Source organism: Sphingomonas sp. Leaf339 (assembly GCF_001426195.1).
Classification (GTDB): Bacteria; Pseudomonadota; Alphaproteobacteria; order Sphingomonadales; family Sphingomonadaceae; genus Sphingomonas.
The window spans coordinates 57,672-115,342 of sequence record NZ_LMRS01000012.1 but is presented as its reverse complement, the minus strand read 5'-3'; the positions used below and the strand labels follow the sequence as shown (position 1 = coordinate 115,342).

Here is a 57,671-nt window from a genome sequence, read left to right as displayed (position 1 = left end):
CTGATCAAATTGGCCGACGAACGCCTCTATGCGGCCAAACGGGCGGGAAGAAATCGCGTCTATCATTGCCACGCCGAGGCCGCATGACCTTGCCGCTTTGCCGCACCGCGGCGCGCCGGATGGCGTGCGCCATCGTCGCCGCCGAGGTGCGGCGGCTGCGCGCCATCGAGCCGCCGCTGCCTCACTCGTACGACTGGTCCGAGACACTGCCGATCGGTGACGAGGGACTTGGACTGGATTCGATCGAGCAACTGGGGGCGATCGGCGCGCTGGCCGAGACATTCGGATTGGACGACGGCTTGCTCGGCCCCGAGCCTCCCCGCCTGGTCGGGGCGTGGGTCGATCTGGTCATGCGTCGGCATGCTGCTGGCGATGGGCAGATCACGGTCGCGACATCCGGATCGACAGGTAGTGCCCGGCCCTGCCTTCATGCCGTCAACGATCTGCTTCGGGAGGCGCAGTTCCTGGCCACGCAGGTTCCCGGCCGGCGCCGGGTCATGGCATTGGTGCCGGGCCATCACCTCTATGGTGTGATCTGGACGGCAATCCTGCCGACTGTCCTCGACATCCCCGTCGTCGCCCGCGCGATCGGCACACCTCTGGATTTCACTGCGGGCGATCTCGTTATCGCCGTACCCGACCAGTGGCAGGCTATGTTGCGGATGACCCGCCTCTTTCCTGCGGATGTCGTCGGGATCAGCTCCGCCGGGCCGTTGGATGAGGGTCTAGCGACCGACCTGCTGGCACGCGGTCTTGCCAGGTTGCTCGACATTTACGGTTCGTCGGAGACAGGCGGCATCGCCATGCGCGAGTTACCATCGGCGGCGTATGACCTGCTGCCCCGTTGGCGCCTGCTACCCCATGGCGACGGCGACTGGCAACTCGGTGATGAGCACGGGCGCTGTCAGGGGCTTCCCGATCATGTCGAGCGCATCGGCGAGCGCCGCCTTCGTCCTATCGGTCGGCGCGATGGTGCCGTTCAGGTCGGGGGCCATAATGTCTGGCCCGGACGCGTTGCCGACGTTTTACGCCAAATCGATGGCGTGGCCGACGCGGCGGTCAGGCTCCATTCAAATGGTCGATTAAAGGCCTTCATCGTGCCGGATGGCGATCATCAGCCGACCGCACTTACTGCAACTATCACACGCGTTGCCGCTGCTCGATTGTCTCCGCCGGAAAGGCCTTGCAGCCTGAGGTTCGGCGACACCTTGCCGCGTAATATGATGGGTAAACTGGAAGACTGGATATGATACACTCGCCAATATCCGCCGCGGATGTCGAACGATCCAGGCGCGCGATGCCGAGCGACGTCTGCCACGGCTGTCGAACAAGTTCGCCATTGCCGTTTGACATCACGATGGCGTTCCAGCCGATCTTCGATATCCGGACAGGTTCGGTATTTGCCTACGAGGCACTCGTCCGCGGGGTCGGCGGACAATCGGCAGGAGACGTCATGGCCGGTGTCGGTCCGGACATGATCTACAAGTTCGACCAAACGTGCCGGGTGAACGCGATCGAGCTGGCTGGCCGACTGTTCGCGCCTGACGATGATGCGAAGCTGTCGATCAATTTCATGCCGAACGCGGTCTATGAACCGGATGCCTGCATCAGGGCATCGCTGGCTGCCGCACATCGCGTCGGTTTTGACCCCGGTCGGTTGATGTTCGAGTTTACCGAGGACGAGCGTATGCAAAATGTACCGCACGTCCGGCGCATCATCGAAGCCTATCGCGCCCGCGGATTCACCACCGCGATCGACGATTTTGGTGCCGGCTATGCAGGCCTCGGTCTCCTGGCGGATCTTGAGCCGGACATGCTGAAACTGGACATGGCGCTCATCCGCAGCATCGACACGTCATCAGCGCGGCGGACGATCGTCGCTGGTGTCGTCCAGATCGCGGACGCTCTCGGCGTGAAATGTATCGCTGAAGGCATCGAAACCGCTGCCGAACTGCAGACACTGCGAGAGATTGGTATCCGTCTGTGCCAGGGATACCTCCTCGCCCGACCCGCAATAGGAGCGCTGCCGCAGGCGTTTTTGCCAGATTAGCCAAAAGTTGGAGGGTTCAATTTCCTCGGTCGCCTTGTGCGATAGTCTTATTTGTCTTGGCAGACACGACCCACAGCGCGCCGCGCGGCAGTGGCGACGGTGGTAAGGTAACAAGCCTGCGCTCAGGTTTTTCCCTGCGACGATGGTCAGAGACGATGGAGGTTCCTCAACAAGCGGAACTTCATCCTGGCGCCTCTACCGATCGAAACACCCGCTACGCCGCAGCGTCAGCGATGCTCGACGCCATGGAGATACGCTCAACACGGTCGCGCAACCAGAACGCTGGAACGTCCAACACGTAGCAACTGTTCTGCATCCAAGGAGAACATGATGACCGTTCCAAGCAAACCTGACGCCCGCCATGCTGCCCACTCCAGCGACAACGCGTTCGACCAGCCGACCGGCTATTCCGGACAGGGGAACGTGAAGAGGAGGAGGGTCGCAAACATCCAAGCGGCCATCCGCTGACGGGCGACCCATCCCGCCACGACACCACCGATCAGGCACACACCGAGAAACGGGATATTCCACCGGAGACCGGCAAACGTGGCTGGGTCGATGCAAAAACCGGCGAGGTTCACGGAAGCGGGTCGGGCGCCGGGGGCGGCAATGCAGGCGAAGACATCGACGGCGGAACACCGGGTAGCACGTAAGCCCGCCCGGTTGCTCAACCTAAGCCTCTATTGTGTCGGCACGACAGAGGCTTAGGGGCACATATTGATGTGCTGGCGTCGACCCGATCCAGTTTCAGACGTGCGTAGTCTTCTTCTGTTTTTTTCCATGCGACCGCTAATTCACGCCATGCCAGATGTCTTCCGACCCATGTTCGGATTGACCCAGGTTGCAAGGGGGCGCGTACGACGTTGCAGCCGGGCGATAGCTGCCCCACGTGATATCCGTGAGTAGCCAACCGATCCTCCTCGACGTGCGCGCTCTGGCCAAATCGGTGCCGGGACCGAGGCAGTTGTTCCGATCGCTCGATCTTCATGTCGGCGCAGGCGAGCTGGTCGCTATCATCGGCGAATCAGGGGTCGGCAAATCGACCCTTCTCAACATCTTCGCCGGGTTGGATGATGCCGACGCGGGCAGTGTCGCCATTGACGGCATAGTGCTGGGCACGCTCGACGAGGCATCGCGGACGCGGCTGCGCCGCGAGCGCATCGGCTTCGTCTTCCAGGCGTTTCACATCTTACCCTATCTCACGCTTCTCCAGAACGTTGCCCTGCCGCTCGCGCTGGTGTCGCCGGACGCAGTGGCGGCGGAGGCACGCGCCCGCGCTATGCTGGCGGCGGTAGGCTTGGGTGATCGCGGCGAAGGCTATGCGCGCGATCTGTCGGGGGGCGAACTCCAGCGTGTCGCCATCGCGCGTGCGCTGGTACACCGCCCCGCCCTGATCCTGGCGGACGAGCCGACCGGCAACCTTGATCCCGACACTGCTGCACGTGTGCTGGCGCTGTTCGCCGCTGCGGTGCGTGACAATGGCGCGGCAGGTGTGATGGTCACGCATTCCGATGCGACTGCTGCCGTCGCCGACCGGGTGCTGACGCTGGGCGCAGACGGGCTGACGGAACGACGTGGCCGCTGAACCCGGCCTGCTGTCGGCACGGCTCGCGCTTGGCTGGTTGATTGGCGGCGAGTGGCGTTTTCACCCTGCCCGCTTTCTCACCACCGCGGTGGCGATCGCGGTTGGCGTAGCACTCGGGTTCGCCGTTCATCTCGTCAACGGATCGGCGCTTGCCTCGTTCGACGGCGCGGTGCGCGGTGTGAATGGCGCAGCCGAGCTGTCCGTGCGTGCCACCAGTCCACTCGGGATCGACGAGCGGCTCTATCCGACGGTAGCGCGTGCCGCCGGCGTTGCCGACGCCAGCCCGGTCGTGCGGCTGGATGCCCGGATCGGCAAGGCGCGGCTGACGTTACTCGGGCTCGATGTCATCCGCGCAGGGGCGGTGACGCCGTCTCTGGTCGGGCTACCGCCCCGCGGTCCCGATGCCAGTGGTGCTGTCGTGTTCGACGAGGCAGCGCTGTTTCTGTCGCGCACTGCACTTGTGCAGTCAGGTGTTACGATCGGCGCGCGCGTGGATGTCACGGCCAATGGCAGAACGGTACCGCTTCGTATTGCCGGCACGTTGCCTGCCGCCGATGCGGACGCGACCATCGGTGTGATGGATATCGCCGCGGCGCAGTGGCGGTTCGGCCGGCTCGGCAAGATCGATCGTATCGACCTGTCCTTGTCGGACCGCCAAATGGCCGAGGCAGCACTGGCCAAGCTCCTTCCCGACGACGCCATTCAGTCGACCGCCGAGGCGCGCGGGGCGCAGGGGTCCGCGCTGTCGCGCGCCTATCGCGTCAATCTCGACATGCTGGCGCTGGTCGCGCTGCTGACGGGCGGCTTCCTCGTCTATTCGGCGCAATCGCTGTCGGTCGCGCGACGTCAGCGCGCGTTCGCGTTGCTGCGCACGCTGGGGATGCCGCGTGGCGGCGTCATTGCGGCGGTGGTGGTCGAGGGGTTGGCAATCGGAATCGTCGGCGCGGTTGCCGGGCTCGCAATCGGCTACGGTCTCGCCTGGGCGGCGCTCCACTGGCTCGGCGGTGATCTGGGAGCAGGGTATTTCGGCGGCGGCACGTCCAGCGTAGTGTTTCAGCCGATGGCGGCAGCCGGGTTCTTCGCGCTCGGTCTGTTGGCCGCCGTTCTCGGCAGCGTGATCCCCGCCCGTGCAGCAGCCCGGGCCATGCCCGCCGCCGCGTTGAAGAATGCGGGTGACGTCCTTGATCCGCGGCGCCCGGTCGCATGGTGGCCGGCGGCGGCGCTGCTGGCTGCCGGCGGAGCTTGTGCATTGCTGCCCGCGGTGGGTGGACTTCCGCTGTTCGGTTTTGCCGGGATGGCGCTGATGCTGGCCGGCGGTGTCGCTGGTGTGCCGTGGTTCGCGCGTGCGTTGCTTGCCCCGCTCGCCCGGCGGACGCGCGGCAGCGTGCCCGCGCAGCTGGCCATTCGCCACCTCCACGGGGCGCCAGGCGAGGCGGCAACCGCGCTCTGCGGTATCGTCGCCTCCACCGCGCTGATGATCGCGATGGCAACGATGGTCACCAGCTTTCGCGGCGCGGTGGACGATTGGCTGGGGCAGGTGCTGGGTGCCGACCTCTATCTGCATACCGTGGCGGGCGCGAGTTTCGACCCTGCGACGCGGGCGCGTCTGGCCGCCGTGCCCGGCGTCGAGCGGCTGGCATTCAGCCGCCAATTGCCACTGACGATCGCCGCCGACCGCCCACCGATCAGCTTGATCGCGCGGCCGGAGCGCGACGGCCGTGATCCGCTGCTCGTCCTGATCGAGCAAGCGCCGCCGCTACCAGCCGACGCGCTGCCGGTGTGGGTGTCGGAGCCTGCGCAGCGGCTCTATGGCTGGGATCCCGGCGAGACGATCTCGCTTCCGATCGCGGGCCGCACGCACTTCATCGTTGCAGGCGTCTGGCGCGACTATGGGCGGCAGGCAGGCGCGGTACTGATCGACGAGGCCGATTATGAAAGGCTGACCGGCGACACGGGGCGCGACGAGGCGTCGGCGATGCTTGCCCCCGGCAGCGACGCCGTCGCCATCGGCGAGGCGATGACCGCATGCCTGCCCGCTTCCCTGCGCGGGCAGGTTGAATTGACTCAGCCCGCAACCCTCCGCCAGCTGGCGCTGACGCTGTTCGATCGCAGTTTCGCTGTCACCTATTTGCTGGAGGCGGTGGCGATCCTGGTCGGGCTGGCCGGAGTGGCGGCGACGATGTCCGCCCAGACGATCGCGCGCGAGCGTGAATTCGGCATGCTCCGCCATCTCGGGCTAACGCGCCGCCAGCTCGGCGCGATGGTCGCCACGGAAGGAGCAATGGTGGGATTGACTGGCGCGCTGGCCGGGATCGGGCTCGGTCTGGTGCTGGCGCAGGTGCTGATCCACGTCATCAACCCGCAATCGTTCAATTGGACGATGACGACGCAAGTGCCGGTGGGCACGCTGCTCGGCGTCGCGGCGGCGCTGACCGGGGCAGCAGCGGCCACGGCGGTGTTGGCGGGCCGCCGCGCCACTGCACGGGATGCAGTGCAGTCGGTGCGAGAGGATTGGTGATGCGCGCAATGCTTCCGGTTTGGCTTGCCGCTGTCGCCGTCGCGGCACCCGCTGCGGTACCCTTCCCTGTGGTGCGCCCCGGCATAGTGCTCAGCTTTCCCGCTGACCACGGCGCCCATCCCACATTCCGGACCGAATGGTGGTACGTCACCGGCTGGCTACGGACCGACGACGGCAAGGACCTTGGCTTTCAGGTAACCTTCTTCCGCACCCGTCCACCGGTCGATCAGGCGAACCCGAGCCGGTTCGCCGCGCGGCAGGTGCTGTTTGCCCACGCGGCCCTATCCGATCCCGCCACCGGTCGCCTGCTCCACGGCGAGCGCGCCGCGCGCCAAGGCTTTGGCCTCGCGTCTGCTCGGATTGGTGACGCCGACATCGCGATCCGCGACTGGCGCCTGCACCGTGCCGCCAATGGCGTTTGGGCTACACGCGTCGCAGCAGACGGTTTTGCGCTGTCGCTGGATTTCCGCCCCACGCAACCGCCGCTGCCGCAGGGGCTGGGCGGCTACAGCCGCAAGGGACCACAGCCACAACAGGCGAGCTATTATTATTCGGTTCCGCATCTGCGCGTGGCAGGAAAGGTTAGACGCGGCGGCCGGATCGTTGCGGTGACGGGCGAGGCATGGCTCGATCGCGAATGGTCATCCGATTATCTCGCGCCAGATGCGCAGGGGTGGGATTGGACGGGCCTGAACTTCGATGACGGCTCGGCTCTGATGGCATTCCGCATTCGGCGTAAGGGAGGCGGCACGCTGTGGGCCGGCGGTGCGCTCCGGCGGCCGAATGGGAACATCACCGCCCTGGGGCCACAAGACGTGGCGTTCCGGCCGCTTGCGACGTGGCGCAGCAGCGCCACCGGCGCTGTCTATCCCGTATCACAGGAAGTCAGCCTCCGCCTGGACGGCCGCATTGCCCGATTTCGTCTGACCCCGATGTTCGCCGCGCAGGAACTCGACGCCCGCCGTGGCGGTATGCCGGTCTATTGGGAGGGCGCGGTGCGGACGCGGGGCGGGCGCGGCTATCTCGAACTGACCGGCTACGACCGGGCGCTGAGGATGTAACGTGAGCCAAGACACCCTGCCCGAACTGCCCGCTGGCGCCTTCACACGACAGGACGAGGGCGACGACCTCGCCTTCTATGCCCCGCCCCGCCTCGTCACGCACATCGACGAGGCAGCCGTCGCTGCGCTGTCTGCCCGATACCGCGACCTCCTGCCGCCCGGCGCGTGCATCCTCGACATCATGTCGAGTTGGGTGAGTCACCTGCCCGCCGACGTCACCTATGGTGACGTCGTCTGCCACGGCATGAACGCGCGAGAGCTTGCCGCCAATCGCCAGGCGGATCGCTGGTTCGTCCAGGACCTTAACCGCAATCCAATGCTGCCGCTGGACCACGGCGCGTTCGATGCGGCGCTTTGCTGCGTGGGCGTCCAGTATCTGCAACACCCCATCGACGTCTTCGCCGACGTCCGCCGCGTGCTGCGCCCGGACGCCCCCTTCATCGTCAGCTTCTCCAATCGGTGCTTCCCGACCAAGGCGGTGGCGATCTGGCGTGCACTTGACGCTGCCGGGCACGCCGCGCTGATCGACCTCTATCTCACCCGCGCAGGGTTTAAAGCAATTACGATTGAGACACTGGTGGATGGACGTAGGAGCGACCCGCTGACGCTGGTGATCGGTCGCGCTTGATCGGGCCGCGAGCGGCACGACTGAACGTCCATGCTGGACAATGGGTCCGCTGACCCGGAACCGCGCGCCTATTCGCTTCTTGTAGGCATAAAGGGAAACGACATGCCGCCGATCGATCGTCGCCAGGGACTATGGATTCTTGCAGGTAGCGCCATCGCGGCAACGGTGGTCGCCGCCCGCGCGATGGCGCGGACGGTGCCGGCGGCGGCCGAGGCTCGCACGCTGGCACTGGTCGAGAAGGGCGCCGGCGGCGTCGCCTTCTATGCGGTCCCGACGGGTACGCAGCTCGGAAGGGTAGCATTGGGAACACAACCGCACGAGATCGCACTCGACCTGACGGGGCGGTTCGCCTTCGTGGGGCATTATGGAGTGGAAAGCTGGAAGGCCCCCGGCGCTGGCGGCAGCCAGGTGTGGATTATCGATCTCGTTGGTCGAGAACTGGCCGGAACGATCGATCTTTCGCCACTGGGGCGGCTACATGCCGTGAGGACGGACAGCAAGGGCCGCCTTTATGTGCTGTCGGAACAGGACAGCATCCTGGCGCGCTTCGATAATCCCGTGGCGGACCGAACACCGTCACGCCTGATCCCGGTCGGTGGCGCGCGCAGCCATTACTTGGTCATTCGGCGCGATGGCACGCGGGCCTATATCGCCGACACGCTGAGTGGCGGGGTCATCGCGGTCGATCCCGACGACATGGCCGTTGCCCCCCTGCGCCGACATATCGGAGCAGCGCCGGAAGCCATGACGCTAAGCCGCGACGAGCAAACATTGTACGTCATCGATCGTCCCAGTGGCACGATTCACGCGCTGGATTCGACGACGCTTGCGGAACGGACACGACGCGCGATGCGCGGCGAGGCGGTTCGGGTCGTGACGCAGTCGGATGGCAAGCTGATCGTCTCGAACACGGCCGACAAAAGTCTGTCCCTGCTCGATCCGATAACCTTGGCCGAGGAGGCTCGCCTGCCTCTTGGCGTCGGAGCGCCGGGCCTCAATCTGATCGGCGACACCCTGTACGCCTCGCTGGAGAACGATCACGTGGCGATCGTGGACATCCGAACATGGAAGGTCACGGGTCGATTCGCCACCGGGTCGGCACCCGATGCCGCCGTTTTATTTCAGGAGTCGCAAGGAAGTGGCTGACGGCAACGGTTTGAACATTAAGCGGCTCGTTTCCCAGATCCGTGCGAAGCTATCGGCTGCAGTGCTCTATAAAAACAGGCGCTAAGAGATTAGCCCAGATCACCGGTGATCGGATCGCGACCGGCGGGCGACTGAATTACCCTGTAGCCGCGCCGCGATCCGAACTGGTCCGAGGCCTAAGCCACGGGACCGAGAATTTACTTCTCGAAGTTATCCGCAACGAAGCGGTCGAGTAGCTTCACGCCGTAGCCGGTCGCGCCCTTGTCCCAAGTCGGACCCGCCTTGTCGGACCATACCATGCCGGCGATATCGAGATGCGCCCATTTCACGCCATCATCGACGAAGCGCTGAATGAACTGTGCGGCGGTGATTGATCCAGCGCCGCGGGGGCCGACGTTCTTCATGTCGGCGATCGGGCTGTCGATCATCTTGTCGTAGGTGGCCGACAGCGGGAAGCGCCATAGCTTGTCGTCGGTCGCCAGCCCCGCCGCCACCAACTGATCGGCCAACGTATCGTCATTCGAGAACAGACCGCCATGTTCGTTGCCCAGTGCCACGATCATCGCACCGGTCAGCGTGGCGAGATCGACGATGGTCTTCGGCCGGAACGTCTTCTGCGTCCAGGTGATCGTATCGGCCAGCACCAGCCGACCCTCGGCATCGGTGTTCAGCACCTCAATCGTCTGGCCGGACATCGACGTCACGACGTCACCCGGCCGCGTAGCCGCGCCGTCTGGCATGTTTTCGACCAGCCCGCAGACGCCGACGACATTCGCCTTCGCCTTGCGCCCCGCCAGCGCCTTCATCGCGCCAACGACGGCGCCCGCACCGCCCATGTCCCACTTCATATCTTCCATGCCGGCGGCCGGCTTGATCGAAATGCCGCCGGTGTCGAACGTCACGCCCTTGCCGACCAGCGCCAGATCAGGATCACCCTCGCCCGCACCCTGCCAGCGCAATGCCAGTACGCGGGCCTCGCGAACCGACCCAAGACTGACGGCGAGCAGCGAACCCATGCCAAGCGCGCGCATTTCGTCCTCGTCGAGGGTCGTTATCTCCAAGCCCAGTCCCTCGACCTCGGCGCGCACGCGCTCGACGAAGGTTTCCGGGTAGATGATGTTGGCCGGCTCGGCGACGAGGGTGCGGGTGAGCGCCAGCCCCTGGGTGATCGCATCCTGCGTCCGCCACGCCTCGTCCGTGCCATCCGGTGCGCCCGCGATCGTGATGGTGGTCAGCGTCGGCTTGGCGGTGTCGGCCAGCTTGGTCCGGTACACGTCATGCCGCCATGCCCGTTGCGCGGCAGCGGCGGCGAGCCGGGCGGCGGCAGTGGGTGTCGCACCGCTGCCGGTCAGATCGACGGCGAGTTCCGTTGTGCCCGACGTCAGCAACCGCGCGACGATCGCGCCGCCCGCCTTCGTCCAATCACTATCGGCGCCCGTGCCGACGCCGACCAGCAGCACGCGCTTAACCGCGTCGCCGGGTACGAACAGTTCGACGACCGAACCGGCCTCGCCAGAGAATCGGGCGGCAGTCGCGGCGGCGCGGGCGATCGGTTCCACCCCAGCGCCGATCCGCGTCCATTCGACACGTGCCAGGCCGTCCTTGCCGACGGGAAAGGCGACGAACGGCGCGTCGGGGGCGATGGCGGGAATGAAGTGGATCTGCATGAAGTCCCTCTTTGTCACTTCGTCCCATCTAGGGTTCGGCGCGCCCTTAACAAGCGCAACCGCCCGCTTGCATTGCGGCGCGGGGCCGGCGATGCGATAGGCGCATCGTAACAAGCGACCGTATCAGGGCGGCCGCATCGACCGAAGGGGTCCAGTACCAGTGTCGCGTTTCAGCCTGCCGACCGGCTGTGCCCCCACCCCCGTGCCGGCGCCCATGCTGGCACCCGTATTGGCGACGGCGTTCGCCCTGATCCTGGCGACGCCGGCGATCGCCGCCGCGCAGGATCTGCAGGACCGGCCGGTGGCACCGGCTGCGCCGGTCGCGCCGCCCGTGGCCACGCCACCGCTCACCGACGATCAGGTGCAATTCAGCGCGACGACGCTGGAATATGATTACGACGCCGACATCGTCACCGCGACCGGCGATGTCCGCATGCTTCGCCAGGGTGAGCGGCTGCGCGCCGACAAGGTCGTGTGGAGACGCAAGACCGGCAAGGTCGTGGCGACGGGCGACATCGCCATCGCCAATCCGCAAGGTGACATCGCCTATGGCGACCGCATCGACCTGACCGATTCGCTGAAGGACGGCGTGGTCGACAACATGCTGGTCGTGTTGGAACAGGGCGGACGGCTGGCCGCGGCGAAGGGCACGCGCGAAACGGATGGCACCGTCCGGCTGGTGTCGGCCGCCTATACGCCGTGCGCCGTGACCAACGCCGCCAACTGTCCGAAGGAACCGACGTGGAAGATCACGGCGGTGCGCGTGACGTATCGCCCCGAGCGCAAGCGCGTTTATTATGACGGGGCGCGGATCAACCTGTTCGGCCTGCCGACCGTGCCCCTGCCGCGATTCTCGCATCCGGTCGGTGGCGGCAACGACAGCGGCCTGCTCAGCCCGAATGCGCAGTACAGCCGGGTCAACGGCCTGGAATTCTCGCTACCCTATTATTTCGCACTGGCGTCCAATCGCGGGCTGACCGTTACGCCGCATATCTACACCAGCGTCCTACCGATGGCGGATGTGGAATATTCGCAGTTGACCAGCAACGGCGCGCTCCGACTGCGCGGCTATCTGACGGAAAGCCGGCGCAGCGACGATCTGAACACCGTCGACCCGACCGACACCAGCCAGGCGCTACGCGGGTATCTGGATGGCACGACGCGCTACCAGTTCTCGCCGGAATGGAGCGCCAGCGGATCGCTGCGTCTGACCACCGACCGCACGTTCCTGCGCCGCTACAACATCTCGCGCGACGATCGGCTGCGCAACACGGCGACGATCCAGCGGATCGATGCGAACAGCTATTTCGCGCTGACCGGCTGGGCGGTGCAGACGTTGCGGGTCAACGATCGGCAGGGCTTGCAGCCGATCGCCCTGCCCGAGATCGATTATCGCCGCCGGTTCGCCGATGGCCTGCTGGGCGGGCGGGTCGAGATGCAGGTCAACAGCCTCGCCCTAACTCGCACCGAGGGACAGGATACGCAGCGGGCGTTTGCCAGCCTACGCTGGGATCTGCGCCGGCTGACGAGCTGGGGGCAGGAACTGACGCTGACGGCCTTTGCGCGCGGCGACGCCTATAACGCCAATGACACGCTCAGCACCGCCGTCGCCAGTTATCGCGGCGAGGAAGGGTTCCAGACGCGGGCGATCGGTGCGGTCTCGCTCGACGTGCGGTGGCCGTTGATCGGCAGTTTCGGCGCCGGGACGCAGCGGTTGACCCCCCGCTTCCAGATCGTCGCCGCGCCGCGCATCAAGAACTTCTCGATCCCCAACGAGGATTCGCGCGCCGTCGATCTGGACGATGCTAACCTATTCGCGCTCAACCGGTTTCCCGGATATGATCGGTTTGAGGATTCGACGCGGGCGACATACGGCGCGGAATGGGCGCTCGACCTGCCCGGCTTCACGCTGGATACCGTGGTCGGCCAGAGTTACCGCCTATCGGTGCGGCCAACCATCCTGCCAGACGGCACCGGCCTGTCGGATCGCTGGTCCGATTATGTCGGGCGTACAGAACTGCGCTTCCACGATTTTGTCTCGGTGATCCACCGGTATCGGCTTGATAAGGACGGGTTCAAGATCCGCCGGAACGAGATCGACGCGACGATCGGATCGCGTGGCACCTACGCGCTGATCGGCTATCTGAAGCTGGATCGCAACATCGTGACAGTCGAGGATCTGCGTGATCGTGAAGAGGCGCGGGTCGCCGGCCGCGTGCAGTTTGCGCGGTTCTGGTCGGTGTTCGGCTCGGCGATCGTCGATCTGACCAATCGCGACGAGGACCCGCTATCGCTGGCGGACGGCTTCGATCCGATCCGCCACCGTCTGGGCGTGCAGTATGAGGACGACTGCCTGCGGCTCGGCCTGACGTGGCGGCGCGACTATCGCCAAATCGGTGATGCGCGGAAGGGGAACAACTTCTCGCTGACGCTGGCCTTTACCAACCTCGGTCGCTAAGCGCCTGTTCAGCATCGTGGGGATAGTCGCGTCGTTTTGCAGACGGCGGCAGGCCGAAACGGCGGATGGGGATTGGTACGTACGTGAAGCATGATCGTCGACGGGCCGGTATCGGCCGATTGCTGGGTGTAGCCGCGCTGGCCGCCATCGCCGGTGGCGCCGTGGCCCAGGAACAGGGCGCCACGCCCAATTCCGCCGCGGGCCTGGACCTGCCGACCAATTTCCAGCTTTTCGGCAAGCTCGACCCCAATGTCCGCAAGCCGACTGCGATCGTCAACGATACGGTCATCACCGGCACCGATCTCGACCAGCGCGTCGGGTTGGTGCTGGCGGCGAACAACCAACAGTTGAGCGCCGAGGATCGCGACCGGTTGAAGCTGCAGGTGCTGCGCCAGTTAATCGACGAAACGCTGCAGATTCAGGAAGCGAAGACCGCCGACGTCACCATCACACCCGCCGAGCTGACGCAAAGCTACGACCGGGTCGCCAAGAACTTTAATCGCACGCCGCAACAGATGACCGCGTACCTGCGCGAATCCGGCTCGTCGGAGCGGTCGCTGAAGCGGCAGATCGAGGGCGAATTGGCATGGCAGCGTTACCTGCGCAAGAAGGTCGAGCCGTTCGTCAACATCGGCGATGCCGAGGTGAAGGCGATCATCGACCGGCTGGAAGCGTCGAAGGGGACCGAGGAGTTCAACCTCCGCGAAATCTATCTGTCGGCCAACGACGCGACCAAGGATCAGGTCGCGGCCAAGGCGCGTCAGTTGATCACCGAAATCCAGAAGGCGCAGCAACCGTTCGGTTTCTTCGCCCGGCAATATTCGGAAGCATCGACGCGCGGCGTCGAGGGTGATCTGGGCTGGGTGCGCGGCGCGCAGTTGCCGGCAGAGCTCGCCACCGCCGCCCAGCAGATGCAGGTCGGTCAGGTCGCGGGGCCGATCGAGATCCCAGGCGGCTATTCGATCATCTACCTGACCGACAAGCGCCAAGTACTGACCGCCGATCCGCGCGACGCCAAGTTGAACCTGAAGCAGCTGACGCTCCGTTTCCCCGCTAAGACGACGCAGGCCGAGGCCAGCACCCGCGCCGCCGCGTTCGGCAAGGCGATCCAGCAGATCCAGGGTTGCGGCACGGTCGAAAAGATCGCCGCGACGGTGAACGCCGAAGTAGTCGACAACGACACGGTCCGCATCCGCGATCTGCCGCCGCAGTTGGCCGACATCATGCTGCAGCTTCAGATCGGCCAGTCGACGCCGCCGTTCGGTTCGGCCGAACAGGGCGTCCGCGCCCTGGTGCTGTGCGGTCGCGACGATCCGAAGACCGGGCAGTTACCCTCCACCGATCAGGTCGAGAACCAGTTGCAGCAGCAGCGCGTCAATCTGCGCGCCCAGCAGAAGCTGCGCGATCTCCGCCGTGACGCGGTGGTGGAATATCGTTGACGGGATGGCGGCCGTGACGACGCAGCCGCTGGCGATCTCACTCGGCGATCCCGCCGGCATCGGGCCGGAGATCGTCGCCAAGGCCTGGGACGCCCGCATCGAGCGTGGCCTGCCGCCGTTCTTTGCGGTGGGCGATGCGCGGTCGGTGATGCGGGTCTGGAACGGCCCGATCGCCGCGATCACCGATCCTCGCGCGGCGGTCGGTGCGTTCGCCGACGCGCTACCGGTGATGACGGTCGAGGACGCCGGTGAGATCGTGCCGGGCGTGCCCGATCTTGAGGGTGCGCGCTGCGCGCTGCGGTCGATCGAACTGGCGCTGGGGCTCGTCCGGTCGGGGGCGGCGAGTGCGCTCGTCACCGGGCCGGTATCGAAATCGCAGCTTTATGCGATCGGCTTTACCCATCCCGGCCAGACCGAATTCGTCGCCGAGCGTTGCGGCGTTTCGGGCGATAACGCCGTGATGATGCTCGCCGGTCCCGGCCTGCGCGTCGTGCCGATGACGACGCATGTGCCGCTGTCCGCTGTTTCCGAGTTGCTTACGATCGACCTCGTCCTGCACAAGGCGCGGGCGACCGCACGCGGCCTGCAACGCAATTTCGGGATCGACCAGCCCCGGCTCGTCATGGCCGGCCTCAACCCCCATGCCGGCGAAAGCGGCGCGATCGGGCGTGAGGAGATCGACGTGATGGAACCGGCCATCGCCATATTACAGGCCGAGGGCATGGATATCACCGGTCCGCACGCCGCCGACACGCTGTTCCATCCCCGCGCTCGTGCACGGTACGACGTGGCGCTGTGCCCTTATCACGATCAGGCGCTGGTTCCGCTCAAGACGCTGTTCTTCGATGACGGTGTCAACATCACGCTGGGCCTGCCGATCGTCCGCACGTCGCCCGATCATGGCACCGCGTTCGCGATCGCCGGTCAGGACCACGCCGAGCCGGGGGCGATGATCGCCGCGATCACGATGGCCGGAGAGGCCGCCGCCCGCCGCGCCGCAACCGCCGCCGCCATCGCGGCGTGACCGCATCGCTGCCCCCCTTGCGGGACGTGATCGCCCGCCACGGACTGTCGGCGTCCAAGGCGCTCGGCCAGAATTTCCTGTTCGATGGCCAACTTCTCGCCCGCATCGCGGCCGTTCCCGGCAAGCTGGACGGTGCCGAGGTGCTGGAGGTCGGCCCGGGTCCCGGTGGCCTTACCCGTGCGCTGTTGGCGGCGGGCGCGCGCGTCACCGCGATCGAGCGTGATCGTCGCTGTATCCCGGCGCTCGCCGAACTGGACGATGCCTATCCCGGACAATTGCGCGTGATCGAGGACGATGCGCTGGCGATCGATGCGCCATCGCTGTTTACCGGCAAGCCACATATCGTCTCGAACCTGCCCTACAATATCGGCACCGCCCTGCTGGTCGGATGGCTGTCGGCCGACTGGCAACCATGGTGGCAATCCTGCACGCTGATGTTCCAGCGTGAGGTCGCCGACCGGATCGTGGCATCGGCGGACGACGATGCCTATGGCCGGCTCGCGGTGCTGTCGCAATGGCGTAGCACCGCGCGCATCGCGATGCCCGTCCACCGCTCCGCCTTCACGCCGCCGCCCAAGGTGATGTCGGCGGTCGTCCACCTCGTCCCCACCGAGCCGCCCGCCGGCGTGACATTCAAGGTGCTGGAACGCCTGACCGCCGCCGCCTTCGGCCAGCGTCGCAAGATGCTGCGTCAGAGTGTGAAGGGGGTGCCGGGTGCTGCCGAGGCAATGGAGAAACTAGGTATCGACCCCACCCGCCGTGCCGAGACCGTATCGGTAGAGGAATTCGTTACGCTGGCCAGAGCGCTTTCATAACCACTTCCTCTCGCAAGGGAGAGGAAGGGAAGCGACGGTCACTGTTTGGCAGCCACCGGCTTGGCATCCGCCTGCGCCGTCGTCACCGGCGGTCCCTTGGCGATCGCCGCCGCCAGCGTTGTCGCTTCCGGACAGGCACCCTTACAAAGGGTCCGTAGCTTGGCGAGGTTGTCCTTGGCCCGTGAAATCGCGCCCTTGGCCACCAGCGCCTCGCCTTGCCCCTTCAACGCCACCCGATCGTTGGGTTCCAGCAACAGCGCCTCGCGGTACAGCCGGATCGCCTTGCCCGGCAGGCCGCGCTGACCCGCTACCTCAGCCAGCACGATGAACGCGCCCCGGTTGCGCGGATCCACCGCGACCGCCGTCTCCAGCGTATCCGTCGCACCATCGAGATTACCCGCCGCCTTCATCGCACGACCTTGCGTCAGCAATTGCAGCGAGCGGGCGTCGATCTGATCATCCGGTCGCTGACCCTGTAGCGACGTGGTGATGCTGACGGTCGCCAGCGCAGCGGCGAGGGCGACGGACGAAAAGCGCATGAACGTCTCCATGGGGGGTCTGGCGTAACGGCGTATCACGGCGCCACCAACCGCGCGACGAAAAACCCGTCCGTACCGTCATTTGCGGGGTCTAGCCGGATACCGAAGCCATGCCGCCGTCCGGCCGGCAGATCGGGCGTCTCCGCCCGCCAGCCCGGATGATCCGCCAGAAACGCATCGACCTGTTCGCGCCCCTCAACGTCCAGCAACGAGCAGACGATATAGACCAGGCTGCCACCCGGCTTCACCAGTTCCGCGCCGATGCCCAGCACATGCCGCTGCGTCTCGACCAGCCGCGCCAGCCGATCAGGTGTCAGCCGCCAGCGCGCCTCCGGGTTGCGGCGCCACGTCCCCGTCCCCGAGCAGGGAGCATCGACCAGCACGCCATCGGCCGAACCGCGCCACGTCTCCAGCGTCGCCAGTTCGCTCTTGGGGTCGAGCAACCGCGTCTCGATGCTGGTCGCCCCTGCCCGTTCCGCCCGCGCCGGCAGCCGCGACAAACGAGTTCGATCGGTATCGCAGGCCAGCAGCGTCCCCTGATCCTGCATCCGCGCCGCCAGCGCCAGCGTCTTGCCGCCTGCGCCCGCGCACAGATCGACGATACGGTCGCCCGCTTTCGCCGGCAGCGCGAGGCCGACGATCTGGCTGCCCTCGTCCTGCACCTCGATCGACCCGTCGCGCCATGCCGGCAGCGCCTCGATATTGGTGCCCGTCGGCAAGCGCATGCCGCCGTCCGCGCGCGGCAGAGGCGTCGCGTCGGGCAGTTCGGGTGCCGTCTTCAACGCGTTGACCCGCACATCCAACGTCGCGCGCGATATCAGCGCCGGCAGCGCGTCGGCCGACAGCCCCGACGCGATCAGCGCCTCGATCAGCCATGGCGGGGCGATGCCGGGTTCGGCCCGCACCTCGTCCGGCCCGATCGCGGCCGGGCCATGCGCCACGCCGTCGAACGTCGCAGCGATGGCAGGATCGGCATCGGCCAGCAACAACATCGCCGCCCGACCGCTCGGCGGCACATCGCCCGCCTGCCGGATCGCAGCATAGACCAGTTCGCGCACCGCGCGACGGTCCTTCGACCCGGCATAGCGGCGCGTGCCGAAGTAGCGCGCGATCAGCGTGTCGGCCGCGGCCCCGCCTTCACGCGCGGCGGTAATGATGGCGTCGAGCAACTCGATCGCGGCTTCGGTACGGGCGCCTGGTGTCATGATGGCACCCCTTCATGCTGGTTAACGGGTTGGGTAATTGGGAGCCTCACGCGTAATCGTCACGTCGTGGACGTGACTTTCCTTCAGGCCGGCGCCGGTGATCTGCACGAACTCCGCCTTGCGCTGAAGATCCGGGATCGTCGCGGCGCCGGTGTAGCCCATCGCCGCCTTGATGCCGCCGACGAGCTGATGGATCACTTCGCGGGCGGCGCCCTTGAAGGCGACCTGCCCCTCGATACCTTCGGGGACCAGCTTCATCTGGTCCTTGATGTCACCCTGAAAATACCGGTCCGCCGACCCGCGACCCATCGCGCCGACCGATCCCATGCCGCGATAGGATTTATAGGCGCGACCCTGATACAGGAACGTCTCGCCCGGTGCTTCCTCGGTGCCGGCCAGCAACGATCCGACCATGCAGGTCGATGCACCCGCCGCCAGCGCCTTGGCGAGATCGCCGGAGGTGCGCAGGCCGCCATCGGCGATCACCGGCACGCCCGCCTTCGCACCCTCTTCGGCGCAATCCATCACCGCCGTCAGCTGCGGCACGCCGACGCCGGCAACGATGCGTGTGGTGCAGATCGATCCGGGGCCGATGCCGACCTTGATCCCGTCCGCGCCCGCATCGATCAGCGCCCGCGTCGCCGCGCCGGTCGCGACGTTGCCGGCGACGACCTGCACCGTGTTCGACAAGCGCTTCACCCGATCGACCGCCGCCGCGACCTCGCTGTTATGACCATGCGCGGTGTCGATGATGACCAGATCGACCTCGGCATCGACCAACGCCTCGGTCCGCGCGAAGCCCTTGTCGCCGACCGTGGTGGCGGCGGCGACGCGCAGTCGGCCGGTGGCATCCTTGGTCGCATCCGGATGGATCGCGGCCTTCTCGATATCCTTGACGGTAATGAGGCCGACGCAGCGATAGTCCTTGTCGACCACCAGCAGCTTTTCGATCCGGCGCTGGTGCAGCAGGCGGCGTGCCTCCTCCTGCCCGACATCCGTCGACACGGTGGCAAGGTTCTCATGCGTCATCAGTTCGGACACGGGCTGGCGCGGATCCTCGGCAAAACGCACGTCGCGGTTCGTGAGGATGCCGGCGAGGCGACCGTTCGCCTCGACCACCGGGATGCCGCTGATCCGGTGATGCGTCATCAGCGCCTGCGCCTCGGCCAGCGTCGCGGTGGGCGCGATCGTGATCGGGTTCACGACCATGCCGCTTTCGAATCGCTTCACCTGGCGGACGGCGGCGACCTGTTCCTCGATCGTGAGGTTGCGATGGAGCACGCCGATCCCGCCAAGCTGCGCCATGACGATCGCCATGTCGGCCTCCGTCACCGTATCCATTGCCGCAGAGACGACGGGGATGTTCAGCGAGATACCGCGCGTGATCTGCGTGCGCGTGTCCGCCATGCTCGGCAGGACCGAGGAGGCCGCAGGCACGAGCAGCACGTCGTCAAAGGTTAGGCCGAGGCGGATATCCATGGGGGCTGCCGAATCCTGCAGTGAGGGCAAGTGGCGGGCCATGTAACCAAGATACCCGTCTCTCGCTAGGGGGCATCCGTTCTGCTTGGCGGCGGGGGCGGGGCACGATAGGGACCATCCCACGATTGCCGGCTCACGGCGGCGGGGAGGATGCCTGGTCCATCACGAGGAACCGGTATTGCAGCCCCGAACTGAATCCCTGCCGATCGGTCGGCCGCACAGCGTAGCCGAAGATGCGTACGCGCTGGCGATCGGCTGCATCCTGTTGGTGCTGGGGCTGGTATTCCTGAAATCGGCGGGGCTGGTGACGGGCGGCATCGCCGGCGTCGCGCTGCTACTCTCCTATCTGATCCCCTTGCCGGCGGGCGTGTTGTTCACGCTCATCAACATTCCGTTCTTCGCCTTCGCGCACAAGGTGCTGGGCGCGCGCTTTGCGATCAAGACGGTGCTGGTGAATGTCGGCATCGCCGCGTTCTCCAGCCTGACGCGCATGTCGATCCGTGTGATGGACGTGCATCCCGCCTTTGCCGCGATCGTCGGCGGCACGTTGATCGGCATGGGCATCCTGTGCCTCGCGCGGCATCAGGCGGGCGTCGGCGGCACCGGCGTCATCACCCTGTGGCTGCAACGGACGCGGGGCTGGAACGCCGGGTCGACGCAGATCGTGCTCGACGTCTTGATCCTGTCGGCCGCGATCCCGGTCGTTAGCGGCCCGGAACTCGGCTGGTCGATCCTGAGCGCGGTGGCGATCAGCCTGATCCTGATCGCGTGGCATCGGCCGGGCCGCTACATCGGCCACTGATCCCGTTCAGAATGACGTGAGCATCGCGAGCCGTTCCAGCGCCGCGATCGGTGCCGCCTCGGGATAGCATTCCGCGGTTGCCGGCAGGATCATCCAGGGCTGTTTGCTGCGCGTCCAGATATGCAGTGGCACATCGATCCGGGCGCTGTCGTCCAGTGTGCCGGCCCGGATATTGACCAGCCACGGCCGCGCATCGTTCGTGTTGTACAGCCGCGTGTGACAGGTCGGGCAAAAGCGCTGCACGGAAAACCGCCCAATCGGATTGACGAAGCCATATTCGGTGACGGTGCCGTTCACTGCCAGCACCTCCACCGCCATGAAGAACTGTGTGCTGAACGCACTGCCGCTCCACGTCTGGCAATCGGTGCAATGGCATGCATAGGCGGCCGGCAACGTATCCCGGGCCACCGTATAGCGGACGGCGCCACAACGGCAGCCGCCCGCGATCACCTCAGGCGCCCTTTTGCAGGTGACGCCGCCCCAGCAATTCCGCGATCTGCACCGCGTTCAGCGCCGCGCCCTTGCGAAGATTGTCCGACACGCACCAGAGCGACAGGCCGAATTCCACGGTTGGGTCCTCGCGCACGCGGCTGACATAGGTGGCGTCGTCACCCGCCGCCTCGATCGGGGTTATATAGCCGCCATCTTCGCGCTTATCGATCAGCATGATACCGGGGGCCTCGCGCAGGATATCCTGCGCATCCTCGGCCGTCAGCTCGTTCTCGAACTCGACGTTCAGCGCCTCGGAATGGCCGACGAACACGGGCACCCGGACGCAGGTGGCGACGACCTTGATCTTGGCGCCCATGATCTTCTTGGTCTCGACGATCATCTTCCATTCTTCCTTGGTCGATCCGTCGTCCAGGAAGCTGTCGATGTGCGGGATCACGTTGAACGCGATCTGCTTGGTGAACTTGTTCGCCACCGCCGGATCGCCGACGAAGATGTTGCGGCTCTGTTCGAACAGTTCGTCCATGCCGACCTTGCCCGCGCCCGATACCGATTGATACGTCGCGACGACGACGCGCTTGATCGTGGCGGCATCGTGCAGCGGCTTCAGCGCGACGACCATCTGCGCGGTCGAGCAATTGGGGTTGGCGATGATGTTCTTCGCCTTGTACCCGTCGATCGCGTCGGCATTCACCTCGGGCACGATCAGCGGCACGTCCGGGTCCATCCGGTACAGCGACGAATTGTCGATCACGGTGCAACCGGCGGCGGCGAATTTCGGCGCATAGACGGCGGTCGCTTCCGATCCGATCGCGAACAGCGCCATGTCCCAGCCGGCCGGATCGAAATGCTCGATGTTCTGCACCTTCAGCATCTTGCCGGTGTCGCCATATTCGATCTGGTCGCCCTGGCTGCGCGACGACGCCAACACCGCGATCTCGTCGAGCGGGAATTCACGCTCGGCGAGGATATTCACCATCTCGCGCCCGACATTGCCCGTCGCCCCTGCGACCACGACCCGGTAACCCATGTCATTCTCCAAAATCCGTGGCGCGCCCGTAGCGTCATTGCGCCACGGCGTCCAATCGCTTTCCTAATCGTGCGTGCGGGTCATGCTACGAGCGTGACCCGGCATGACCCGCACGAGCAAATCCGCGCTAAGGAGCAGGCGTTGCCGGCACCGGCGCTGCGGGTGGTGGCACGGCGGGCGCCTCGGGTTTGTTCTTCACCGTCCGATCGAGGAACGACAGCATCGTCCCCCATAGATGCTGGCTGATGCCCGGTCCCGACACGCGGTGGGTATAGCCGGGGTAGAACATCATCTCGAACGGCGTCGCGGTCTTCTGCATCTCCGCGGCAAAGGCGGTGGAGTTGTCGAGGAAGACGTTGTCGTCGGCCATGCCGTGGATCAGCAGCAACGGATCACGGATTTTGGCCGCGTCCGCCACCGCCGCCGATGCCGCATAGGCCGCCGGATCGAGCCGGGGGTCGCCCATATATCGTTCGGTGTAATGCGTGTCGTACAGCGTCCACTCGGTCACCGGCGCGCCGGATACGGCAGCGGCATAGACGCCCGGCGTCTTCTCCAGCATCTTGATGGACATGTATCCGCCATAGGACCAGCCATAGGTCGCGATCTTCGCCGGATCGACGAACGGCAGCGTCTTCAGGTAATCCGCGCCGGCGAGCTGATCGGCGACCTCCACCGTCCCCATCGCGTGATAGATCTGGTCCTCGAACGCCTTGCCGCGATTGATCGAGCCGCGATTGTCGATCTGGAAGAAGATGTAACCCTGATCGACCAGGAACTGCGGCAACGGCCCCTGCCAGCCGCGCGTCACCTGCTGGCTGTGCGGGCCGCCATAATGTTGGAAGAACACGGGGTATTTGCGGCCCGGCTCCAGCGGCGGGGTAATCATCTCCCAATGCAGCGTCGATCCGTCCGCCGCTTTGATCGTCCCGAACGTCGTCTGCTGATGGCTGGCGAGATATGGGAAATAGGGATGGCCGGCGACCACCGCGTTCTCGTTGATCCAGCGGACGCGCTTGCCATCCGCATCGGCCAGATAGACCTGCGTTGGCTGGGTCGGGCTGGACCGCGACACGACGAAGCGGGTGGCGGTGCCGTCCATCGTCGCCGAATAGGTCGCGCCCCGTTCGGTCAGGCGGGTGATGTCGTTGGGCTTGGCGATATCGACCGAATAGAGATGCTGTTCCAGCACATCGTCGCGCGTGCCGGTGAAGAATATCCGGCGCTTGCCCTCGTCGATCCCGACCAGGCCGGTCACGACCCAGTCGCCTTTGGTCAACTGTGTCCACTTGCCCGCCGCGAAGCGGTACAGATGGCCGTAACCGCTGCGTTCGGACCGCCAGATCAGGCTGCCGTCGCGCATGATCTGATAGGCGTCGGTCAGGTTCAGCCAGCTTTTCGCGCCAGCCCGCTCGGTGAACAGGATCGTGGCCTTACCCGTCGCCGGATCGACGCGCAGCACATCCATCCGCTTCTGGTCGCGCGACTGGCGCTGGATCAGCAGGCCCGAACCATCCGGCGTCCAGTCGACCCGCGCCAGATAGATGTCGCGTTCCGCACCGAGATTCACCTTCACCTGACCGGTGCCGTCCGGCTTCATCACGTACAGGTCGACCAGCACATTGGGGGTGCCGGCCGCCGGATAACGTTGTTCGTACACCCGCGTGCCGGTCGCGCCGATCGCCGCGCGCGTGGCGACATGGACGGGTGCCTCGTCGAACCGCTCGACTGCGATGTAGCGGTCGTCGGGGCTCCACCAGTAACCCGTGCTGCGATCCATTTCCTCCTGCGCGACAAACTCGGCCTCGCCCCAATGGACGGTGCCAGCGCCATCGGTGGTCGCCGCCTTGGCCGCGCCCGCGTTGGAGCCAAGTGACTGCACGTACAGATTCTGGTCGCGGACATAGCTGACGAAGCCGCCACGCGGCGACACGACGGGATTGAGCGCCCCGCCCGCTCCCTGCGTCAACTTGCGGACATTGCCGTCCAGCGTGGCGAGGAACAGGTCGCCGTCCAGCGGCACCAGGATCGACTTGCCGTCCGACGACCAGTCATACGCCACGATCCCCTTCGACCCGCCGATCCGCGCGCGTTCGCGCTGCATCTTCTCTGCCTCGGACAGCTCGGCGCCTGACCCGACTTTGCTGGAATCCACCAGCATCCGTTCAGCACCGGTCACGGCATCGGTGGCCCACAGGTCGAACCGCTCCTTGTCGTCCGGGCGGTTACGCAGGCTCGTCAACAGGCTGCCATCGGGTGACAGGCGCAGCGATCGCGGCTGTTGGCCCGACAGATCGGGATTGCCGAAGACGCGTGCCAACGTCAGGTCGCCACCCTCTACCGGCGGGATCGGCGCGGGTTTTGCCGCCTGCACCGGCGCGGCCGGCGTCGATGGCGCGACCTGGTCAGCGGCCATCGCCGCCGTTCCCGTCGAGGCCAAGGCTAATCCCAGCAACCATGCGCGCATCCCGTCAGTCTCCGGAGGATCATGCCCCGCGGTCGCGGGAGCATGGCCGCTTATCGCGACCGGCGGCGGACGCCACAACCCCCACGATTGCGATGAATGGCACGATCGATGAAGGCGCCGTCAACCAACTCTTTACGACGGGCCGTGTAGAACCGTTTTGAAGGCAGTGGCGTCGGATGGCGTATCAGCCGCGCACCTTCACGTGGGACCAGGCATTTGGATAATATGCAGTTCGGCATCAGTATTGGCATCGAACCCGCCAACCGACACAGCGCCTGGACCATGCTGACCGGGCTGGTGGCGGTCGATGGCAGTATCAGGCACCCGCATGTCCGCCGCCTGCTCGCGCCCAGACCTTCGCGCCGTGATCTGTCGGACGCTGTCCATGCGCTCTGCACCGTCCATGGCGGCCATCCCGGCATGATCGACGAGGCGAGCGACCATTGCGCGCAACCGGACGCGTGCGACTGGCTGGCCATCGCCGCGCAGGGATTCGCCGGCGAACGCGCCATGCTGGTGCGCCTATCGGCGGCGGTCGGCCCCCTTCCCTCCACACCTGGTCAGGCGGAAACGGAGGGTGCGCTGGTCGGGATGCGCCATGCGCTCGGCATGCTCGCCCAGTCGGATCGTCGCGGCTGTGCGACCGGCGCAGCGGTGGCGCTGGTGATGGATTGGGAGACGGTGCGGCGACTGCTTGCCGTCGCGGCGGAGGCTTTCGGCGCCGAGCTTGCCGCCAGTAGCCTGCCCACGGCCGATATCAACGCCGCGGCGGTGGCGATGCTGGGCGACACGCCGGCGACCGAGCGGGCGATGGGTTTCGGTGTGCGGCAGTTGTTGGGTCAGCAATATGGCCTGTGGAACCTGCTAGAGGCACGGGCGGCGGCGCGCGAGCCCCGATAGCCAGCCGCTTGCACCCGCCCGGCGCTTCCGCCACATCTGGGCGATGAAGCGCTTCGACAGCACCGGCAGCTATATCGCGACCGACGACCTGAAGGTGGCGGTCAACGCCGCCGTCCACCTCCGCCGCCCCCTGCTGGTGAAGGGCGAACCCGGCACCGGCAAGACGGTGCTGGCGCACGAGATCGCGCGCGCGATCGATGCGCCGCTGATCGAATGGACGGTGAAGTCCACCACCAAGGCGGCACAGGGCCTGTACGAATATGACGCCGTCGCCCGCCTGCGCGATGGCCAATTGGGCGATCCCCGCGTCCACGATATCGGTAACTACATCCGCCGCGGCAAGTTATGGGATGCCTTCACCCGCCCGGCGCCACCGGTGTTGCTGATCGACGAGATCGACAAGGCGGACATCGAATTTCCGAACGATCTGCTCCATGAAATCGATCGCATGGAATTCCATGTCTACGAAACCGGGGAGACGGTGCGGGCGGTGGAGCGGCCGATCGTCGTCATCACATCGAACAACGAAAAGGAGCTACCCGACGCGTTCCTGCGCCGCTGCTTCTTCCATTATATCCGCTTTCCCGATCGCGACACGATGCAAGCGATCGTCGACGTGCATTTCCCCGGCGTCCAGAAGCTGCTCGTCGCCCGCGCGCTCGACCTGTTCTACGAGGTTCGTGAGGTGCCCGGGCTGAAGAAAAAACCGTCGACGTCCGAACTGCTCGACTGGCTGAAGCTGCTGCTGCACGAGGACCTGCCGCTCGACGTCTTGCAGAACCGCGACCCGACCAAGGCGATCCCGCCGCTCCACGGTGCGCTGTTGAAGAACGAAGCGGACGTAATGCTGTTTGAACGTCTCGCCTTCATGGCCCGGCGGCAGGGGCGGCCGTAACCGACCACCCCCTTCCGCCTGACGATCAGGCGCTCACCGCGCCGTGGCAATGCTTGTACTTGCGGCCCGATCCGCAGGGGCACGGCGCATTGCGATTGACCCGCCCTTCCCATTCGGCCGGATCCTGACCCAAATCCTGCGCTTCCGGCCGGACCATCTGCAGCGGCGGCAGCGTGGTGGTGACGAAGCCGCGGGTGGCGGCGTCCATGTCGGCCGAATTGTCCTCGCCGGTGAACGGGTCGAAATGCGTGGTGATGAAATCGGGCAGCGGCGGCAGTTCCGGCGGCGCCTGATACTGGAAATCCGCATGGCTGATCGTGCGCGCCACATCTTCACGGATGTTGTCGAGCATCCGCTGGAACAGCGAAAACGCCTCCTGCTTGTACTCGTTGATCGGCGTCTTCTGCGCATAGGCGCGAAGGTGGACGACCTGGCGGAGAGCATCCAGCGTCGACAGATGCTCCTTCCAGTGATGATCCAGATGCTGGAGCAGGATCGACTTCTCAATCTGAATCCACGTCTCCGGTTCGACCTGGGCGGCCTTTTCGACCATTGCCTCGTCGGCGGCGGCCTGCACCCGCTCCAGCACGATCTCGGGATCGATCGCGTCTTCGGTCAGCCAGTCGTCGACCGGCAGATGCAGGTTGAGCAGATCGGCCAGCTTCAGCTTCATCCCTGGCACATCCCATTGTTCCGGATAGGAATTGGGCGGGCAGGATTCGCCGACGATCGTGTTCACCGTTTCGGCGCGCATGTCGGACATCATGTCGCCGACCGTCTCGGCGTCCATGATGTCGGAACGCTGCTCGTAGATGACCTTGCGCTGGTCGTTCATCACGTCATCATATTCGACGACCTGCTTGCGGATGTCGTAGTTGCGCGCCTCGACCTTCTTCTGCGCGGTCTCGATCGCCTTGCTCATCCACTTGGACGGGGGCAGCGCCTCGCCGTCTTCCATGTTCGACCGCATCATCCGCGCGAACAGCGTGTCCGGCCCGAAGATGCGCAGCAATTCGTCATCAAGGCATAGGTAGAAGCGCGACAAGCCGGGATCGCCCTGACGACCCGAACGTCCACGCAACTGGTTGTCGATGCGCCGGCTCTCGTGACGCTCGGTGCCCAGCACGAACAGGCCACCGGCCGCCAGCACCGCCGCCTTCTCGGCAACGATCTCCTCGCGCACCCGCTCGGCGACGCCCTCGTAATCCGGCGTGCCGGGGTCGAGATCGCTGTATTCATCGGTCATGCGGAATTCGAGATTGCCGCCCAGCTGAATGTCGGTGCCGCGACCGGCCATGTTGGTGGCGATCGTCACCGCGCCCTTGCGACCCGCCTGCGCGACGATGTGCGCCTCGGATTCGTGATAGCGGGCGTTCAGCACCTTGTGATCGACGCCCTCGGCGGTCAGGAATTCCGACAGCAGTTCCGATTTCTCGATCGACACGGTGCCGACCAGCACCGGCTGACCGGCGGCGGCATGTTCGCGGATCGTCTTGGCAATGCCGCGGAACTTGTCCTCGGTCGACTTGTAAAACGTGTCCTCCTCGTCGATCCGCTGGACCGGGACGTTGGTCGGGATCGACACGACGTTGATCTTGTAGATGTCGTAAAATTCGGCCGCTTCGGTCGCGGCCGTACCGGTCATGCCGCCGATCTTGGGGTACATGCGGAAATAATTCTGGAAGGTGATCGAGGCCATCGTCTGGTTCTCAGGCTCGATATTCACGCCCTCCTTGGCCTCGACGGCCTGGTGCAGACCCTCGGACCAGCGGCGGCCGTCCATCATGCGACCGGTGAATTCGTCGATGATGACGACCTTGCCGTCCTTCACGATGTAATCCGTATCGCGCTTGAACATCATGTTGGCGCGCAGCGCCTGGTTCAGATGGTGGACGACCTGCGTGTTCTCGAAATCATACAGGTTCTCGCCTTCCAGCAGCCCGGCCGCCTCTAGCATCCGCTCGGCCCGCTCGGTGCCGTCCTCGGTCAGGATGATCGACTTCTGCTTCTCGTCCTTCTCGTAATCCTCAGCCGCGAACTGCTTCACGACTACATCGACCTGCTTGTAGAGATCGGACTTGTCGTCGGTCGGGCCGGAGATGATCAACGGCGTGCGCGCCTCGTCGATCAGGATCGAATCGACCTCGTCGACGATCGCGAAGTTGAACGCGCGCTGCGTCATGCCGCTGCGCTCGTACTTCATGTTGTCGCGCAGGTAATCGAAGCCGAACTCGTTGTTCGTGCCATAGGTGATGTCGGAATTATACGCATCGCTGCGCTGCTGGTCCGTCAGGTTCGGGATGATGACACCGGTGGTCATGCCGAGAAAGCTGTACACCTGGCTCATCCATCCGGCATCGCGGCTGGCGAGGTAATCGTTGACCGTGACGACGTGTACGCCCTTGCCCGGCAGCGCGTTCAGATAGGTTGCGAGCGTGGCGACCAGCGTCTTGCCCTCACCCGTCCGCATCTCGGCGATCTCACCGCGGTGGAGCACGATGCCGCCGATCATCTGGACGTCGAAATGGCGCATGCCCAGCACGCGCCGCGCCGCCTCGCGCACCGTCGCGAACGCCTCCGGCAACAGGTCGTCCAGCTTGGCGCCGTTTGCCAGTTGCTCGCGGAACTTCACCGTCTGCGCAGTCAGATCGGCGTTGGACAGCGCCTCCAGCGTCGGCTCGAACGACGCGATTTTCGCGATAATGGGGTTGAGCGATTTGACGTAACGGTCGTTGGACGACCCGAAAAGCGACTTGGCGAGGCCACCGAACATGGGCGGAATTCCTGATACGAGAGCGCACGGCACCGCGCCATCGCGGTCCCGCGCCGGTAAAGGGCGTTGGATCGGGCGGCGGCCCGGCTATTCGCGGCGGCGGCTGGCCCAAATCGGCCGGAAGGGCGCGAGCGGCCATATCGGCGCCACGACGGAGACCGCCACCGCGGCCAGCGGCGCGATGCCTTGAACCGGCCGATGCGCCGAGCGCGGGCAGATCGACCGCGCCACCGCAACGGTGGCCTGCCCCGCCGTGACCTGCACCGCATCGGGCGCACGCACGCTGCCACCGATACCGGTGATCGCGGACAACAGGGCCGACAGGAGAAGGAGCAGGTTCATGCGTGTCCGCACATAAGCAGCAAGGGGTTAAAGGTCCATCCCGCCATGACGAGGCGCAATGGATCGCCGCCCCTGTCCTACACGCCTCTCATCGGTCATCGATGCCGGGTGAGATCCAAACACCCCGACCGGATTATAATCCGTACACCGGCATACAAGCATGCGCGCCCATGCGCCCGATCGCACGCGTGGGAGGGTGTGACTTTTGAGACTTTCCACGCCCGCTGCCTTGCCGCAAAGACCAGGGTCATGAGCCATCCTGCATCCCCCCTCGCCCTGACCTTTCCCGCCATGCCACCGATCGCCGGCGTCGAGCTGCGCGTGGCGCGGGCGCGCTACAAGACCTGGGATCGCTGTGACCTGACCTTCGTCACGCTGGCGGCGGGGACGACGGTGGCCGGGGTGCTGACGCAGAGCCGCTGCCCCTCGCCCGAGGTCGAATGGTGCCGCAAGGCGCTGGTGCTGGGTCAGGCGCGGGCGCTGGTCGTCAATGCCGGCAACTCCAACGCCTTCACCGGCGATCGCGGGCGACAGGCCGTGGAGGCGATCGCCGCCCGCACCGCCGCCCATGCCGGCTGCCAGCCATCGGACATCTTCGTCGCTTCGACTGGGGTGATCGGCGTTCCCCTGCCGATCGACAAGGCAGAGGCCGGCTTGGAGGCCGCATTCACCAGCGAGCTTTGCGACTGGAAGGCGATGGCTGAGACGATCGGCACCACCGACACTTTTTCAAAGGGTGCCATGACCACCGCGATCGTCGATGGCCGGACGGTGAAGCTGGTCGGCGTTATCAAGGGATCGGGCATGATCGCGCCCGACATGGCGACGATGCTTGGTTTCATCTTCACCGACGCCGCCGTCGATCCGGCCTTCCTGCAACGCGCAATGACCGCCGCCAACGCGCCCAGTTTCTCGTGCATCACCGTGGACGGCGACACCTCGACCAGCGACACGGTGCTGGCGTTCGCCACCGGGGCGGCGGGCAATGCGACACTGATCGATGATGACAGCACCGGCGCCGATGCATTCCGCGCGGCGCTGAACGATCTCTGCCATCAACTCGCCCTGCTGGTGGTGCGCGACGGCGAAGGAGCGACTAAGCTCATTGAGATCGCCGTCACGGGCGCTGACAGCGATCGCAGCGCCCATCGGGTCGCCATGAGCATTGCCAATTCGCCGCTGGTGAAGACCGCGATCGCAGGCGAGGATGCCAATTGGGGCCGCATCGTGATGGCAGTCGGAAAAGCCGGCGAGCCGGCGGAGCGTGACAAGCTGGCGATCCAATTCGGTGATACGCAGGTCGCTGAGGGCGGGCTGGCCGTGTCAGGCTATGACGAAGCGCCGGTTGCCGCTCATCTGAAGGGGAAGGAAATCGAAATCGGTGTCGATCTTGGCATGGGCGAGGGCAAGGCAACGGTGTGGACGTGCGATCTGACGCACGGCTATATTTCGATCAACGCGGATTATCGGAGCTGAGAATGCGGCGCCGCCTCACAGGCAGCGCCGTTTTCGCTTCAGGCTAGTTCGCCCTGCAGCCAGGCTTTCAGCCGGCCCTTGGGCTCCGCACCGACCTTGGTCGCCGCGGGAACGCCGCCCTTGAACAGGATCATCGTCGGGATACCCCGAACGCCATATTTGCCGGGCGCATCGGGATTTTCATCGATATTCAGCTTGGCGATCGTCACCTGCTCGCCAAGTTCCTCGGAGATTTCCTCCAGCGACGGGCCGATCATCTTGCACGGGCCGCACCACTCGGCCCAGAAATCGACGAGTACCGGGCCGTCGGCGCTCAGCACGTCGGCCTCGAAGCTCGCGTCGGTGATCTGCTTGGTTGCCATCGTAAAATTACTCCTTCGATCTGCGATTTAGGGTGCCGGATCGCTACGCTCAACACGCGACGGTTCAGCTTTGCTCCGTGACGGGATAGCGTGGCTTGTGCATCGCCAGATCGGCGGCGGTCAGCACGAACAGCCGGGGACCAGCGGTGTACAGCAACGACGCCTCGATCGGCCGGCCAGGAAAGATCACGGCCAGGGCAGCGGCATAGCCCGCCATCTGGCGCAGATGGTATTCCGGCGGCGTATCCGGCACTCGGCGTCCGGTCTTGAAATCGACGACGCGGATGGTGTCACCAATCAGCAGCCGATCGACCTTGCCGGCGATCACCACTCCGCCGTCGATCGTCGCGGCGATGGGCGCTTCGGCAAGGCTGTCGGGACCGAACAGCGCGGCATGGGCGGGATCGTCTATCACCCGCAAGCCGGCCGCGACGATATCGGCGCGGATCGCCGGGTCTTCGACGCCGCCGGCGCGAGCCAGCCAGCGGTCGGCCGCCGCCGAACGATCGGGCGCGGCCACGGCCGGCAATCGCTCGAACAGCGCATGAAGCAGGCGGCCACGCTCCGCCGCCGCCCGCATCGCGGCGGTGGGTGGCGGATCGGACACCAGATCGTCGCCCAGTGTCGATGGCGCCAGCGGCCGCGATGGTCGCAGCTCGACGGGTGCCGCGACAGTCGCCCAATTGGGGAGCGTCACCGGCACCTCAACATCGCGCGGTCTGGCGCGAGCGGCGGCTATGGGTGTGCCATCCTCATACAGCCGCTCGCCCTCGCCGGCCGGCACGCCCAGCGCCGTCATCGCGCGGGCGGCGGCGGCGTACCAGCTGGCGGCGGGCGGCTCGCCCCGCGCCCTCGGCCCCAGTGCGCCGGCGATGACCAGCCGCTCCTCGGCGCGGGTGGCCGCGACGTAGAATAGTCGCCAATGCTCTTCCAGTTCGCGCGCATCGGCATCGGCGCGCACCAGATCGAGAGGTCCGCCGCGTTCGCTAGCACGCGGCGCGAAGATCGGGATCGGTGCGGCCCCCTCCTCCGGCGCCCAGCGCAGGACGGAGCGCGGTGAGGCGGTGGGATCGACGGTGGCGTCCGCAAGGATGACGACAGGCGCCTGCAATCCCTTGGCGCCGTGCGCGGTCATGACTCGCACCGCATCGAGCGGCGCCGACGGATCACGGACGATCTCGACATCGCCGCGATCGAACCAGTCGAGGAAGCGCTGCAGCGACGGCGTCGTCGTGCTCTCAAACGCCAAAGCGGCGCTGAGCAATTCCTCGATCGGATCACGCGCTTCGGCCCCCAGTCGGCCGAGGAGCTTGCGCCGGCCATCGAGCGGGCCGGACAGCATCTCTTCGAGAAACTGATATGGCGTGGTGAAATCGGCGCGCGAAAGGATACGGCGGAGAGGAGCGAGGCGCTCCGGCGGCTGCGTATCGCCGAGGTGCCGCCACAAGCTGCCGCCAGCCCGTGGTGCTGCGACCATCAATTCGTCCTGCGTCCATCCGATCAACGGCGAGACGAGCAGGCTGGCCAGCGACAAGTCGTCGTCGGGCTGCAAAACGAAGCGGACGGCGGCGAGCAGATCCTGCACCGCCAGCGGCGCATTGAGACGCAGGCGGTCGACACCCGCAACGGGTACGCCCTCCGCATAAAGCCGCGCCACCAAGAGCGAGGCGAGTTCGCCGCGACGCTTGACGAGAATCATGATATCCTCGGGCCGCATCTCGCGTCCCTTGGCGCCCAGCATCGTCTTTTTGTCGAGCCAGCGGCGGATCGTCCTGGCGATGTCGCCGGCCAGTTGCCGGACGGCGTCGGTGATCCAGGCTTCCTCGTCATCGTCGCTGCCGCCCGCCACCACGGGGGGCCAGAGCGTCACGCTGCCGGAGCCGGGCACCTCGCTGGCATGCGCTTCGATATCGCCGATCGCACCGAGCCCAGGTTCGGGCACCGCTTCGACGGCGGCATCGACGAAGCGGAGGATGGGCCGGGTCGAGCGGAAACTATGCGTCAGCGACAGGCGGTGGAACGGCAGGCCGCGCTCATGCTCGGGCCAGTTTTCGTCGCCCTCCACCACCTGCGCCTGCATCCCGAACCGGCGTTCGGCCCAGGCGAAGTTGAGCGGGCTGGTGCCCTGAAACCCGAAGATCGCCTGTTTCCAGTCGCCGACCGTGAACAGCGTTCGGGTGGAGGGCGCATGCACGCCGCGACCGACGAAGAATTCGTCCGCCAGCGCCCCGACGATCCGCCACTGGTCGAGATTGGTGTCCTGCGCCTCGTCGATCAGGACGTGTTCGGTGACCTGATCGAGCTTGAACCGCACCCACTCGCCGACGCCGGGCTGTTCGAGCAACGCGACCGTGGTGCGGATCAGATCATCGAAGTCGACGCCGCCGACCCGGCGCTTGGCGAGATTATAGGCGCGCGCATATTCACGACCAACATCCAGACCTGCGGCGAGCAGATCGGCGTACGCCGCCCGCGTCGTCAGCGACACGAGCGCCGTGCATTCGTCACCCAGTGCGGCGGCGAGTTCGACATAATCGGGGTCGGCGGCGACCAGCTTCGGCGATGCCTTGCGCGGCTCGCCCTTGCCGGTGAGGACGACGGTGGCCAGTTCATCCAGCGCGGCGATGCGGCGGTCGATCGAGCCGGTCAGCCAGCGCGCGACAATATCGGCATGGGCGAGGCCGGTGGCCGTACCCCAAGCGGCATTGGCCGCTGCGATCCGGCGGATGGCGGCAACGTCCATCGCCTCGCACCGGGCGGCGACGGCCTCCGTCACATCGCCCTGCGGCAGGTCGAGCGCCCGCCGCAGCCAAGGCTGGATACCGGCTGGCAGCGCCTCCAACGCCTTTAGCGACCGAGCACAGGCATGCAGAAAATTCTCCGCACCGCCCTCGCCCAACCGCAGACTGAGCGCGCCGATTGTCTCGACCACGCGGTCGCGCCCTTCCCGCTCGGCATCCGACAGCATTGTTGCCAGCGCTTCACGGGCAAGGCCCGCTTCCTCGCGGGTTTCGAGCGGACGGAAGCCGGGGGTCAGCCCCGCCTCGACCGGAAATGCCGCCAATAGCCCTTGGCAGAAGCCGTGAATGGTCTGGACGCGCAGGCCGCCACCGGGCGCGTCCAACACCTTGGCGAACAAGGTACGGGCGCGGGCGCGTTGATCGGGATCGCCATCCTCACCCAGCGCGTGGAGATCGGCGGCCAGCTCGGTGGCGGACATCCGCACCCAGGCGGCGAGGCGGGAGTTGACCCGGTGCGCCATCTCCGCCGCGCCCGCCTTGGTAAAGGTGAGGCACAGGATCGCGGATGGATCGACACCCTTGAGCAACAAGCGGAACACGCGGGCGGAGAGAACCTGCGTCTTGCCAGTGCCGGCGGAGGCGGAAAGCCAGACATGCGCCTGCGGATCGCTGGCATAGGCTTGATCGCCCTTCAGGCGGGGCAGCGGGCGAAGCTCAGCGGTCACGACCGTACCATTCGTCGCGGCGCATCAACTGGTCGTAATCGGCATAGGGCGCGTATTCGGGGACCAGCTTGGCGGTGAAGGGTTCGTTGCCGGTCAGCCACAGGCCGGCAACCTCGGCGAAATTATGCGCGGCGACGGCGGTGAAGCGGTCGGTGACGACCCGGTCGCGCTTGCCCTCGGGATCGACGGGCGATTCAATGAAACCGAACGCATCGCGGCGCTTGGCGAGCGACCAGTATTCGAAGGCGCCGGCAACACCCCGGACGTCATCAAAGCCGCCGCGTTCGGCGATCAGCCCCAGCAGCCCAAGTTGAAGGCTGAACCCCTCACGCACTGCGGCGGCCGATGGTGGTTTGCCGGTCTTGTAATCGATGACCGCGAGCTTGCCGTCGGGCAGAAGATCGATGCGGTCGTAGCGGCCAGAAAGTTTGACGCCGGCGATCTCGATCTCGCCGCGCCCCTCGGCGGCGAGGACCTTGCGACCCTCCCCGGCCATGGTGGTGACCTGACCCGCGATCCAGTCGATCGCTTCACGCAGACGGGGCTGCCAGAGCGCGCGGAGCAACGGATGCACCTCCGCCTGCTCCAGCATCGCCAAGGCGCGGGGGCGGAGGGCGTCGGGGGCGCAGGCGTCCTCTTTCCACCATGCTTCCAGGATCGCGTGGACGGCCGTACCGCGCCAGGCAGCGGTTGGATCGGCATCGACAGGGTCGAGCGGCGACAGGCGCAGCACGCGACGTGCATAGAAAGAGTAAGGATCGGCCTTCAGCCGGTCTACCTCGGTCACCGAAATGGCGCGCGGACGCAGCTTGGCGACCGGCGATGGTGCGGGCCGATCGGCCGGCATCGGTACCGATGCGGCGTCGATCAGTCGCGCCTGTTGCTCCAGCACATGGTCGCGCTCGAACCGGTCGCCGGCCATCGCCTGCAACCGGAGCCACAAGCGCGAGGCCAAGGCCGGCGACGACGCATCGCGGCGGGCGCGGGTCACGAGAACCTGCGGCGCGCCGAGCCCTTGCGCGAAATCATGCGCGGCGATGCCGATCCGGCGTTCCAGCCCCGGCAGACCCAGCGTCGCACGGATGCGGGGGGCGAGCCACGGATCGGGCGAGGGGCGACCGGGCCAGACGCCCTCGTTCAACCCGCCGAGGATCATCAGGTCGGCGGACTGGAGCCGCGCCTCGATCAGCCCATAGATCGCGATCCGGGGGTGCCAGTCGCGCTGCTGACGGACGGCGATCTCGTCGAGCAGCGTCCGCATCAAGGTTGGCAATTCGGCCGGATCGACGCGTGGCGGGCCGGCGGGAGCCTCGGACTCCAGATCGGCGACGAATTCGGCGGCGGCGCGACCGGCCGGGCCGGACCAGAGCGGATCGCCGCACAGATCGACGGCAGTTTCGCGCAGGGTGGCGACCAAGCCGGCGAGCGGTTGGGGGCCGGCATCGAAGATTGCAGCAAGAGGATCGAGCAGTGTCCGAACTTCTTCCCAGAATGTCGCCGCATACCCTTTAAGCACCGTGCCGATACCATGCAGCCCGGCGGGTGGCCGCGGGCCGCGCAACGCCCGGTCGAGCGCACGGACGCCGTCCAGCCATGGCAGACGATCCTTGCCGCCACGGACCAGCGGATGCTTGAGCAGCGCCAGCAGCGGCAGCGGCGAGAAACGCTGCGCCGCCGCCTCGGCCAGCGCCAGCAACAGCGTACCCGAGGCGTTGAGCGACAGCGGCCGGCCGGCGGTATCCTCGATTTCGATACCCCAACGACTGCAATGCACCGCGACGCGACGGGCCAGTGCGCGATCGGGCGTAACCAGCGCAGCGGTGCGGCCGGGTTCCTCCAAAGCACTACGCAGCGCCAGGGCAATCGTCTGCGCCTCATCGGCCGGGGTAGCCAGTTCGGCGGCGGAGACGTCGGACAGGCGACGATCGGCAGCAGCGAGGTCGGTCCATTTGCCAGTGAAATCGGCGGGCGCGAGGGCGTTGGCGATCGCGCGGCCACGAGCGGCGCTGGCATCTGGTCCCTCGCCGCCGCCCCGCCAGCGGGCGACTTCGTCACGGGCGACACCCATGCGATCGAGCATCTCCTTCAGATGGAATTGCGGGTGGGTTTCGATCGAACGGCGGATGAAACCGGTGTCGGGATCGGGACGATGGGGGCCGAGGGCGTCCCATTCCTCGTCCGGCATGCCAAGATCGAGATCGGCGAACACTACCTGCCCCTGCGGCATCGCTGCCACGCAACGGAGCAATCTGGCAACAGCGGGTGCCGCATCGGTTACGCCGGCCGCACAGACGAAACCGGCAGGCGGGGCGGCATGCCAGCGCCGTTCCAGTTGATCGAGCAGCCGCGACCGGCGATCCGCCGCATCGATCGCGCCGAGCTTCGCCAGCTCGCCCGGCCAGCGATCGATCACCACCGAAAAGGTCGACAGCGCGCGGCGCCAATGTTCGGTCAGTTCCGGCGCCAGATCCAGTTCGGCCAGCTTGTGCGGCGGTACCTCCTCTACGAGCAACTGATCGAGCGTACGGGCCAGCTCACCGGCCAGCCGCACCGCCTCCGACGACGATACGGGCTCGCCGGCACGCTCGCGTTCCTCCGCGACCAGGCGGGCGAGGATCATGCGGCGCGCATAGGGCGCGACGGCGGGCGGCGGTGGTTCTTCGGTATCGGCGACGTCGAGCGCGGCACCGATCGCCTCGCCCAGATCGGGATCGCCGAGAGGAACCAGTCGCGGCAGGATCAACCCGCCGCCGCTGGCCCGCACGAACGCATCAGTGACGGCCCGGACGGCGCGATTGTTGGGCAATAATACCAGTCCGCGCGCCAGATCGCCGGGCGATCGTCCGCGCATCAATCCGGCGACGAGGGCATCCGCAAACGCGCGGTGGGCCGGGATTGTGAACAGCCGCAAGCCGCGTTCAGGCATCTAGAAGAAGCGCTTCGGTACGGGGGATGGCGGCAGGGGTACCGACATCGAACCACAAGCCCTGATGCACCTGCCCGTATGCGCGGCCAGCGGCGATCGCCCGATCCCAGAACAGGTTGGTGGAAAACGGTCCCTCTGGCCAGTCGGCGATCAATCGCGGATGGATGATCTGGATGCCGGTATATGCGAACGGCGCCACGGTGCCGTGACGCCGACGGCGGGTGATCCGCCCGTCACTGCCCAGGTGAAAGTCACCGGCGCCGCGATGATTGTGCGCACGCGCGAGCGGCACCATCAACAGCAGTGCATCCATCGTCGCGTCGTCCCACCGGGCCGCGAGCAATTTCAGCGAATCGACCGGACCGTCGATCCAAAGATTATCGCTGTTTAAGACGAAGACCGGTTCGTCGCCCAGCAACTCGCGTGCCTGCACCAGACCACCACCGGTTTCCATCAACCGGCCGCGCTCGTCAGACACGATCACCTCGATATCGGCGAAGCGCTGTTCGAGATGCGCCTCCAGCGTATCCGCGAGGTAATGCACGTTGACGATGGCGCGGCGGACGCCGGCCGCCCTTAGACGATCGAACACATGATCGATCAGCGGCTTGCCGGCGACCTGCACCAGCGGTTTCGGGCGGGTGGCGGTGAGCGGGCGCATCCGCTTGCCGAGACCGGCCGCCATCACCATCGCGGTCCGGGGTACGGGCTTGCCCGGATCGGGACGGATCGACCGCTGACGGGTCATGCCGACGTCGCCACGAAAGGCGCTATGGCCAGAGGATCACCACGGCGATCGGCGGGAACATTGGTATCGAACCAAGCCGCAACGGGTGCCAGCACCGGCTGAGCCAGATCACGCTCGAGGTACGTCCAGACGCGGGGACACAGGCCAGCGTAGCGCGACTTGCCGTCGCGCTTCCATAGGCGCGTGAAGATGCCGATGATCTTGGCGTTCCGCTGCGCCCCCAGCACATGATAGGCGCGCAGGAAATCGTCGCCGACTTTGCTCGCCGCACAATATCGGTCCAGCATCGTAGTCTCGATCGCCGGGTCCACGTCGCGGCGTGCATCCTGCAGCAGCGATACGAGATCGTACGCGGGATGGCCCGCCAGGGCGTCCTGAAAATCGAGCAGACCGAGCCGACGATCATCGCCGACCAGCATCAGGTTTTCCGCATGATAATCCCGCAGCACCGTGACCGGTTCGGCCGCATGGGCGTGATCGAACACGGCATCCCACGCGGCACGGTAGCTATCCATATCGGCATCGATCCCGACCGCAGGACAATACCATTCGACGAACAGCGCGGCCTCCCGGTGCAGGACGGCCCGGTCATACGGCGGCACGGGGCCGGCCGGCTGACGGGTAAGATCGATCAGCAGATCGACTGCCTGTGCGTATAGCACCAGCTCTTCGTCGGAATCCTGGTCGACCGTCTCACGTAAGCGGACATCACCCAGGTCGCTCAAGAGCAGCAGTCCCTGATGCTCGTCGAGAGCGAGGATAGCGGGCGCCAGAAACCCGGCATCCTCAAGCCACCGCGCCATCGTGACAAACGGCCGGCAATCCTCGTGGGGCGGCGGCGCGTCCATCAAAACGGCGCTGCGGTTGCCTTCCATCACGCGGAAATATCGTCGGAATGACGCATCGCCCGCTAGCGGTTCGATCAGCGCCTCGCCCCAGCCATGCGCCGTCAGAAAGGCAGCGGCGCCGGCAGGAGGAAGCATCGACGGCGGGATCAGATCGGCCATCGCGTTTCCCAAGCCGGGGGCACCGTTGCTGTCAAGCGACGCGTGTCATCAGGTTCGATCGAGAGGGTCAACGCCAGTGCGTCTGGCCATGCCACAGCACCGGCGCGTTCCGGCCATTCGACCAGCAGGACGCCATCATACCGCTCGTCCTCCAGGCCCAATTCTTCGACCTCAGCGGGATCGTCCAGCCGGTAAAGGTCGACGTGCAGCACAGGCAGGATCACCTCAGGCGGGCGATAGGGCTGGACGATGGCAAAGGAGGGCGACGGCGCCTCACCGGCTAAACCCAGCGCCGTCAGCAGGCCGCGCGCAATGCTCGTCTTGCCGGCACCGAGCGGCCCGACGAGCGTCACGACGTCACCCGGTTGAACCGCTCCAGCGAGCCGCGCACCGAAGGCCTGGGTCGCGGCCGCATCTGCGAGGATCATCGCCGCGGCAACTCCACCGTCACCAGCGTGCCTTGCCCCAGCTCGGAAACCAGATCGATCGTGCCGCCGTGCGCCTCGACAAATTGACGCGCAAGCGGCAGACCTAGCCCGAGTGCGCGTTCGCCGCCCGGTTGCAGATGCGGCTCGGCGAACCGGTCGAACGCGTGCTCGATGCTGTCCGCGTCGAGACCCGGCCCGTCATCGGACACGATGATCCGCGCCCGCGTCGCATTGCCATCGGCGTGGAGCAGGATGCGTCCTCCTTGCGGCAGCGCCGCCAGTGCATGACGCAGTAAGTGCTCGATCACTTCGCGCAACCGTCGCGAATCGCCCTGCACGCGGCCAACCGAACGGGCGATCTCGACCGCAAAATCGATCTTGTGACGCTTGATCGCCGGTTGAACGGCGCCAGCGGCGATACGGGTGATCGCCGCCAGGTCGACATCGCCGCGTTCGATCTGAGCGCCTTCGTCACCGCGGGTCAGGTCGAGCACATCGTCGATCAGCAGGCCGAGTCGCTCGACCGAATCCAGGATCGCTTCGGTATAGCTGGTCGCCTGTTCTGGCAGCTTGCCGGCGTAGCCCCCGTGAAGCATTTCCGCGAAGCCGCTGATCGAAGTCAGTGGTGTCTTCAGTTCGTAGCTCATGTTCGCCACGAACTGGGTCTTAACCTTGTCCGCCGCTTCCAAGGCATTCGCGCGTTCGCGCAACGCATATTCCGCGCGGCGGCTGTCGGTGATGTCGAGCAGCGTAAAGAGCGCGTTGCCATCCGGCAGCGGCACCGCGGCGAATTCGAAATGGCGGCCGTCAGCTAGCTCGACCCGGCCGCCCCGCTGCTGACGATCACCCGTGGCGGATCGTACCAGATCAGAAATCAGGCCGGACCGGGCGGGGGTCGCCAGCTTGCTCGCCACCCGTTCCGCAAACGCATCGACACGCGGATGCGTCGACAGGAATTCCTCCTCGACACCCCACAGCGCCCGGAATCGGTTGTTCCAAAGCTGAAGCCGACCATCGGCGGCGAAAACGCCCAGTGCCTCGAACAGATTGTCGAACGTCGCGGTCCGTACCCGCAACAAGGTGTCGCGCGCGCTGGCAAGCTGCACCTGCTCGGTGCGATCCTCGAAGATGATAAGCAGACCACCATCGGGCAGCGACTGCGCGACGACGCGCAAATGCGTGCCGCCGGGCAAGTGCCAGTTCTCCTCAGTCGCGCCATCCGCGCCGACGAACCAGTTCCGCCGTTCCGCCTTCCACCCGGGGAAATCGCGCACCTCCGGCAGGCGGTTCGATTCGCGCATCCGTTCCAGGACGCGATCAAATTCGGGGCGATCGACCAGCCATTCCGCGCGCATCGCGAACATGCGGCGAAACGGCTGGTTGTAGAATTCCAGCGTGCGATCACCGCCGAACTGGACGACGCCGGCTGACAGGCGGTCAAGCATCCCGCGCTGCGCCTCGGCGAAACGCTTGGCGCCATTGCGCGCCTGTTCCAGATCTTCGATATCTACCGCGAATCCGGCGACGCCGCCGGTCGGCAGCGGCACGTCGATGATCCTGAGCGTCCGCCGGCTGCCGCCGATCGTCGCCGGCAGCACCTGTTCCGTCGGGCGACCATGGCCGCGCGCCGTGGTCGCGCCAGCGATTGGTCCACCCCGATCGGAGCCTTCAACAAGTTCGAGCCCCCGGGTAACCACATCGGTCGCGTCGCGCCCTTCAACAGCCGCGACATAGGCGGAATTGACCATGGTGAGCCGCAGATCGGCACCGCGATACCACATCGGCAGGGGGGCCGCCTCGATCAACCCGGTCAGCGCGTCATAGGCTTCGCGCATCCGCGCGCTACCTTCGCGCAAGCGCTCGATTTCGCCGCGTGTGTCGGTGGCGTCATGCACCCAAACGAACACGCCGTTGCCGAACTCCGCAGGCGCGCGGGCCCCGCGCAGGGAGAGAGAGCGGGCCGACCCCTGCGGTCGCATCGTCCGATCGAAGGCGCGGCCGGACCGCTGCGCGACCCCGACATCATGGGCCAGCATCGCTGCGTCGTCGGCGGTCAATCCCGCATCGCCTGCCGACATCTCGACCAGAGAGCGCGGTGGCGCGGGCAGACCAAACCAGTCGGCCAGACCGGCCGACATCTCGACCTTGCCATCGCCCCGCACCACCATCGCCAGCGCGGTGCTGGTGCGCAGCATCGCTTCCAGACGGCGGTTTTCGCTCGACACGATGGCCGCCCGCGCCCGCGCCCGCAGGCCTAGAAACATCAGCAAGACACCGATGGCGAGCAGGGCGAACAGTATGGCGCCCATGACGATCGCCGTCTCGTTACGCAGGACGATCATGGTCGTTGGCCGGTCGGACGCATTGCGATCATTACATCCGTCTATCGGATGCGGGTCTGGTCCAAAAGGGGGTGACGATAAAACCCGCTAAAGACGCAGGTTTAGATCGACGCTCTGCCTTGCGAACGCAAAAGGGGCGCCGGCTTTCGCCGACGCCCCGATGCATGAAGGAGCCCACAGGATCAGTAGCGATAATGATCCGGCTTGAACGGCCCTTCGACCGGCACGCCGATGTAACCGGCCTGCTTGGTCGTGAGCTGCGACAGCTTCACACCCAGCTTTGCCAGATGCAGCGCCGCCACCTTTTCGTCGAGATGCTTGGGCAGGACGTACACTTCATTCTTGTACTGATCGCTCTTGGTCCACAGTTCGATCTGCGCGAGCGTCTGGTTGGTGAACGACGCCGACATCACGAACGACGGGTGACCGGTGGCGCAGCCGAGGTTCACGAGGCGGCCCTTGGCCAGCACGATGATCTGCTTGCCGTCAGGAAATTCGACGAGGTCGGTGCCGGGCTTCACCTCGGTCCACTTATAGTTCGACAGCGCCGCGATCTGAATCTCGCTGTCGAAATGGCCGATGTTGCAGACGATCGACATCGGCTTCATCGCCTTCATGTGATCGGCGGTGATGACGTCGGCATTGCCGGTCGCGGTGCAGAAGATGTCGGCGCGGGTCACGGCCTCTTCCATCGTCACGACCTCAAAGCCCTCCATCGCCGCCTGGAGCGCACAAATCGGATCAACCTCGGTCACCATCACGCGTGCGCCACCGTTGCGGAGTGACTGCGCCGAACCCTTGCCGACGTCACCAAAGCCGGCGACGCAGGCGACCTTGCCGGCCAGCATCACGTCGGTGGCGCGACGGATCGCATCGACCAGCGATTCCTTGCAGCCGTACAGATTGTCGAACTTGGACTTCGTGACCGAGTCGTTGACGTTGATCGCGGGGAAAGGCAGCTCACCCTTCTTCGCGATCTCGTAAAGGCGGTGCACGCCCGTCGTCGTCTCTTCCGACACGCCCTTCAGGCTCTTTACCGTCTCGGTCAGGTAGCCCGGGTTCTTGGCGATGAACGCCTTTACCGAACGCTGGAATTCGACTTCCTCTTCATTCTCAGGCTCGCCGAAGGTAGCACCCGCCTCCAGCTTGGCGCCCCACAGCGCGAACATCGTCGCGTCACCGCCATCATCGAGGATGATATTGGCGGTCTGGCCTTCGACCGTGCGATCCCATGCGAAGATGTCGCCGACATAATCCCAATATTCGGCCAGCGTCTCGCCCTTGATCGCGAACACCGGCACACCCGTGGCGGCGATGGCGGCGGCCGCGTGATCCTGCGTCGAGTAGATGTTGCACGTCGCCCAGCGGACGTCGGCGCCAAGCGCGGTCAGCGTCTCGATCAGCACGGCGGTCTGAATCGTCATGTGCAGCGAGCCGGTGATGCGCGCGCCCTTGAGCGGCTGCGACGCGCCGAATTCCTGGCGCAGCGCCATCAGGCCGGGCATTTCGGTTTCGGCGATGCGAATTTCCGCACGACCGAAATCGGCGAGGGCGATGTCCTTGATGACGTAATCGTGCTGCTCGGCGGCGAGGGCGGTGGCCACGAGGAATTCTCCTGAAGAAATCTTGATGGCCAGTCCTTAGGCCCTCAACGCTTCCGGATCAAATATAAAGATATCTTTATATGTCGTCAGGCATTGCCGGACCCGGTCACCAACTGGCGGGGATCGATACCGGCGGTACGATACGCCGCCTGCCAGCGGTCGGCAGCATCCGAAGTCCAGAGAAGGTCGGTATCTCCCTTTACGGGAAACCAGCCGGGGCGGGCCAGTTCGCCATCAAGTTGCCCCTCCGCCCAACCGGCATACCCGAGCGCGACGACCCACCGACGCGGCCCCGAGCCGTCTGCGATCGCGCGCAAGGCATCGATCGTGCCCGACAAAGCCCACCTACCCGCGACATCGACCGTGTCCTGCCCGCTCCAGTCCAGCGAATGCACCACGAACCCCCGGCGCATCTCGACCGGTCCGCCGAAATGGACGGGGGCGTCTGGCGTAGTGCCGGGGTCGATCTCAAATTGCTCTAGCAGAGCGTGAAAGCCCAGTCCGCCGATCACCGCACCCACCCCGATGCCGATCGCGCCCTTCGCATCATGCGCGCACATCGCGATCACCGCCCGGTCAAACCGCGGATCGCCCATGCCCGGCATCGCGAGAAGAAATTGCCCCGTCAGATAAGCGGCTTGCGTCACACCTAGCTAGATAGCCGGTCAGTCTCTTCATCGCCACGCTTGAAATAGCGCCGCGACACGATGACATCGCGTCGCAGTCCCAAAGGAGAACAGTATGACGATCAATGTCGGTGACCGCCTGCCTGAGGCAACGCTCGTGAAGGTAACGGCCGATGGCCCCGATCAGGTAAAGGTCGCGGATTATTTCGCTGGACGCACGGTCGCGCTGTTCGCGGTGCCTGGTGCGTTCACGCCGACCTGCTCTGCCCAGCATCTGCCGGGCTTTCTGGGCAAGGCGGACGAACTGGCCGCCAAAGGCGTCGATGAAATTGCCTGCACAGCGGTGAACGACCCGTTCGTCCTGCAGGCATGGTCGAAGGAAAATGGCGCCGAGGGCGTCACGATGCTGGCCGACGGCAATGGCGATTTCGCCAAGGCGGTCGGATTGACGATGGACGGCACCAAGTTTGGCCTCGGCATCCGTAGCCAGCGTTATTCGATGCTGGTCGAGGACGGCGTGGTGAAGCAATTGCACGTCGAACAGCCCGGCGAGTTTAAGGTCAGCTCGGCGGAATATCTGCTCGACCAGATCTGATCCCGGCGTATCGGCGATGGCGGTGGCGTCTTGCCTCCGTCATCGCCGACGCTTACCCCCTGCCGATGCAGACCGCTACCCAAATCGTCGCCGAGCTTGACCGCCTCTACACCGCCTCCGTTACCCGATTACAGGCGGCGCTGACCGCTTATTTGACGAACCGCACGGTGCCCGATGCCGCGGCGCGCTTGGACGGATCGTTCGCCTATCCCGAAATCCGCCTGTCCTTCGCGGGCGAGCACGGCCGCCCTGCCCCGCTGCGATCGTTCGGACGACTGGTGTCGGCGGGCGAATACCGGATCAGCGTGACCAAGCCGGCGATCTTTGCGGATTATCTAATCGAACAGCTCGACCTGCTGATCGAGGATTATCAGGTTACCGTCGAAGCGGTGCCGGGGCGCCAGGAAATCCCGTTTCCCTATGTGCTCGATCCCGGCCATGCGCTGAGCCTCGACGAGGTGTCCGCATCCGAACTGGCGCGGTTCTTTCCGGCGACCGAACTGGCGCATATCGGTGATGAAATTGCCGATGGCCTGTGGATGTCGGCGGATGGCACGCGGCCATTGGCGCTGTTCGACGGTCTTCGCACCGATTTCAGTCTGGCCCGACTACGGCATTACATGGGCACTCCGGCTGAACATGTTCAGCGGTTCGTCCTGTTCACGAATTATCACCGCTATGTCGATGAATTCGTTCGTTGGGGCGCATCGCAACTGGCACCGGACAGCCGCTTCACCGCGCTGTCGGGAGCAGGCGGCATCGTGATTGAGCGGCCCGAGGACGTCGACAAGCTCGTCACCGACAGCGCGTGGCGGCGGCATCAAATGCCTGCCTATCACCTGATGGCGGCAGACGGCACGGGGATCACGCTCGTCAACATCGGCGTCGGGCCATCCAACGCCAAGACGATCTGCGATCATCTGGCCGTGATGCGGCCCGAAGCGTGGTTGATGATCGGCCATTGCGGCGGCCTGCGTCCGTCGCAGCGCATCGGCGATTATGTTCTGGCGCATGCGTACCTGCGCGACGATCATGTGCTTGACGACGTGCTGCCGCCCGAAATCCCCGTACCGGCCATCGCCGAGGTACAGGTGGCGATGGCCAAGGCGGCAGAGATCGTATCGGGCCAGTCGGGCGATGAACTGAAGCGGCGGCTGCGGACGGGGACGATCGTGACGACCGACGATCGAAACTGGGAGTTGCGCTATTCGCGGTCGGCGCTTCGTTTCTCGCTGTCGCGGGCGGTCGGGATCGATATGGAGTCCGCCACGATCGCGGCGCAGGGTTATCGCTTTCGTGTACCTTACGGCACGTTGCTGTGCGTGTCCGACAAGCCGCTGCACGGCGAACTCAAACTGCCCGGCCAGGCGAACCGCTTCTATGAAAGGGCGATCAGCGAGCACATGCGGATCGGCATCGAAGCGTGCGAACAGTTGCGTTTGGAAGGGGCAAAATTGCACAGCCGCAAATTGCGCGCGTTCAACGAACCCCCTTTCCGCTAAGGGAAGTCGGACAGACTGACTCGCAACCATCGCGTGACAATGGCGTTACGCTCCCGGAACCATTTTTCCGAGGGAGCCGACCATGGCCGACGCCGACACGCCCGCTACCGCCGACACGCCCGCCAAGAAGCCCGCGCTTCGTCGCTCGACGACGCCGGCCAAATCCGCCGCTGCCAAGCCGCGCGCCGCCAAGGCGAAGACCGACGACGCGGCAGCGTCTGCCAAGCCAGCCGCAGCGGCGAAGGCACCCCCCAAGCCGCGCGCGACCAAGCGCCCGGCAGCCACTCCGACGACGAAAAAGTCATCGAGCCGGGCCTCGGCACCGAAGAAGAGCGCAGTCGACATGGTCGGCGGCAAGTGGGGCGCCGCGGCGATTGCGGGTGGTCTGGCCGCAGCGGGTGCGGCCGCCGCCTTGCTGACCCTTAAGGGCAGTTCGGCGAAGCCCGGCGATCCGGCAAAGCCGAAGAAGCTGGCGCATCAGCCTGATGGCAAGGATTCGTCGGCGTCGTTCAAAAACGGCATCGTGGACGAAAATACCGTTCCCGATAAGGCATAAGGCACAACGAGCCTGAGTTCGTAGAGGTCGGTGTGATGTGATATTGCTCGACGACGGGTTACTCCCGGCCGTCGAGCAATAGCCACAGCGTTACCAGCCCTGGGGCTTACCCCGGTTCTGTGTATCCAGCCACTTCTTCAACGGTGCGAAATAGGCAATCATCGCTTTTCCGCTCATCTCTCGACTACCAGTGAACACCTGGAGGGCATCGGGCCACGGCTTCGACTGACCCATGGCGAGCATGGCGTTCAGGCGCTGACCGACATCCTTGTTGCCGTAGAACGAGCAGCGATGCAGCGGCCCCTTCCAACCCGCTTGCTTGCATGCCGCCTGATAGAATTGGAACTGTAGCACGCGGGCCAGGAAGTACCGCGTGTACGGCACACCCGCCGGGATATGGTATTTCGCGCCGGGATCGAACTTCGTCTCGTCACGCGCAACCGGAGGCGCGACGCCCTGATATTGCAGGCGCAGCGCATCCCAGCCCGCCTGATAACCGGTCGGCTTGATCTCGCCCGAGAACACCTTCCAGCGCCACTTGTCGATTAGCAGACCGAACGGAAGGAATGCGACCTTGTCCATCGCCTGCCGGAGCAGCAATCCGACATCCTTGTCGGCGCTGGGTACCTTGGCGCGATCGAGCAGACCGATGTTGACCAGATAATCGGGTGTGATCGACAGGGCGACGGTATCGCCGATCGCCTCGTGAAAACCATCATTCGCGCCGTTCTTATAAAGGAACGGCTGCGCCTTGTAGGCGCGTTGATAGTAATTGTGGCCGAGTTCGTGATGGATCGTGACGAAATCGTCCCCGTTCACTTTGGTGCACATCTTGATGCGGATGTCGTCGGCATTGTCGATATCCCACGCCGATGCGTGACAGATCACCTCGCGATCGGCCGGCTTGACGATCTGCGACCGCTGCCAAAACGTGTCGGGCAGGGGCGCGAAGCCGAGCGAGGAATAGAACCCCTCGCCCTGCTTCACCATGCGGACGGGATCATATCCCTTGGCCTTCAACAGATCGCCGGTGTCAAATCCCAGATCGCCGGCGCCGGCCGGCGCGACGATGTCATAGATATTGCCCCATTCCTGCGCCCACATGTTGCCGAGCAGATCGGAACGGATCGGTCCGGTCTTCGACTGGACGGCATCACCGTATTTCTCGTTCAGTTTCCAGCGCACATAGGTGTGTAGTGCGAGATAGAGCGGCTCCACTTCCTTCCAGATGCGATCGGTGGTGGCGGCGAATTCGTCCGGCGCCATGTCGTAACCCGATCGCCACAGTGCGCCGGTGTCGGCGTATCCAAGGCCCTTTGCTCCGGCATTGGCGAGATCGCTCATCCGGGCATAATCCGCCCGCATCGGCGCACCGACATTGTCATGCCAGCTAGTCCACATCTCGCGCAGCTTAGCGGGATCGCGGGTCACGCCCATCGCCGCCTCGATATCCGATCCGTTGATCGGTTTGCCATCGAGCATTCCACGGCCCTTGCCATAGGATGACGACATCCGGGTGGTCAGCGTCGCCAGTTCGTCCGCCGCACCGGGTGTGGCCGCCGCCGGCAGCGTGATGCCACCGCGAAGCAGGTCGAGCTTACGGCGTGTGTCGGGGGACAGACCCGGCGCGCGGGCATAACGAGCCGCCTCGCCGGCGAGCTTTACCTGCAGCTCGGTCGTCTGAGCGTTGGCGCGGGCCGCTAAAGTGTCGGTATCGTCGGTGATGTAGGTCGCATTGACCCAGTTGATCTGGTTCACCGGCACGGACACCGCCGCCAGCTGGCGTTCGGCATCGGCGATGAACGCGTCAGCCTGCGCCGCCGTGGCGGTCGTGGCATCCGTAGGCTGTTGCGCCGGCGCCGACGTCGTCGCGAGGGCGGCCGCCAGCACGGCAAGGGAAGCGGTGATGCGGATCATGTCTTTCCTTTTTATCTCAGGCGCCGTGCATCGGCGCGCGACCGCGATCGGTCAAGCAATCGACAGTCAGGCTGCCAGAAACTCGGCGATCGCGCGGCCGAGTTCCGGTTTGGCGACAGAGCTCATATGGCCACCCGGCACCTCGACGAAACGTGCGTGCGGCAGCACGTCCGCTAGGGCCGCGGCCGATCCGTTGTCATGATCCTCGACGCCGGCGACGACCAGCGTGGGCTGGGCAAACGCCTCGATCGTGGCAAGCGGCGTATCGATAAAGGTGTCGAGGATGCCCAGCAAAGCGACGGGATCACCCTTGGTGGTTTTTAGGAAAGCCTCGGCCAGCCATTCCGGGCTGCCGCGCTCATGCTCGCCGAGATGGGTCAGGATATGGCGGAAATGACCCGCGCGTCGATCGGTGTCGGTCAGGCCCTCAAGCCCCATGCCGGCAAAAACCAGCCGCGTCGGTGTCGCCCCCGTGGCGATCATCCGCGACGTGGTGCGTGCGCCAAGCGAGTAACCGCCCAGATCGTAATCGGTCAGGCCTAGATGCGCGATCAGCGCATGTCCGTCCCGCGTAAGCGCATCGCGCGGATAGGCGCTGGCGTCATGCGGCTTCTCACTTTCGCCATGCGCGCGCAGATCCGGCATGATGACCCGGTATCCTTTTGCAGCGATAGCGGCGGCGTGCCCGTATCGTATCCAATTCGTATAGGCATCGGAGAAATAGCCGTGGATAAGAACGACCGGCCGCCCCTCCCCCATCTCGCGCCACGCGATGCGGACGCCATCGAAACTGGGGACGAACTGGGTGGGGGGCATATCGGTCATCATGGCGATGCTCTTATGTCAGGCGAACGCCGCGCGCGACCCCGTCTTGATCGAGCAGGCGACGGACGATTGAGCAGGCTCCGGCTTTCGACTAGGAGCGGTACATGACGGCAACGATCGCGCTCGTCGACGACGACCGCAACATCCTGACTTCGGTTTCGATCGCCCTTCAGGCCGAGGGGTTCCTGACCCGCGTATATTCGGACGGGGAGGCCGCGCTGAAGGCGCTGGCGGACAATCCACCCGATCTGGCGGTCTTCGACATTAAGATGCCGCGAATGGACGGGTTGGAACTTCTACGTCGCCTGCGGGAAAAACAATCAACGCCAGTCATTTTCCTGACGTCCAAGGACGACGAATTGGACGAGGCACTGGGCCTGGCGATGGGGGCGGACGATTACATCGCAAAGCCCTTCTCCCAACGTCTACTGATCGCCCGCATCCGCGCCATCCTACGGCGCGCCGAACCGGCTGCTCCCGCCGGCGGAAATGGTGAGGAAGCCGCCCCAGCCTTGGAACGCGGACGGTTGATGATGGACCCTGCCCGGCATCGCACGCTGTGGAACGGCGAAGCCGTGACGCTGACCGTCACCGAATTCCTGATCCTCGAAACGCTGGCGCAGCGCCCCGGTGTGGTAAAGACCCGCAACCAGTTGATGGACGCGGCGTATCAGGACGACATCTACGTCGACGACCGGACGATCGACAGTCACATCAAACGCGTACGGCGCAAGTTCCGCGCGGTCGATCCCGAATTCGATTCGATCGAAACCCTCTACGGTGCCGGCTATCGCTTTTCCGAGGAATGAGCCCGCGCCGGACGATGGCGGCGATCTGGCGCTCCGGTGGTCGGGGCGGGTATCGCTTACGCGGCGCATCCTGGCGGTCAACATCATCGCGCTGCTGTTGCTGGCGGGCGGGTTCTTCTATCTCGACAGCTATCGATCGCGGACCGTCGACAACAGCGTCGAGCAGGCGACGCGAGAGGCGCGGCTGATCGCCGAGGCGCTGGCGGCAGCGCCGCGTCCGCTCCATCTTGCCCTGCTCTCGAGACTGGCGCGCGACACGGGTGCCCGCATCAGGGTGCTGGGCCCTGATGGCATGGCCCTCGACAGCCGCGCGCTCGGTGTCGATAATTTTCAGTTGCAAGACCCCGATCGCGAGGGGATCGACCAACGTGTCGCCCGCCTGTTGGACGGCGGAATCGATACAATCGTCGGCGCATCACGTCCGCCACTTTATCGCGAACGGTCCGATCCGTCCGACTGGCCCGAGGTGCGGACGGCGCGAACCGGCCACGTTGCCGCGACGGTATGGCGGGCACCCGACCGGACGCCGGTCATCACCGCCGCATCGCCGATGCCCGGCGGTGCCATCGTACTAACCGCCGTCAACGCGCGAACCATTACCCGAATCGTCCGGACGGAGCGGTTGCGCCTGAGCGTTGTGTTATTGGTGGTCACGATCATTTCGGTATTGCTGTCGTTGTTTCTGGCGCGGACGATCGTCCGGCCGCTACGCCGGCTGGCAAGAGCAGCGGTACGAGTCCGGTTGGGTCGCGCGCGTGAGGTGGTGGTGCCCCGTTTGCCATCACGTCGTGACGAGCTCGGCATGCTCGCTCGCGCGCTGTCGGACATGAGCCTGGCCCTGCGCGCGCGGATCGACGCGACCGAGGCGTTCGCGGCCGATGTGACGCACGAGATGAAGAACCCCCTCGCCTCTCTCCGTTCCGCCGTGGACGGTCTGGGGCGGATCAGCGATCCCGACCTGCAACGGCAATTGCTGGCGATCGTCCAGGACGATGTGCATCGCCTTGATCGCCTCATCACCGACATTTCCGACGCATCGCGGCTCGACGCGCAGCTCAGCCGGGCTAAGTTCGAACCGGTCGATATCGGCGCGATGATCGCCGGACTGCTCGCCCAGCGTGAGGCGCGCGGTGTGGAACGAGGCGTCCGCTTTCACTTCGACCGGGCGCCGGACACGCTTTTGCTGACCATCGGGGAGGGCGCGCGCCTGGAGCGGGTGTTCGAGAACCTGCTCGACAACGCCCTGTCCTTCTCACCCGATGATGCGCAGGTCGCGATCATCGCCACCGCCGATGCCGATGAGATGGTGGTGCAGGTCGAAGACGAAGGCCCGGGCGTGCCGGAGGAGGCGCGCGAGGCCATCTTCCGCCGATTCCAATCGATCCGCCCGCAGGGTGAGGCATTCGGCCGCCACTCTGGATTGGGTCTCGCCATTGCACGAACGATCGTCGAGGGGCATGGCGGATCGATCGCGGTCGAGCCGCGCGAAGGCGGAGCGGGCGGCGCCCGATTCGTCGTCCGCCTGCCGACCGCCGATCCGGCCCCATAGGACGTATCGATGAGCGAAGCCGATACCGAAACGCTGCACGCGTCCACCGTCGCCATCGACGGCCGGGCAGTGATGATCGAGGGGCCGTCGGGTGCGGGCAAATCCGATCTCGCGCTGCGCCTGATCGATCGCGGCGCGATCTTGGTGAGCGATGATTACACGCTGGTAACGGCGTCCGACGACGGCCTGATCGCCAGCGCCCCCCCCACGATCGCCGGACGGATCGAGGTGCGGGGGCTGGGCATCATCGACCTCCCAGCTATGGCTGCGGCGCCCGTGGCGTTGCTCGTAAGTTTATTTGGAGAACTGGAACGGATGCCCGAACCGACGTCACGCGTGATCGCCGGGCGACCGGTTCGGACGCTCACGCTCGACCCGTTCATGGTGTCGGCACCAATCAAGGTCGAACTCGCCCTACGCCGGGAGATGCCGGCATGATCGGTCATCAGGACGTGCTGCTGGTCACAGGACTTTCCGGAGCCGGCAAATCGACGGTGTTGAAGACGCTTGAAGACCTTGGCTGGGAGGTGGTCGACAATCTCCCACTCATCTTGATCGACCGGCTACTCGACGCGCCGTTGCCGGTGGGAGCCGACGGTCGACGTCAACGACTGGCGTTAGGTTTGGGCACGCGGACACGGGATTTTGAGCCAGCGCGGATCATCCAGCGGATCAGGCAGTTGCAGGATATGCAGAGCCTGTCCGTCGGCACGCTTTTCCTGGAATGCTCGGACGCCGAACTGGAACGCCGCTATGCGGAGACGCGGCATCGGCATCCACTGGCACCAGACCGACCCGCAAGCGACGGGATCGCCCGTGAGCGCGAACTGTTGGCGCCCTTGCGCGACTTCGCCAACCGACTGACCGATACGACGACGCTCTCGGCCCACGAACTGGCGCAGCAGATCCGCACCACCTTTGCCGACCGTGCGGGCGAGCCGGTGTTGTCGGTCACGTCGTTCGGTTTCGCGCGGGGCTTGCCGCGTGGTGCCGATCTGGTGTTCGACATGCGCTTCCTGCGCAATCCGCATTGGGACCCGGCACTGAAACCCGGCACTGGGCTGGACCCGGCGGTTGCTGCTTATGTTGCGGCCGATCCCGCCTATGAAGCGGCGGTGTCGCGGATCGAGGAACTGCTGGCGCTGTTGCTGCCGCGCTACAGGGCGGAGGGAAAGGCATATGTTAGCGTCGCGATCGGCTGTACCGGAGGGAGACACAGGTCGGTTCATGTCGCGGAACGTATCGGCAGGTTCTTGTGCGATGCGGGGTTTTCGCCCACAGTCGCACATCGTGATTTAGGGGCGGCACCGCAGGACTCACTTGAGGGGTCGCCGGTTGCCCCGCTGGTGTAGGTAGCGCATCCGACTATGATCGGCCTGGTTCTGGTGACGCATGGGCGGCTCGCCGACGAATTCGTGACCGCGATGGTTCACGTCGTCGGCCCGCAGGAGCGGGTGGCGACGATCGCGATCGGGCCGGAGGACGATATGGAATCGCGCCGGCACGACATCGCCGCCGCGATTGCCGAGGTCGATACCGGCGCGGGTGTGATCGTTTTGACCGATCTGTTCGGTGGCACGCCATCCAACCTCGCGATATCGCTGATGGTGCGCGGCCGGGTCGAGGTGATCGCGGGCATGAACCTGCCGATGCTGATTCGCCTGGGTTCCGCCCGCAAATCGATGAAGGTGGTCGACGCCGTGGCCGCCGCGCGGGAGGCGGGGCGCAAGTATATTTCGGTCGCGTCCGAAGTGTTGGGTGAGGCGGCGGCATGAGCGTCCGTCGGACCGTCACGATCTGCAACCGCCGCGGGCTCCATGCCCGCGCCAGTGCAAAGTTCGTCACGCTTGCCTCTGGCCTGCCGTGCGAAGTCCAGGTCGAGAAAGAGGGCAGCGGCTCCGTCACGGGCACGTCGATCATGGGCCTGATGATGCTGGGCGCCGCCATGGGCGATTCGATCACTATCTCCGCATCGGGCGACGACGCCACGCAGGTGGTGAATACGCTGGTCGAACTGGTCGAGGCCAAATTCGGCGAGGATTGATCCTCCTCGATTGCTATCATGCCTCGCGAGATCACCGCCTTTTCCAATCCGCTCATCAAGAACGTCCGCGATCTGCGCGACAAGCGACATCGCCGTGAACAACGACGGTTCCTGGCCGAGGGTCTGCGCATCCTCACCGAGGCGCGCAAAGCGGGGCGGCTCCCGGTGCTGCTGTTCTTCGCCGCGGCCAGCGCGGATCATCCGCTGGTTAGAACGCTCGTCACCGAAGTGGAGCGCGCGGGCGGCGACGCGATCGAGACGACGCCTGATATCCTGACGAAGCTGTCGGGCAAGGACAATCCGCAGGCGGTGGTCGGGGTGTTCGACGAGTTCGAGACAAGGTTAAACGACCTCGATCGGAATGCGGCTGGCATCTGGCTGGTGGCGGAGCGGCTGCGCGATCCGGGCAATATGGGTACGATCCTGCGGACCGGCGACGCCGTGGGCGCTGGCGGATTGATCCTGATCGGTGACTGCGTCGATCCGTTCTCGGTCGAGGCGGTGCGCGCCAGCATGGGCGCGCTGTTCACTATCCCTGTCGTGCGGACGGAATGGGCGACGTTCCTGACGTGGTTGCGGACTGGTCCCGGCCAGTTGGTCGGCCTGAGCCTGGAAACTGAGCATGACTATCGCGGCGCACATTATCCGGCGCCAACGTTCCTGCTGACCGGCAACGAGGCGCAGGGCATGCCGAGCGGCTATGCCGCCGGGTGCGATCTGTTGGTGAAGATACCGATGCTGGGTAAAGCCGACAGCCTAAACGCTGCGGTCGCGACGGCGGTGATGGCGTATGAGGTACTGGCGCAGCAACGCGGGTGATCGCGCGCCCGTTTGCTGGAGCGTAGTTGCGGTGCGAACGCTTACCGGCCAATCTGCGGCATGATCGCCATCGTCCTGCTCGCTGCTGTTGCCGGTTCCATTGGGTACCGTGCAAGCGGCACAGAACCATTCTGGTCTGTGACAATCGACGACCGCCACATTCGGCTGAAACAGGTCACTGTGCGCTCCATCAGCGTCGCGGTCCCGAAAGCGCGGTCGATCATGAATGGACGCAGGTATGTGACGCGAGCGATGACGGTGGCCATCGTCCGCAAACCATGCAGCGACGGGATGAGCGATCGGCTTTACCCCGACACGGTCACCGTCGATGTCGGGAGGCGACGGTTACAAGGATGTGGTGGCTTGGCAGATCGCGTCGTGATGAAACTGGCTGATACACAATGGGCGATTGCAGCGCTCGATGGCAAAGCATTGCGGATGCCTGGTGTCGCGACCGTCGATTTCGATGCCGATGTCATGCATGCGCGCATCTGCAACCGCATTTCGGGAAGTTACCGCCTCGAAGGTAAGATGCTCAGCCTTGGTGCCATGCGGGCGACGCGGATGGCGTGCATTGAGGATGAGGTGATGCGGGTTGAGAACCGGTTCCTCGCACTCGGCGGTTTGCCAATTACGATGACGTGGCCCGATGCGGATACCCTGGTTCTGGCCGACGGACGGGGCAGCCTGACGCTCACTCGCCGGTCGACACCAGCTTCGTGAGCGGACGCGGGCTTTGTTCGACGATCGGGAGCGGATCGATCGACTTGCCCGCGGTGTCGATATTGAGTGTTTCGAAACGACGGGCCGTTGTCAGCACCTGACTCTCAAGGCTGCCAACAAATTGGTTATAAGCGGTATTAGCCGTCTCCAGATTGCGGCCGAGCTTGGCGACATGCTCGCCCATCTTCGACAAGCGGCCGTATAGCTCCTTGCCCAGCACGCCGATTTCGCGTGCTTGTGCCGCCAGCTTCTCCTGCCGCCATACCGCCGAGACGGTGCGGGCGATAGCGATCAGGTTAGTTGGGGTCGCCAGCAGGACGCGCTTGTCGAACGCGAAGTCCCACAACGTAGGGTCGTGCTCGAGTGCCGCCGACAGGAAGTGCTCTCCGGGGACGAACATGATGACATATTCCGGCGTGTCCTCGAACTGCGTCCAGTAGCTCTTGTTGCCGAGGCCGTTGACGTGGTTGCGCATCGATTGGGCATGGGCGGCGAGGCCGATCTGGCGCTCGCCCTCGTCCACCGCGCCGAACGCGTCCTGATAGGCGTTGAGTGATACCTTAGCGTCGATGATGAGCGACTTGCCGCCCGGCACCTTGACGACGGCATCGGGACGCAGGCGACCACCCTCCCCGTCTGACACGCTGACCTCCATGGCGAAGTCGGTGTGTTCGGCGAGGCCGCACGTCTCCAGCACGTTGCGGAGCTGCTGCTCGCCCCAGCGGCCGCGAGCTTTGGGGGCGTTGCGCAGCGCGTTGACGAGCTTGGCCGCCTCACCCGACACGCGCTCCTGTCCGAGCCGCATCTGTTCGATCTGGCCCTTCAGATCGCCGAAGGCGTCGCGGCGTTCGGCCTCGACCTTGGCGACGCCCTCTTCGTAGCGCTTAAGCCGTTCGGTGACAGGCTGAAGGAGGGCGGCGAGGCGTTGACCGCTCGTCCGTTCCGACTCGGTGAAACGGGCCTGGGCGCGTTCGAGGAACTGGGTTTGGGCGCCTTCCAGCGCCTTGGCGGCGGCGGCGCCGAACTGTGCGTTCATCGCCTCCTTTGCCTCATGCAGCTGGCGGAGCGTTTCGGCATGAGCGGCCTGACGCTCGGCGCTCTGGGCGCGGAGCGAGGCCAGGTCCTGCATGGCGCCGCGGGCGTCGTGGAGCTGGCGGAGGGCGTCCTCATGGGCGGTGTGGCGCTCGGTGGCTTGCGCGCGGAGGGAGGCGAGGTCCTGCATCGCCTCGTTGCGCTCCCGCTCCACGGCATCGCGGGCCTGGCGGACGAGGTCGGCGTCGGCGGCGCGGGTGCGGGCGACGGCGAGGTCGCTGGCGAGGCTGGCGGCGCGGCGGCCGGCGATCAGCCAGCCGGCCAGCAGGCCGACAGCGAGCGCCAACAGGGCGACGATGGCCAGTTCAGGGGTCATACTTCACCAACTTCACGCATATCGCATCTTCCGCATCGGCATCCGTGGCACCGACCGGAGCTGGCGCCGTTGCGGAACGTAGCAGGAACGATGGCTGTAGGACAGCCCGGTTGCGGTCAACCGATGCGGCGTTGCTTGGCCAGTTTCTTGAGGAGCATATCGCGCTTCAGCTTCGAGACGTGGTCGATGAAGAGGACGCCGTTCAGATGGTCGATCTCGTGCTGCATGCACGTGGACAGAAGGCCGCTCAGTTCCTCCTCATGCGACGCGCCGGTTTCGTCCAGCCAGCGGACGCAGCAGGTCGCGGGGCGCTTTACCTCGGCATATTGCTCCGGGATCGACAGGCAGCCCTCATTATAGACGGACAGTTCCTCGCTTTCCGAGAGGACCTCCGGGTTGATGTACGCCTTGGGATTACGGACGGGCTTGCCTTCCTCGTCCTCGCCTTCCTGAAGGTCGATCACCAGGACGCGCTTGTCGACGCCGACCTGGATGGCGGCGAGGCCGATGCCGCTGGCGTCGTACATCGTTTCGATCATGTCGGCGACGAGGGTGCGGATCTCGTCGTTCACCGCGTCGACGGGGGTGGAGACGAGGCGGAGGCGGGGGTCGGGGATTTCGACAACTTGAAGGACGGCCATGGCGGGTCCGCTATGCCGGGTGGGG

General features: G+C 65.5%; 49 protein-coding genes (1 of these 49 only partly in view). 27 read left to right on the top strand and 22 right to left on the bottom strand.

The annotated features are described in order from the left end of the window. From ASG67_RS07390 to ASG67_RS07355, 8 genes are all read left to right on the top strand, one after another. A protein-coding gene (locus ASG67_RS07390) for a GGDEF domain-containing protein (protein WP_235535100.1) crosses the window boundary here: on the top strand, positions 1 to 87 show its 3' end. It extends 1,128 nt beyond the left edge of the window; the window shows 87 of its 1,215 coding nt (coding positions 1,129-1,215); the start codon falls outside the window, past its left edge; its stop codon occupies positions 85 to 87. Then, on the top strand, positions 84 to 1,250 hold the full coding sequence (locus ASG67_RS07385; protein ID WP_056527731.1) for an AMP-binding protein: 1,167 nt from the start codon (positions 84 to 86) through the stop codon (positions 1,248 to 1,250). Before ASG67_RS07390 ends, ASG67_RS07385 begins: the two co-directional genes overlap by 4 nt. Before the next feature lie 47 nt (positions 1,251 to 1,297). Then, positions 1,298 to 2,050, top strand: a complete 753-nt coding sequence (locus tag ASG67_RS07380; protein ID WP_056527728.1) for an EAL domain-containing protein — start codon at positions 1,298 to 1,300, stop codon at positions 2,048 to 2,050. An 898-nt stretch (positions 2,051 to 2,948) separates the two neighbouring features. Beyond that, positions 2,949 to 3,635 carry an ABC transporter ATP-binding protein gene (locus tag ASG67_RS07375; protein WP_235535099.1) on the top strand — a complete coding sequence of 229 codons (687 nt, stop codon included), beginning with the start codon at positions 2,949 to 2,951 and terminating at the stop codon, positions 3,633 to 3,635. Then, a complete protein-coding gene (locus ASG67_RS07370; RefSeq protein WP_056527720.1) occupies positions 3,625 to 6,153 on the top strand; it encodes an FtsX-like permease family protein in 2,529 nt (842 codons plus the stop codon). Before ASG67_RS07375 ends, ASG67_RS07370 begins: the two co-directional genes overlap by 11 nt. Further along, positions 6,153 to 7,214, top strand: a complete 1,062-nt coding sequence (locus tag ASG67_RS07365; protein WP_056527717.1) for a lipocalin-like domain-containing protein — start codon at positions 6,153 to 6,155, stop codon at positions 7,212 to 7,214. Before ASG67_RS07370 ends, ASG67_RS07365 begins: the two co-directional genes overlap by 1 nt. Position 7,215: 1 nt before the next feature. Next, positions 7,216 to 7,842 carry a class I SAM-dependent methyltransferase gene (locus ASG67_RS07360; protein WP_056527714.1) on the top strand — a complete coding sequence of 209 codons (627 nt, stop codon included), beginning with the start codon at positions 7,216 to 7,218 and terminating at the stop codon, positions 7,840 to 7,842. Between the two features lie 102 nt (positions 7,843 to 7,944). Continuing rightward, positions 7,945 to 8,988 (top strand): YncE family protein, encoded by a 1,044-nt coding sequence (locus ASG67_RS07355; RefSeq protein ID WP_056529030.1) that lies wholly within the window; start codon positions 7,945 to 7,947, stop codon positions 8,986 to 8,988. A gap of 197 nt (positions 8,989 to 9,185) precedes the next feature. Here the strand turns inward: ASG67_RS07355 and ASG67_RS07350 are convergent, their stop codons facing one another. Continuing rightward, positions 9,186 to 10,655: a leucyl aminopeptidase gene (locus ASG67_RS07350; RefSeq protein WP_056527712.1), complete on the bottom strand. Its 1,470-nt coding sequence runs from the start codon at positions 10,653 to 10,655 to the stop codon at positions 9,186 to 9,188. Positions 10,656 to 10,869: 214 nt separating this feature from the next. Between ASG67_RS07350 and ASG67_RS07345 the strand changes: the two genes are divergently transcribed. The 4 genes from ASG67_RS07345 to rsmA all read left to right on the top strand — a co-directional run bounded on the left by ASG67_RS07345 (position 10,870) and on the right by rsmA (position 16,391). Beyond that, positions 10,870 to 13,113, top strand: coding sequence for an LPS-assembly protein LptD (locus tag ASG67_RS07345; protein WP_056529027.1), 2,244 nt, complete (start codon positions 10,870 to 10,872; stop codon positions 13,111 to 13,113). Positions 13,114 to 13,178: 65 nt separating this feature from the next. Then, positions 13,179 to 14,552, top strand: coding sequence for a peptidylprolyl isomerase (locus ASG67_RS07340; RefSeq protein ID WP_056527709.1), 1,374 nt, complete (start codon positions 13,179 to 13,181; stop codon positions 14,550 to 14,552). A 13-nt stretch (positions 14,553 to 14,565) separates the two neighbouring features. Beyond that, positions 14,566 to 15,576 (top strand): 4-hydroxythreonine-4-phosphate dehydrogenase PdxA, encoded by a 1,011-nt coding sequence (gene pdxA / locus ASG67_RS07335; protein ID WP_414887479.1) that lies wholly within the window; start codon positions 14,566 to 14,568, stop codon positions 15,574 to 15,576. Next, positions 15,573 to 16,391, top strand: coding sequence for a 16S rRNA (adenine(1518)-N(6)/adenine(1519)-N(6))-dimethyltransferase RsmA (gene rsmA, locus ASG67_RS07330; protein WP_235535098.1), 819 nt, complete (start codon positions 15,573 to 15,575; stop codon positions 16,389 to 16,391). The genes pdxA and rsmA overlap by 4 nt, the downstream gene beginning before the upstream one ends. 38 nt (positions 16,392 to 16,429) lie before the next feature. Here rsmA and ASG67_RS07325 read toward each other — a convergent pair whose 3' ends face one another. The 3 genes from ASG67_RS07325 to guaB are packed head-to-tail and all read right to left on the bottom strand — an operon-like array spanning position 16,430 to position 19,614. Then, positions 16,430 to 16,930, bottom strand: a complete 501-nt coding sequence (locus tag ASG67_RS07325; protein WP_056529021.1) for a tetratricopeptide repeat protein — start codon at positions 16,928 to 16,930, stop codon at positions 16,430 to 16,432. Between the two features lie 35 nt (positions 16,931 to 16,965). Continuing rightward, complete coding sequence (locus ASG67_RS07320; RefSeq protein WP_056527701.1) at positions 16,966 to 18,135, bottom strand: RsmB/NOP family class I SAM-dependent RNA methyltransferase; 1,170 nt, start codon at positions 18,133 to 18,135, stop codon at positions 16,966 to 16,968. Positions 18,136 to 18,156: 21 nt separating this feature from the next. Beyond that, a complete protein-coding gene (gene guaB, locus ASG67_RS07315; RefSeq protein ID WP_056527697.1) occupies positions 18,157 to 19,614 on the bottom strand; it encodes an IMP dehydrogenase in 1,458 nt (485 codons plus the stop codon). A 178-nt stretch (positions 19,615 to 19,792) separates the two neighbouring features. On the opposite strand from guaB, the gene ASG67_RS07310 reads away from it, so the two are divergent. Then, positions 19,793 to 20,416, top strand: coding sequence for a YitT family protein (locus ASG67_RS07310; protein WP_200940747.1), 624 nt, complete (start codon positions 19,793 to 19,795; stop codon positions 20,414 to 20,416). A gap of 6 nt (positions 20,417 to 20,422) precedes the next feature. Here ASG67_RS07310 and ASG67_RS07305 read toward each other — a convergent pair whose 3' ends face one another. The 3 genes from ASG67_RS07305 to ASG67_RS07295 all read right to left on the bottom strand — a co-directional run bounded on the left by ASG67_RS07305 (position 20,423) and on the right by ASG67_RS07295 (position 24,312). Further along, on the bottom strand, positions 20,423 to 20,866 hold the full coding sequence (locus ASG67_RS07305) for a GFA family protein (RefSeq protein ID WP_056527694.1): 444 nt from the start codon (positions 20,864 to 20,866) through the stop codon (positions 20,423 to 20,425). Between the two features lies 1 nt (position 20,867). Beyond that, positions 20,868 to 21,896, bottom strand: a complete 1,029-nt coding sequence (locus ASG67_RS07300) for an aspartate-semialdehyde dehydrogenase (RefSeq protein ID WP_056527691.1) — start codon at positions 21,894 to 21,896, stop codon at positions 20,868 to 20,870. Positions 21,897 to 22,023: 127 nt separating this feature from the next. After that, complete coding sequence (locus ASG67_RS07295; protein WP_414887475.1) at positions 22,024 to 24,312, bottom strand: S9 family peptidase; 2,289 nt, start codon at positions 24,310 to 24,312, stop codon at positions 22,024 to 22,026. A 276-nt stretch (positions 24,313 to 24,588) separates the two neighbouring features. On the opposite strand from ASG67_RS07295, the gene ASG67_RS07290 reads away from it, so the two are divergent. Then, positions 24,589 to 25,263: a DUF6975 family protein gene (locus ASG67_RS07290; RefSeq protein ID WP_235535141.1), complete on the top strand. Its 675-nt coding sequence runs from the start codon at positions 24,589 to 24,591 to the stop codon at positions 25,261 to 25,263. Positions 25,264 to 25,306: 43 nt separating this feature from the next. Next, complete coding sequence (locus tag ASG67_RS07285) at positions 25,307 to 26,158, top strand: AAA family ATPase (RefSeq protein WP_056527689.1); 852 nt, start codon at positions 25,307 to 25,309, stop codon at positions 26,156 to 26,158. 25 nt (positions 26,159 to 26,183) lie between these two features. On the opposite strand, the gene secA is transcribed toward ASG67_RS07285, so the two are convergent. Both secA and ASG67_RS07275 read right to left on the bottom strand, forming a co-directional pair. After that, positions 26,184 to 28,931: a preprotein translocase subunit SecA gene (secA, locus tag ASG67_RS07280; RefSeq protein WP_056527686.1), complete on the bottom strand. Its 2,748-nt coding sequence runs from the start codon at positions 28,929 to 28,931 to the stop codon at positions 26,184 to 26,186. Between the two features lie 87 nt (positions 28,932 to 29,018). Then, positions 29,019 to 29,273 carry a hypothetical protein gene (locus ASG67_RS07275; RefSeq protein WP_056527683.1) on the bottom strand — a complete coding sequence of 85 codons (255 nt, stop codon included), beginning with the start codon at positions 29,271 to 29,273 and terminating at the stop codon, positions 29,019 to 29,021. Between the two features lie 249 nt (positions 29,274 to 29,522). Here ASG67_RS07275 and argJ point away from each other — a divergent pair, with 249 nt between their 5' ends. Continuing rightward, entirely contained in the window at positions 29,523 to 30,749 is a 1,227-nt protein-coding gene (argJ, locus tag ASG67_RS07270) for a bifunctional glutamate N-acetyltransferase/amino-acid acetyltransferase ArgJ (protein WP_056527680.1), read from the top strand. A 38-nt stretch (positions 30,750 to 30,787) separates the two neighbouring features. On the opposite strand, the gene trxA is transcribed toward argJ, so the two are convergent. From trxA to ASG67_RS07225, 9 genes are all read right to left on the bottom strand, one after another. Then, positions 30,788 to 31,111, bottom strand: a complete 324-nt coding sequence (gene trxA / locus ASG67_RS07265; protein ID WP_056527677.1) for a thioredoxin TrxA — start codon at positions 31,109 to 31,111, stop codon at positions 30,788 to 30,790. 64 nt (positions 31,112 to 31,175) lie between these two features. Next, complete coding sequence (gene addA / locus ASG67_RS07260) at positions 31,176 to 34,577, bottom strand: double-strand break repair helicase AddA (RefSeq protein ID WP_056527674.1); 3,402 nt, start codon at positions 34,575 to 34,577, stop codon at positions 31,176 to 31,178. Next, positions 34,567 to 37,503 carry a double-strand break repair protein AddB gene (gene addB / locus ASG67_RS07255; protein ID WP_056527671.1) on the bottom strand — a complete coding sequence of 979 codons (2,937 nt, stop codon included), beginning with the start codon at positions 37,501 to 37,503 and terminating at the stop codon, positions 34,567 to 34,569. Before addB ends, addA begins: the two co-directional genes overlap by 11 nt. Then, entirely contained in the window at positions 37,496 to 38,251 is a 756-nt protein-coding gene (locus tag ASG67_RS07250; protein WP_056527668.1) for a nucleotidyltransferase family protein, read from the bottom strand. The genes addB and ASG67_RS07250 overlap by 8 nt, the downstream gene beginning before the upstream one ends. Beyond that, positions 38,248 to 39,234: an aminoglycoside phosphotransferase family protein gene (locus ASG67_RS07245; protein ID WP_056529010.1), complete on the bottom strand. Its 987-nt coding sequence runs from the start codon at positions 39,232 to 39,234 to the stop codon at positions 38,248 to 38,250. Before ASG67_RS07245 ends, ASG67_RS07250 begins: the two co-directional genes overlap by 4 nt. A gap of 11 nt (positions 39,235 to 39,245) precedes the next feature. After that, the gene (gene tsaE / locus ASG67_RS07240) at positions 39,246 to 39,686 is read right to left on the bottom strand and encodes a tRNA (adenosine(37)-N6)-threonylcarbamoyltransferase complex ATPase subunit type 1 TsaE (protein ID WP_056527665.1); all 441 of its coding nucleotides are present in this window, start codon (positions 39,684 to 39,686) and stop codon (positions 39,246 to 39,248) included. Further along, complete coding sequence (locus ASG67_RS07235; RefSeq protein ID WP_056527662.1) at positions 39,683 to 42,028, bottom strand: sensor histidine kinase; 2,346 nt, start codon at positions 42,026 to 42,028, stop codon at positions 39,683 to 39,685. The genes tsaE and ASG67_RS07235 overlap by 4 nt, the downstream gene beginning before the upstream one ends. Positions 42,029 to 42,210: 182 nt before the next feature. Further along, the gene (gene ahcY / locus ASG67_RS07230) at positions 42,211 to 43,632 is read right to left on the bottom strand and encodes an adenosylhomocysteinase (protein ID WP_056527659.1); all 1,422 of its coding nucleotides are present in this window, start codon (positions 43,630 to 43,632) and stop codon (positions 42,211 to 42,213) included. Positions 43,633 to 43,718: 86 nt separating this feature from the next. Beyond that, entirely contained in the window at positions 43,719 to 44,279 is a 561-nt protein-coding gene (locus ASG67_RS07225; RefSeq protein ID WP_414887469.1) for a YqgE/AlgH family protein, read from the bottom strand. A gap of 94 nt (positions 44,280 to 44,373) precedes the next feature. On the opposite strand from ASG67_RS07225, the gene ASG67_RS07220 reads away from it, so the two are divergent. From ASG67_RS07220 to ASG67_RS07210, 3 genes are all read left to right on the top strand, one after another. Next, complete coding sequence (locus ASG67_RS07220) at positions 44,374 to 44,853, top strand: peroxiredoxin (protein ID WP_056527655.1); 480 nt, start codon at positions 44,374 to 44,376, stop codon at positions 44,851 to 44,853. A 65-nt stretch (positions 44,854 to 44,918) separates the two neighbouring features. Beyond that, complete coding sequence (locus tag ASG67_RS07215; RefSeq protein WP_056527652.1) at positions 44,919 to 46,355, top strand: AMP nucleosidase; 1,437 nt, start codon at positions 44,919 to 44,921, stop codon at positions 46,353 to 46,355. An 82-nt stretch (positions 46,356 to 46,437) separates the two neighbouring features. Further along, positions 46,438 to 46,911: a hypothetical protein gene (locus tag ASG67_RS07210; RefSeq protein ID WP_056527649.1), complete on the top strand. Its 474-nt coding sequence runs from the start codon at positions 46,438 to 46,440 to the stop codon at positions 46,909 to 46,911. A gap of 90 nt (positions 46,912 to 47,001) precedes the next feature. On the opposite strand, the gene ASG67_RS07205 is transcribed toward ASG67_RS07210, so the two are convergent. Further along, positions 47,002 to 48,828: a M2 family metallopeptidase gene (locus ASG67_RS07205; protein ID WP_056527647.1), complete on the bottom strand. Its 1,827-nt coding sequence runs from the start codon at positions 48,826 to 48,828 to the stop codon at positions 47,002 to 47,004. 66 nt (positions 48,829 to 48,894) lie between these two features. Continuing rightward, positions 48,895 to 49,653: an alpha/beta fold hydrolase gene (locus tag ASG67_RS07200; protein WP_056529004.1), complete on the bottom strand. Its 759-nt coding sequence runs from the start codon at positions 49,651 to 49,653 to the stop codon at positions 48,895 to 48,897. 104 nt (positions 49,654 to 49,757) lie between these two features. On the opposite strand from ASG67_RS07200, the gene ASG67_RS07195 reads away from it, so the two are divergent. Genes ASG67_RS07195 through ASG67_RS07160 form a run of 8 tightly spaced genes read left to right on the top strand, consistent with a single transcriptional unit; the run spans position 49,758 to position 55,597 of the window. Continuing rightward, on the top strand, positions 49,758 to 50,462 hold the full coding sequence (locus tag ASG67_RS07195) for a response regulator transcription factor (protein ID WP_056527644.1): 705 nt from the start codon (positions 49,758 to 49,760) through the stop codon (positions 50,460 to 50,462). After that, complete coding sequence (locus ASG67_RS07190) at positions 50,434 to 52,011, top strand: sensor histidine kinase (RefSeq protein WP_056527641.1); 1,578 nt, start codon at positions 50,434 to 50,436, stop codon at positions 52,009 to 52,011. Before ASG67_RS07195 ends, ASG67_RS07190 begins: the two co-directional genes overlap by 29 nt. Positions 52,012 to 52,020: 9 nt before the next feature. Further along, entirely contained in the window at positions 52,021 to 52,449 is a 429-nt protein-coding gene (locus tag ASG67_RS07185) for an HPr kinase/phosphorylase (protein ID WP_056527638.1), read from the top strand. After that, complete coding sequence (rapZ, locus tag ASG67_RS07180; protein ID WP_056527635.1) at positions 52,446 to 53,363, top strand: RNase adapter RapZ; 918 nt, start codon at positions 52,446 to 52,448, stop codon at positions 53,361 to 53,363. Before ASG67_RS07185 ends, rapZ begins: the two co-directional genes overlap by 4 nt. 15 nt (positions 53,364 to 53,378) lie before the next feature. After that, positions 53,379 to 53,786, top strand: coding sequence for a PTS sugar transporter subunit IIA (locus ASG67_RS07175; protein WP_056527633.1), 408 nt, complete (start codon positions 53,379 to 53,381; stop codon positions 53,784 to 53,786). Beyond that, entirely contained in the window at positions 53,783 to 54,055 is a 273-nt protein-coding gene (locus ASG67_RS07170; protein ID WP_056527630.1) for an HPr family phosphocarrier protein, read from the top strand. Before ASG67_RS07175 ends, ASG67_RS07170 begins: the two co-directional genes overlap by 4 nt. 18 nt (positions 54,056 to 54,073) lie before the next feature. Next, complete coding sequence (locus ASG67_RS07165) at positions 54,074 to 54,874, top strand: TrmH family RNA methyltransferase (protein WP_056527628.1); 801 nt, start codon at positions 54,074 to 54,076, stop codon at positions 54,872 to 54,874. A gap of 60 nt (positions 54,875 to 54,934) precedes the next feature. Next, entirely contained in the window at positions 54,935 to 55,597 is a 663-nt protein-coding gene (locus ASG67_RS07160; RefSeq protein ID WP_056527624.1) for an META domain-containing protein, read from the top strand. Here ASG67_RS07160 and rmuC read toward each other — a convergent pair. Beyond that, positions 55,569 to 57,005 carry a DNA recombination protein RmuC gene (gene rmuC / locus ASG67_RS07155; protein ID WP_056527621.1) on the bottom strand — a complete coding sequence of 479 codons (1,437 nt, stop codon included), beginning with the start codon at positions 57,003 to 57,005 and terminating at the stop codon, positions 55,569 to 55,571. The genes ASG67_RS07160 and rmuC overlap by 29 nt on opposite strands. A gap of 116 nt (positions 57,006 to 57,121) precedes the next feature. Beyond that, positions 57,122 to 57,646 carry a peptide deformylase gene (gene def, locus ASG67_RS07150; protein ID WP_056527618.1) on the bottom strand — a complete coding sequence of 175 codons (525 nt, stop codon included), beginning with the start codon at positions 57,644 to 57,646 and terminating at the stop codon, positions 57,122 to 57,124. Positions 57,647 to 57,671: the final 25 nt, after the last annotated feature.

What these genes read in the sequence shown, in the direction of transcription:
- ASG67_RS07385 (WP_056527731.1), top strand. Translation starts at nt 84, where the DNA reads ATGACCTTGCCGCTTTGCCGCACCGCGGCGCGCCGGATGGCGTGCGCC.
- ASG67_RS07380 (WP_056527728.1), top strand. Translation starts at nt 1,298, where the DNA reads ATGCCGAGCGACGTCTGCCACGGCTGTCGAACAAGTTCGCCATTGCCG.
- ASG67_RS07365 (WP_056527717.1), top strand. Translation starts at nt 6,153, where the DNA reads ATGCGCGCAATGCTTCCGGTTTGGCTTGCCGCTGTCGCCGTCGCGGCA.
- ASG67_RS07355 (WP_056529030.1), top strand. Translation starts at nt 7,945, where the DNA reads ATGCCGCCGATCGATCGTCGCCAGGGACTATGGATTCTTGCAGGTAGC.
- ASG67_RS07350 (WP_056527712.1), bottom strand. Translation starts at nt 10,655, where the DNA reads ATGCAGATCCACTTCATTCCCGCCATCGCCCCCGACGCGCCGTTCGTC.
- ASG67_RS07345 (WP_056529027.1), top strand. Translation starts at nt 10,870, where the DNA reads ATGCTGGCACCCGTATTGGCGACGGCGTTCGCCCTGATCCTGGCGACG.
- ASG67_RS07340 (WP_056527709.1), top strand. Translation starts at nt 13,179, where the DNA reads ATGGGGATTGGTACGTACGTGAAGCATGATCGTCGACGGGCCGGTATC.
- ASG67_RS07325 (WP_056529021.1), bottom strand. Translation starts at nt 16,930, where the DNA reads ATGCGCTTTTCGTCCGTCGCCCTCGCCGCTGCGCTGGCGACCGTCAGC.
- ASG67_RS07320 (WP_056527701.1), bottom strand. Translation starts at nt 18,135, where the DNA reads ATGACACCAGGCGCCCGTACCGAAGCCGCGATCGAGTTGCTCGACGCC.
- guaB (WP_056527697.1), bottom strand. Translation starts at nt 19,614, where the DNA reads ATGGATATCCGCCTCGGCCTAACCTTTGACGACGTGCTGCTCGTGCCT.
- ASG67_RS07300 (WP_056527691.1), bottom strand. Translation starts at nt 21,896, where the DNA reads ATGGGTTACCGGGTCGTGGTCGCAGGGGCGACGGGCAATGTCGGGCGC.
- ASG67_RS07295 (WP_414887475.1), bottom strand. Translation starts at nt 24,312, where the DNA reads ATGGCCGCTGACCAGGTCGCGCCATCGACGCCGGCCGCGCCGGTGCAG.
- ASG67_RS07290 (WP_235535141.1), top strand. Translation starts at nt 24,589, where the DNA reads ATGCAGTTCGGCATCAGTATTGGCATCGAACCCGCCAACCGACACAGC.
- ASG67_RS07285 (WP_056527689.1), top strand. Translation starts at nt 25,307, where the DNA reads ATGAAGCGCTTCGACAGCACCGGCAGCTATATCGCGACCGACGACCTG.
- secA (WP_056527686.1), bottom strand. Translation starts at nt 28,931, where the DNA reads ATGTTCGGTGGCCTCGCCAAGTCGCTTTTCGGGTCGTCCAACGACCGT.
- ASG67_RS07275 (WP_056527683.1), bottom strand. Translation starts at nt 29,273, where the DNA reads ATGAACCTGCTCCTTCTCCTGTCGGCCCTGTTGTCCGCGATCACCGGT.
- argJ (WP_056527680.1), top strand. Translation starts at nt 29,523, where the DNA reads ATGAGCCATCCTGCATCCCCCCTCGCCCTGACCTTTCCCGCCATGCCA.
- trxA (WP_056527677.1), bottom strand. Translation starts at nt 31,111, where the DNA reads ATGGCAACCAAGCAGATCACCGACGCGAGCTTCGAGGCCGACGTGCTG.
- addB (WP_056527671.1), bottom strand. Translation starts at nt 37,503, where the DNA reads ATGCCTGAACGCGGCTTGCGGCTGTTCACAATCCCGGCCCACCGCGCG.
- ASG67_RS07250 (WP_056527668.1), bottom strand. Translation starts at nt 38,251, where the DNA reads ATGACCCGTCAGCGGTCGATCCGTCCCGATCCGGGCAAGCCCGTACCC.
- ASG67_RS07245 (WP_056529010.1), bottom strand. Translation starts at nt 39,234, where the DNA reads ATGCTTCCTCCTGCCGGCGCCGCTGCCTTTCTGACGGCGCATGGCTGG.
- tsaE (WP_056527665.1), bottom strand. Translation starts at nt 39,686, where the DNA reads ATGATCCTCGCAGATGCGGCCGCGACCCAGGCCTTCGGTGCGCGGCTC.
- ASG67_RS07235 (WP_056527662.1), bottom strand. Translation starts at nt 42,028, where the DNA reads ATGATCGTCCTGCGTAACGAGACGGCGATCGTCATGGGCGCCATACTG.
- ASG67_RS07220 (WP_056527655.1), top strand. Translation starts at nt 44,374, where the DNA reads ATGACGATCAATGTCGGTGACCGCCTGCCTGAGGCAACGCTCGTGAAG.
- ASG67_RS07215 (WP_056527652.1), top strand. Translation starts at nt 44,919, where the DNA reads ATGCAGACCGCTACCCAAATCGTCGCCGAGCTTGACCGCCTCTACACC.
- ASG67_RS07210 (WP_056527649.1), top strand. Translation starts at nt 46,438, where the DNA reads ATGGCCGACGCCGACACGCCCGCTACCGCCGACACGCCCGCCAAGAAG.
- ASG67_RS07205 (WP_056527647.1), bottom strand. Translation starts at nt 48,828, where the DNA reads ATGATCCGCATCACCGCTTCCCTTGCCGTGCTGGCGGCCGCCCTCGCG.
- ASG67_RS07200 (WP_056529004.1), bottom strand. Translation starts at nt 49,653, where the DNA reads ATGACCGATATGCCCCCCACCCAGTTCGTCCCCAGTTTCGATGGCGTC.
- ASG67_RS07195 (WP_056527644.1), top strand. Translation starts at nt 49,758, where the DNA reads ATGACGGCAACGATCGCGCTCGTCGACGACGACCGCAACATCCTGACT.
- ASG67_RS07185 (WP_056527638.1), top strand. Translation starts at nt 52,021, where the DNA reads ATGAGCGAAGCCGATACCGAAACGCTGCACGCGTCCACCGTCGCCATC.
- rapZ (WP_056527635.1), top strand. Translation starts at nt 52,446, where the DNA reads ATGATCGGTCATCAGGACGTGCTGCTGGTCACAGGACTTTCCGGAGCC.
- ASG67_RS07175 (WP_056527633.1), top strand. Translation starts at nt 53,379, where the DNA reads ATGATCGGCCTGGTTCTGGTGACGCATGGGCGGCTCGCCGACGAATTC.
- ASG67_RS07170 (WP_056527630.1), top strand. Translation starts at nt 53,783, where the DNA reads ATGAGCGTCCGTCGGACCGTCACGATCTGCAACCGCCGCGGGCTCCAT.
- ASG67_RS07165 (WP_056527628.1), top strand. Translation starts at nt 54,074, where the DNA reads ATGCCTCGCGAGATCACCGCCTTTTCCAATCCGCTCATCAAGAACGTC.
- ASG67_RS07160 (WP_056527624.1), top strand. Translation starts at nt 54,935, where the DNA reads ATGATCGCCATCGTCCTGCTCGCTGCTGTTGCCGGTTCCATTGGGTAC.
- rmuC (WP_056527621.1), bottom strand. Translation starts at nt 57,005, where the DNA reads ATGACCCCTGAACTGGCCATCGTCGCCCTGTTGGCGCTCGCTGTCGGC.
- def (WP_056527618.1), bottom strand. Translation starts at nt 57,646, where the DNA reads ATGGCCGTCCTTCAAGTTGTCGAAATCCCCGACCCCCGCCTCCGCCTC.